General features: G+C 58.3%; 59 protein-coding genes (2 of these 59 running past the window's edge). 23 read left to right on the top strand and 36 right to left on the bottom strand.

Annotated features, from left to right (window positions below; all coding sequences use genetic code 11):
• The 6 genes from ABD013_RS09880 to ABD013_RS09855 form a co-directional block, all read left to right on the top strand.
• Positions 1–544: the 3' portion of an ABC transporter substrate-binding protein gene (locus ABD013_RS09880; protein WP_343805359.1), read on the top strand. The gene continues 629 nt to the left of window position 1, outside the view; the window shows 544 of its 1,173 coding nt (coding positions 630–1,173); its start codon lies beyond the left edge, outside the window; the stop codon is at positions 542–544.
• A 77-nt stretch (positions 545–621) separates the two neighbouring features.
• The gene (locus ABD013_RS09875) at positions 622–1,485 is read left to right on the top strand and encodes a branched-chain amino acid ABC transporter permease (RefSeq protein ID WP_343805357.1); all 864 of its coding nucleotides are present in this window, start codon (positions 622–624) and stop codon (positions 1,483–1,485) included.
• Between the two features lie 15 nt (positions 1,486–1,500).
• A complete protein-coding gene (locus ABD013_RS09870) occupies positions 1,501–2,463 on the top strand; it encodes a branched-chain amino acid ABC transporter permease (RefSeq protein WP_343805355.1) in 963 nt (320 codons plus the stop codon).
• Positions 2,460–3,239 carry an ABC transporter ATP-binding protein gene (locus tag ABD013_RS09865; RefSeq protein WP_343805353.1) on the top strand — a complete coding sequence of 260 codons (780 nt, stop codon included), beginning with the start codon at positions 2,460–2,462 and terminating at the stop codon, positions 3,237–3,239. The genes ABD013_RS09870 and ABD013_RS09865 overlap by 4 nt, the downstream gene beginning before the upstream one ends.
• A 2-nt stretch (positions 3,240–3,241) precedes the next feature.
• Positions 3,242–3,952 carry an ABC transporter ATP-binding protein gene (locus ABD013_RS09860; protein WP_343805351.1) on the top strand — a complete coding sequence of 237 codons (711 nt, stop codon included), beginning with the start codon at positions 3,242–3,244 and terminating at the stop codon, positions 3,950–3,952.
• Positions 3,953–4,052: 100 nt separating this feature from the next.
• A complete protein-coding gene (locus ABD013_RS09855; RefSeq protein WP_343805349.1) occupies positions 4,053–4,880 on the top strand; it encodes an IclR family transcriptional regulator in 828 nt (275 codons plus the stop codon).
• A 39-nt stretch (positions 4,881–4,919) separates the two neighbouring features.
• On the opposite strand, the gene ABD013_RS09850 is transcribed toward ABD013_RS09855, so the two are convergent.
• The 6 genes from ABD013_RS09850 to kynA all read right to left on the bottom strand — a co-directional run bounded on the left by ABD013_RS09850 (position 4,920) and on the right by kynA (position 11,907).
• Positions 4,920–5,882 carry an AraC family transcriptional regulator gene (locus ABD013_RS09850; protein ID WP_343805347.1) on the bottom strand — a complete coding sequence of 321 codons (963 nt, stop codon included), beginning with the start codon at positions 5,880–5,882 and terminating at the stop codon, positions 4,920–4,922.
• Positions 5,883–6,077: 195 nt separating this feature from the next.
• Entirely contained in the window at positions 6,078–7,394 is a 1,317-nt protein-coding gene (locus ABD013_RS09845) for an OprD family outer membrane porin (protein WP_343805345.1), read from the bottom strand.
• Positions 7,395–7,611: 217 nt separating this feature from the next.
• Positions 7,612–9,021: a sodium-dependent transporter gene (locus tag ABD013_RS09840; RefSeq protein WP_343805343.1), complete on the bottom strand. Its 1,410-nt coding sequence runs from the start codon at positions 9,019–9,021 to the stop codon at positions 7,612–7,614.
• A 144-nt stretch (positions 9,022–9,165) separates the two neighbouring features.
• Positions 9,166–10,407, bottom strand: coding sequence for a kynureninase (kynU, locus tag ABD013_RS09835; RefSeq protein ID WP_343805341.1), 1,242 nt, complete (start codon positions 10,405–10,407; stop codon positions 9,166–9,168).
• Positions 10,404–11,036: an arylformamidase gene (kynB, locus tag ABD013_RS09830; RefSeq protein WP_343805339.1), complete on the bottom strand. Its 633-nt coding sequence runs from the start codon at positions 11,034–11,036 to the stop codon at positions 10,404–10,406. The genes kynU and kynB overlap by 4 nt, the downstream gene beginning before the upstream one ends.
• Before the next feature lie 10 nt (positions 11,037–11,046).
• Positions 11,047–11,907, bottom strand: a complete 861-nt coding sequence (gene kynA / locus ABD013_RS09825; RefSeq protein ID WP_343805337.1) for a tryptophan 2,3-dioxygenase — start codon at positions 11,905–11,907, stop codon at positions 11,047–11,049.
• A 100-nt stretch (positions 11,908–12,007) separates the two neighbouring features.
• Here kynA and ABD013_RS09820 point away from each other — a divergent pair, with 100 nt between their 5' ends.
• Positions 12,008–12,931 carry a LysR family transcriptional regulator gene (locus ABD013_RS09820; RefSeq protein ID WP_343805335.1) on the top strand — a complete coding sequence of 308 codons (924 nt, stop codon included), beginning with the start codon at positions 12,008–12,010 and terminating at the stop codon, positions 12,929–12,931.
• A gap of 23 nt (positions 12,932–12,954) precedes the next feature.
• On the opposite strand, the gene ABD013_RS09815 is transcribed toward ABD013_RS09820, so the two are convergent.
• Positions 12,955–13,839: a LysR family transcriptional regulator gene (locus ABD013_RS09815; protein ID WP_343805333.1), complete on the bottom strand. Its 885-nt coding sequence runs from the start codon at positions 13,837–13,839 to the stop codon at positions 12,955–12,957.
• Positions 13,840–14,048: 209 nt separating this feature from the next.
• Between ABD013_RS09815 and ABD013_RS09810 the strand changes: the two genes are divergently transcribed.
• From ABD013_RS09810 to dsdA, 3 genes are all read left to right on the top strand, one after another.
• Positions 14,049–14,591 carry an antibiotic biosynthesis monooxygenase gene (locus ABD013_RS09810; protein ID WP_343805331.1) on the top strand — a complete coding sequence of 181 codons (543 nt, stop codon included), beginning with the start codon at positions 14,049–14,051 and terminating at the stop codon, positions 14,589–14,591.
• Between the two features lie 27 nt (positions 14,592–14,618).
• Positions 14,619–15,632, top strand: coding sequence for an LLM class flavin-dependent oxidoreductase (locus tag ABD013_RS09805; protein ID WP_343805329.1), 1,014 nt, complete (start codon positions 14,619–14,621; stop codon positions 15,630–15,632).
• A 233-nt stretch (positions 15,633–15,865) separates the two neighbouring features.
• Entirely contained in the window at positions 15,866–17,221 is a 1,356-nt protein-coding gene (gene dsdA / locus ABD013_RS09800; RefSeq protein ID WP_343805327.1) for a D-serine ammonia-lyase, read from the top strand.
• 5 nt (positions 17,222–17,226) lie between these two features.
• Here dsdA and ABD013_RS09795 read toward each other — a convergent pair whose 3' ends face one another.
• A complete protein-coding gene (locus ABD013_RS09795; protein WP_343805325.1) occupies positions 17,227–18,264 on the bottom strand; it encodes a sodium:calcium antiporter in 1,038 nt (345 codons plus the stop codon).
• 195 nt (positions 18,265–18,459) lie between these two features.
• Here ABD013_RS09795 and ABD013_RS09790 point away from each other — a divergent pair, with 195 nt between their 5' ends.
• Positions 18,460–18,921: a Cd(II)/Pb(II)-responsive transcriptional regulator gene (locus tag ABD013_RS09790; RefSeq protein ID WP_239039920.1), complete on the top strand. Its 462-nt coding sequence runs from the start codon at positions 18,460–18,462 to the stop codon at positions 18,919–18,921.
• A gap of 177 nt (positions 18,922–19,098) precedes the next feature.
• Complete coding sequence (locus ABD013_RS09785) at positions 19,099–19,656, top strand: cation diffusion facilitator family transporter (RefSeq protein ID WP_343805323.1); 558 nt, start codon at positions 19,099–19,101, stop codon at positions 19,654–19,656.
• A 109-nt stretch (positions 19,657–19,765) separates the two neighbouring features.
• On the opposite strand, the gene ABD013_RS09780 is transcribed toward ABD013_RS09785, so the two are convergent.
• The 21 genes from ABD013_RS09780 to ABD013_RS09680 all read right to left on the bottom strand — a co-directional run bounded on the left by ABD013_RS09780 (position 19,766) and on the right by ABD013_RS09680 (position 37,562).
• Entirely contained in the window at positions 19,766–20,500 is a 735-nt protein-coding gene (locus tag ABD013_RS09780; RefSeq protein WP_343805321.1) for an ABC transporter permease, read from the bottom strand.
• Positions 20,497–21,189, bottom strand: coding sequence for an ABC transporter permease (locus ABD013_RS09775; protein ID WP_343805319.1), 693 nt, complete (start codon positions 21,187–21,189; stop codon positions 20,497–20,499). Before ABD013_RS09775 ends, ABD013_RS09780 begins: the two co-directional genes overlap by 4 nt.
• A 51-nt stretch (positions 21,190–21,240) precedes the next feature.
• Positions 21,241–21,999, bottom strand: a complete 759-nt coding sequence (locus ABD013_RS09770) for an ABC transporter substrate-binding protein (RefSeq protein ID WP_343805317.1) — start codon at positions 21,997–21,999, stop codon at positions 21,241–21,243.
• 61 nt (positions 22,000–22,060) lie between these two features.
• Positions 22,061–22,834, bottom strand: a complete 774-nt coding sequence (locus ABD013_RS09765) for an ABC transporter ATP-binding protein (protein ID WP_343805315.1) — start codon at positions 22,832–22,834, stop codon at positions 22,061–22,063.
• A gap of 164 nt (positions 22,835–22,998) precedes the next feature.
• Positions 22,999–23,481, bottom strand: a complete 483-nt coding sequence (locus tag ABD013_RS09760; RefSeq protein WP_343805313.1) for a GNAT family N-acetyltransferase — start codon at positions 23,479–23,481, stop codon at positions 22,999–23,001.
• Positions 23,482–23,650: 169 nt separating this feature from the next.
• Complete coding sequence (locus ABD013_RS09755) at positions 23,651–23,965, bottom strand: antibiotic biosynthesis monooxygenase family protein (protein ID WP_343805311.1); 315 nt, start codon at positions 23,963–23,965, stop codon at positions 23,651–23,653.
• 64 nt (positions 23,966–24,029) lie between these two features.
• A complete protein-coding gene (locus ABD013_RS09750; protein WP_343805308.1) occupies positions 24,030–25,364 on the bottom strand; it encodes a TRAP transporter large permease in 1,335 nt (444 codons plus the stop codon).
• Positions 25,365–25,375: 11 nt separating this feature from the next.
• Positions 25,376–25,888 (bottom strand): TRAP transporter small permease subunit, encoded by a 513-nt coding sequence (locus ABD013_RS09745; protein WP_343805306.1) that lies wholly within the window; start codon positions 25,886–25,888, stop codon positions 25,376–25,378.
• 62 nt (positions 25,889–25,950) lie between these two features.
• Positions 25,951–26,979, bottom strand: coding sequence for a TRAP transporter substrate-binding protein (locus ABD013_RS09740; protein WP_343805304.1), 1,029 nt, complete (start codon positions 26,977–26,979; stop codon positions 25,951–25,953).
• 28 nt (positions 26,980–27,007) lie between these two features.
• The gene (locus ABD013_RS09735) at positions 27,008–27,928 is read right to left on the bottom strand and encodes a flavin reductase (RefSeq protein ID WP_343805302.1); all 921 of its coding nucleotides are present in this window, start codon (positions 27,926–27,928) and stop codon (positions 27,008–27,010) included.
• Between the two features lie 14 nt (positions 27,929–27,942).
• A complete protein-coding gene (locus ABD013_RS09730; RefSeq protein ID WP_343805300.1) occupies positions 27,943–28,866 on the bottom strand; it encodes a catechol 2,3-dioxygenase in 924 nt (307 codons plus the stop codon).
• A 72-nt stretch (positions 28,867–28,938) separates the two neighbouring features.
• Positions 28,939–30,255, bottom strand: a complete 1,317-nt coding sequence (locus ABD013_RS09725) for a TRAP transporter large permease (RefSeq protein WP_343805297.1) — start codon at positions 30,253–30,255, stop codon at positions 28,939–28,941.
• Positions 30,255–30,776 carry a TRAP transporter small permease gene (locus tag ABD013_RS09720; protein WP_343805295.1) on the bottom strand — a complete coding sequence of 174 codons (522 nt, stop codon included), beginning with the start codon at positions 30,774–30,776 and terminating at the stop codon, positions 30,255–30,257. The genes ABD013_RS09725 and ABD013_RS09720 overlap by 1 nt, the downstream gene beginning before the upstream one ends.
• Before the next feature lie 9 nt (positions 30,777–30,785).
• A complete protein-coding gene (locus ABD013_RS09715) occupies positions 30,786–31,814 on the bottom strand; it encodes a TRAP transporter substrate-binding protein (RefSeq protein WP_343805293.1) in 1,029 nt (342 codons plus the stop codon).
• An 87-nt stretch (positions 31,815–31,901) separates the two neighbouring features.
• Complete coding sequence (locus ABD013_RS09710) at positions 31,902–32,864, bottom strand: PDR/VanB family oxidoreductase (RefSeq protein WP_343805291.1); 963 nt, start codon at positions 32,862–32,864, stop codon at positions 31,902–31,904.
• A gap of 10 nt (positions 32,865–32,874) precedes the next feature.
• Positions 32,875–33,630 (bottom strand): SDR family NAD(P)-dependent oxidoreductase, encoded by a 756-nt coding sequence (locus tag ABD013_RS09705; protein WP_343805289.1) that lies wholly within the window; start codon positions 33,628–33,630, stop codon positions 32,875–32,877.
• Between the two features lie 11 nt (positions 33,631–33,641).
• Positions 33,642–34,124, bottom strand: coding sequence for an aromatic-ring-hydroxylating dioxygenase subunit beta (locus ABD013_RS09700; RefSeq protein ID WP_343805287.1), 483 nt, complete (start codon positions 34,122–34,124; stop codon positions 33,642–33,644).
• A gap of 2 nt (positions 34,125–34,126) precedes the next feature.
• Complete coding sequence (locus ABD013_RS09695) at positions 34,127–35,434, bottom strand: aromatic ring-hydroxylating oxygenase subunit alpha (protein WP_343805285.1); 1,308 nt, start codon at positions 35,432–35,434, stop codon at positions 34,127–34,129.
• Positions 35,435–35,483: 49 nt separating this feature from the next.
• Positions 35,484–36,002 carry a nuclear transport factor 2 family protein gene (locus ABD013_RS09690; RefSeq protein WP_343805283.1) on the bottom strand — a complete coding sequence of 173 codons (519 nt, stop codon included), beginning with the start codon at positions 36,000–36,002 and terminating at the stop codon, positions 35,484–35,486.
• A 25-nt stretch (positions 36,003–36,027) separates the two neighbouring features.
• Positions 36,028–36,390 carry an IacB protein gene (locus tag ABD013_RS09685; protein WP_343805281.1) on the bottom strand — a complete coding sequence of 121 codons (363 nt, stop codon included), beginning with the start codon at positions 36,388–36,390 and terminating at the stop codon, positions 36,028–36,030.
• 23 nt (positions 36,391–36,413) lie between these two features.
• A complete protein-coding gene (locus ABD013_RS09680) occupies positions 36,414–37,562 on the bottom strand; it encodes an acyl-CoA dehydrogenase family protein (RefSeq protein ID WP_343805279.1) in 1,149 nt (382 codons plus the stop codon).
• Positions 37,563–38,086: 524 nt separating this feature from the next.
• Between ABD013_RS09680 and ABD013_RS09675 the strand changes: the two genes are divergently transcribed.
• Positions 38,087–38,566 carry a MarR family winged helix-turn-helix transcriptional regulator gene (locus ABD013_RS09675; protein ID WP_343805277.1) on the top strand — a complete coding sequence of 160 codons (480 nt, stop codon included), beginning with the start codon at positions 38,087–38,089 and terminating at the stop codon, positions 38,564–38,566.
• 157 nt (positions 38,567–38,723) lie between these two features.
• Here ABD013_RS09675 and ABD013_RS09670 read toward each other — a convergent pair whose 3' ends face one another.
• The 6 genes from ABD013_RS09670 to ABD013_RS09645 are packed head-to-tail and all read right to left on the bottom strand — an operon-like array spanning position 38,724 to position 43,586.
• Complete coding sequence (locus ABD013_RS09670) at positions 38,724–39,563, bottom strand: class III extradiol dioxygenase family protein (RefSeq protein ID WP_343805275.1); 840 nt, start codon at positions 39,561–39,563, stop codon at positions 38,724–38,726.
• Complete coding sequence (locus tag ABD013_RS09665; RefSeq protein WP_343805273.1) at positions 39,556–39,921, bottom strand: protocatechuate 4,5-dioxygenase subunit alpha; 366 nt, start codon at positions 39,919–39,921, stop codon at positions 39,556–39,558. The genes ABD013_RS09670 and ABD013_RS09665 overlap by 8 nt, the downstream gene beginning before the upstream one ends.
• 11 nt (positions 39,922–39,932) lie before the next feature.
• Entirely contained in the window at positions 39,933–40,805 is an 873-nt protein-coding gene (locus ABD013_RS09660; RefSeq protein ID WP_343805271.1) for an amidohydrolase family protein, read from the bottom strand.
• A gap of 18 nt (positions 40,806–40,823) precedes the next feature.
• Positions 40,824–41,888: a 4-oxalomesaconate tautomerase gene (locus ABD013_RS09655; protein ID WP_343805269.1), complete on the bottom strand. Its 1,065-nt coding sequence runs from the start codon at positions 41,886–41,888 to the stop codon at positions 40,824–40,826.
• Positions 41,881–42,558, bottom strand: a complete 678-nt coding sequence (locus ABD013_RS09650) for a 4-carboxy-4-hydroxy-2-oxoadipate aldolase/oxaloacetate decarboxylase (RefSeq protein ID WP_343805267.1) — start codon at positions 42,556–42,558, stop codon at positions 41,881–41,883. The genes ABD013_RS09655 and ABD013_RS09650 overlap by 8 nt, the downstream gene beginning before the upstream one ends.
• Positions 42,559–42,572: 14 nt before the next feature.
• Positions 42,573–43,586, bottom strand: a complete 1,014-nt coding sequence (locus ABD013_RS09645) for an amidohydrolase family protein (RefSeq protein WP_343805265.1) — start codon at positions 43,584–43,586, stop codon at positions 42,573–42,575.
• Positions 43,587–43,731: 145 nt separating this feature from the next.
• On the opposite strand from ABD013_RS09645, the gene ABD013_RS09640 reads away from it, so the two are divergent.
• The 4 genes from ABD013_RS09640 to ABD013_RS09625 all read left to right on the top strand — a co-directional run bounded on the left by ABD013_RS09640 (position 43,732) and on the right by ABD013_RS09625 (position 48,140).
• Complete coding sequence (locus tag ABD013_RS09640; protein WP_343805263.1) at positions 43,732–44,952, top strand: LysR family transcriptional regulator; 1,221 nt, start codon at positions 43,732–43,734, stop codon at positions 44,950–44,952.
• 161 nt (positions 44,953–45,113) lie between these two features.
• Entirely contained in the window at positions 45,114–46,067 is a 954-nt protein-coding gene (locus ABD013_RS09635) for a Gfo/Idh/MocA family oxidoreductase (RefSeq protein ID WP_343805261.1), read from the top strand.
• A 60-nt stretch (positions 46,068–46,127) separates the two neighbouring features.
• The gene (locus ABD013_RS09630; protein WP_343805259.1) at positions 46,128–47,123 is read left to right on the top strand and encodes an aldo/keto reductase; all 996 of its coding nucleotides are present in this window, start codon (positions 46,128–46,130) and stop codon (positions 47,121–47,123) included.
• A gap of 111 nt (positions 47,124–47,234) precedes the next feature.
• A complete protein-coding gene (locus ABD013_RS09625) occupies positions 47,235–48,140 on the top strand; it encodes a helix-turn-helix domain-containing protein (RefSeq protein ID WP_343805257.1) in 906 nt (301 codons plus the stop codon).
• 10 nt (positions 48,141–48,150) lie between these two features.
• On the opposite strand, the gene ABD013_RS09620 is transcribed toward ABD013_RS09625, so the two are convergent.
• On the bottom strand, positions 48,151–49,923 hold the full coding sequence (locus ABD013_RS09620) for a sigma 54-interacting transcriptional regulator (protein ID WP_343805256.1): 1,773 nt from the start codon (positions 49,921–49,923) through the stop codon (positions 48,151–48,153).
• A 319-nt stretch (positions 49,924–50,242) separates the two neighbouring features.
• Here ABD013_RS09620 and ABD013_RS09615 point away from each other — a divergent pair, with 319 nt between their 5' ends.
• From ABD013_RS09615 to ABD013_RS09590, 6 genes are all read left to right on the top strand, one after another.
• A complete protein-coding gene (locus ABD013_RS09615) occupies positions 50,243–51,718 on the top strand; it encodes an aldehyde dehydrogenase family protein (RefSeq protein WP_343805254.1) in 1,476 nt (491 codons plus the stop codon).
• Between the two features lie 31 nt (positions 51,719–51,749).
• Positions 51,750–52,064: a c-type cytochrome gene (locus ABD013_RS09610; protein WP_343805252.1), complete on the top strand. Its 315-nt coding sequence runs from the start codon at positions 51,750–51,752 to the stop codon at positions 52,062–52,064.
• Positions 52,065–52,069: 5 nt separating this feature from the next.
• Positions 52,070–52,744: a hypothetical protein gene (locus ABD013_RS09605; RefSeq protein ID WP_343805250.1), complete on the top strand. Its 675-nt coding sequence runs from the start codon at positions 52,070–52,072 to the stop codon at positions 52,742–52,744.
• A gap of 4 nt (positions 52,745–52,748) precedes the next feature.
• Positions 52,749–54,314: an FAD-binding oxidoreductase gene (locus tag ABD013_RS09600; protein ID WP_343805248.1), complete on the top strand. Its 1,566-nt coding sequence runs from the start codon at positions 52,749–52,751 to the stop codon at positions 54,312–54,314.
• Positions 54,315–54,648: 334 nt separating this feature from the next.
• Positions 54,649–55,860: a 4-hydroxybenzoate 3-monooxygenase gene (gene pobA / locus ABD013_RS09595; protein ID WP_343805791.1), complete on the top strand. Its 1,212-nt coding sequence runs from the start codon at positions 54,649–54,651 to the stop codon at positions 55,858–55,860.
• A 91-nt stretch (positions 55,861–55,951) separates the two neighbouring features.
• A protein-coding gene (locus ABD013_RS09590) for a SphA family protein (RefSeq protein WP_343805246.1) crosses the window boundary here: on the top strand, positions 55,952–56,095 show its 5' portion. It continues 669 nt past the right edge of the window; only the first 144 of its 813 coding nucleotides appear in the window; it begins with the start codon at positions 55,952–55,954; the stop codon falls past the right edge of the window.

The following is a 56,095-nucleotide window of genomic DNA, read 5'->3' as shown; positions in this document are numbered from 1 at the left end:
GGCCTACCTGTCCGAGATCGCCTCGATCAATCCTGATGCCGTGTTCGTCTTCTTCGCCGGCGGCGGCGCGGTCAAGTTCGTCAAGGACTACGATGCGCTCGGCCTGAAAGGCAAGATCCCGCTGCTCGGCTCCGGCTTTCTCACCGAGGGCACGCTGGAAGCGCAGGGCTCAGCAGCTGAAGGGGTACTGACCACGCTGCATTATGCCGACAGCCTCGATAACGAGCAGAACACTCGCTTCCGCTCTTCATACAAGCAGCAGTTCGGCAAGGCGTCCGATATCTATGCTGTCCAGGGTTATGATACCGGCCTGATGATCGCCTCTGCCGTCAACCAGCTGGGTGGCAACATCTCTGACCAGAAGGCACTGATCAAGGCCCTGGAGAGCACCACCGTGCGCAGTCCTCGCGGTGATTTTACCTTCTCGCCGGCCCATAACCCGGTGCAGAACGTCTATCTGCGCACCGTGGAAAATGGCGAAAACCGGGTCGTTGAGATTGCGGCTCCCGCCTTGGCCGACCCGGCCCGCGGCTGCAAGCTCTAACCGCCTGCCAAGCCTTGGTCGGGCTGGCTGCCGCCAGCCTGGCCCGTTCAACCCTACTGATTTGTGCGGGTTCTGTTATGACCACCTCTCTTTTTCTAGTTCAGTTGATCAACGGCCTGCAGTACGGTTTGCTGCTGTTCCTGATCGCTTCGGGCCTGACGCTGGTGTTCGGCGTCATGGGCATTCTCAACCTGGCACACGGCTCCATGTACATGGTCGGTGCCTATCTGGTCTGGTATTTCGTCGAACATACCGGCAGCTTTGGCCTCAGCGCCCTTATCTCAGCCGTGATCGCACTGCTGATCGGTATTCTGATGGAGCGTACGCTGATCAGGCAGCTCTACCGTCGTAACCACCTGGACCAGGTTTTGCTGACCATCGGCATGATCTTCGTGTTCAACGCCCTGCAGGGACTGCTCTGGGGTAACGATCCGCTCGGCGTAGCCGTCCCGGCAGCCCTGTCCAGCGCCATCCCGGTTACAGATGTGCTTGAGTACCCGGTCTATCGCATCTTCGTTGCCCTGCTCTGCGTCGGCATCGCAGCGGTGATGTACTTCATGATCAACAAGACCCGCCTGGGCATGCTGATCCGCGCCGGTGAGTCCAACCGCGAAATGGTCGAGTGCCTCGGCATCGACATCCGCAAGCTGTACACCATCGTCTTCGCGATTGGCGTGATGCTGGCGGCCGTCGCCGGTGTCGCTGCGGCCCCCATGTCATCCATCGTGCCCGGCATGGGCGAACACATCCTGATCACCTGCTTCGTCGTCGTGGTGATCGGCGGCATGGGCTCGATCAAGGGCGCCTTCATCGCCGCATTGCTGGTCGGACTGGTCGACACCTTCGCCTCAGTCCTGGTGCCGCAGCTGTCGAGCATGATGATCTACATCCTTATGGCGTTCATCCTGCTGATCAAGCCTCAGGGTTTGTTCTCATCCTGATTCGGAGTTAGTGCCATGCTTTTCAACAAACGAACCGAACGTATCTTTTTCTGGGTGTTTTTCCCGCTGGCGCTGCTGATGCCACTGTTCCTGGCCGATAACACCTTTTTCGTCAGCAAGCTCACCAGCATCATGATCTTTGCCCTGTTCGTGATGTCACTCGATTACCTGGTCGGCCGCTGTGGCCTGATCACCCTGGGACACGCCATGTTTTATGGTCTGGGCGGCTACCTGTTCTGGATGATCGCGCCCGAATACGAAGCGGTGAACTTCTGGGTCTACACCTTCTACATCTGCATGATCGCGGCCGGCGTCGCGCTGATCATCGGCTTCCTGGTGCTGCGCACCAGCGGCATCTACATGATCATGATCACTCTGGCGTTCGCCCAGATGGCGTTCTACTTCTTCTCCGACTCCATCGATTTTGGCGGTACGGACGGCCTGTTCATCTACGTCAAACCGGAAACCAGCATCTTCGGTCTGAGCTTCTTTGACCTGGATAACCCAACCCATTTCTACTACCTGTGCCTGCTGTCACTGTTCAACACCCTGGTGTTCTTCCGCGTGCTGATCCGTTCGCGTTTCGGTCGTGTCGTCGATGCCATCCACGAAAACCCTGGCCGCACCACGGCGCTGGGTTACAACATTTTCGTGTTTCGCCTGATGAGCTACGTGATCGCCTCGGCACTGGGGGCCTACGCCGGTTACCTGTTCACGCTGCAGTACGGTTTCGTCAATCCGTCGATGCTGGCCTGGACCACGTCCGGCTCGGCCCTGGTGATGTCGATCCTCGGCGGCATGGGTTCCATCTATGGCGCCATCCTCGGCACCTTTGTCTATGAAGGATTGCATTACGTGCTCGAGCACCTGACCGAGCACTGGATGCTGTTCATGGGCGCGCTGATCATCACCATGGTGATGGTGTTCAAGAACGGCATCGCCGGCTATCTGGAAAAACTGCTGGAGAAACGCGCATGAATACCCAAGTTTCACTGGATCTCCAGGTCATGCTGGAAACCCAGGGCCTGTGCAAATACTGGGGCGGACTCAAGGCACTGGACGACATCTCGCTGCAGTTCTTCGACAAGCAGCTGCACGGCATCGTCGGCCCCAACGGCGCTGGCAAGAGTACCCTGCTGAACCTGCTCTGCGGTCACTACAAACCGACCCGCGGCAGCATCCTGCACAAGGGCGAACCGATCGAAACGATCAAGCCCTGGGCCTTTGCCCGCCGCGGGATCGGCCGCAGCTTTCAGAAAACCAATATCTACCCGGGTGCGACCTGCCTGGAAAACTGCTGCGTGGCGGTACAACGGCGCATGGGCGGCAGCTTCAATTTCCTGCGCTCGCGTTACACCCAGAAGGTGCTGGACGAGATCGCCACCGAGGCCCTGGAAAAGGTTGGACTGGGCCATCGCCGCGATGTGGTCGCCTCCCAGATCAGCTACGGCGAACAGCGCCAGCTGGAGATCGCCATGGTACTGGCCACGGCGCCCGAGGTGCTGCTACTGGACGAACCCATGGCCGGCATGGGCCATGAGGAATCTCAGCTGATTATAGGGATGCTGAACAAGCTGAAGCGGGAGTACTGCATCGTACTGGTCGAGCACGATATGGATGCCGTGTTCGAGCTCTCCGATCAGCTGACCGTCATGGTCGACGGCCAGCACCTGACCACCGGCAGCGTCGACCAGGTGCGCGACGACCCGCGCGTGAAAGAAGCCTATCTGGGACAGGGCGACGAGGTATTCTGACAATGACCAAACTACTGGACGTAAAAGGGCTGCACACCTACTACGGTGAAAGCCACATTCTGCATGGCGTGAACTTCGAGATCCTGCCGGGGCAGGCGGTAAGCCTGATGGGACGCAACGGCATGGGCAAGACCACCACGCTGAAATCGATTCTGGGCCTGGTGCCCCCGCGCAGCGGCCACGTGGTGTTCCAGGGCGAGGAGATCACTGGGCTGCCCACCTGGCAGCGGATGCGCAAGGACATCGCCTACGTACCCGAAGGACGCGGCATGTTCCACAACCTGACGGTGAAGGAACATCTGGAGATGGCCGCCCGCTCCAACCGGAAAGGCGAGCAGAACTGGACCTGTGAGCGAGTGCTGGAAACCTTCCCCCGTCTGCAGGAACGCCTCAGCAACCTGGGCACTCAGCTGTCTGGCGGCGAGCAGCAGATGCTGGCGATCGGTCGGGCGCTGGTTACCAACCCCGAGCTGCTGATTCTGGACGAAGCCACTGAAGGCCTGGCACCGCTGATCCGCAAGGAGATCTGGGAGGTGATCCGCACCATCAAGGCAAGCGGCATCTCTACACTGATCGTGGACAAGAACATTCAGGTGCTGAAGGAACTGTGCGACCAGCATATCGTGCTGGTGAAAGGCCAGGTGGTCTTCAGCGCCGGCTCCAGCCAGCTGATGCAGAGCCTGGACGAGGTTGAATCCTATCTCGGCGTCTAAGCTTCACTTCCCCCATAGGGTCTTGATTATGGCCGTGGAGGGGTGCACCCTCTCATTGGGAGCCCCCCTATCTGATTGAGTTGTAAATGGATGACCACTGATGTCTGACGAGACAGAAAAAACGCCTGAGGCACAACGCCAGGGAATCGGCTCGCTGGAGATCGGCCTGCGTATTCTGGATACGCTGGCCGAGTCAGCTCGCCCACTAACGCTGAAGAACCTGTCAGACCGGCTGGAGCTTTCACCCAGCCGCCTGCACAAGTACATGGTCAGTCTGGTCCGTACCGGCTACATCGCCCAGGAAAACGGCAGCGGCTACATTCTGGGCAAATCCAGCCTGACACTGGGGGTCGCCGCACTGAGCCGGATCGACCCTATACAGTCCGCCTTCACGGCGGTAGAAGAACTTAATCAAAGTAGTGACAAAACGGTATCCGTCACCGTCTGGAACGGCCAGGCGCCTCTGGTGATCAAGTGGCTGGATGCCAGTCAGCCGGTCGCTGTCAATGTCCGTCTGGGGATGGAGCTGTCGCCCTTTTTCTCGGTTTCGGGCCGTATCTTTCTGGCCCACCTGCCTGAGTCACGGCGTAACCAGATCATCGATAGCTTCTATGCCGACCCGCCGGCCCTGCCCCGCTATGCAGGCAAGACCCTGGACAAGGAGGAGTTCATCGCCCATCTGGAACAGGTGAAGGAAGACAATCTTTGCAGCTTCTACGGCGACTTTCTTCCCGACATCAATGTGGTCGGCAGCGCCATCCACGATATCAACGGCAATATCTCTTCAGTAATCAGCCTGATGGGACTCAACGGCGATACCGATGTGCGTCCCGGCAGCCATTACAGTGAGCAGGTGAGAGCCTGTGCGCAGCAAGTGACCGAGGAGATCTGTGGCCGCCACACCCGACCGGTACAGGACGCCAGCTGACGTCACTACCGGCCGGGCGACCGTTGGGGAAGGTATGACTCAGCGCTGACGCAGCGTCTCGGATGGCAGCTCGCCAAACATCTTGCGGTAGTCTGAGGAGAAGCGCCCCAGGTGGGTAAAGCCGTAATCCAGTGCAACCTCGGTCACGTTGCGAACCCCGGGGTTATGCTTCAGGTCTTCTCTCAGGCTTTTCAGCTTTGACTGCTTGATAAACAGCTTGGGGGTCACATTGAAATACTTGGCGAACAGGTTGTAGACGGTACGCACACTGACATTGCCCACCTGAGCCAGCATCTCAACGCTGAGATCATCGCGGATGTTGGCCTCGACATACGCCAGCAGCTGCGAAAAGCTGCGATCGTGAATGCTCTTTTCACAACCGGCCCCTGCATTGCTGTCGAACTGCTGCAGCAGTTTACGGATCAGAATATCGCGGTAAGGCAGCTGCAGATGACTCAGGTCCAGCTCGGTTTCATTGGCTTCCAGCAACAGCGCATCCAGCAGGCGCATGAAACCCAGTGACTGCTGCAGCTCGATCACCCGGCGTTCAAAGCGGACCCCAGTCCTTGGTACCAGCCCGGATTGTTCGAGGCACGCCTCGCGTACCAGCTCCTCGGGCACCTTGACGATCACCTTTTCACAGTCAGCCGAGTAGGTCAGATCGATTTTCTCGCCCGGGTTCATCATCAGCGCCTGACCACGCTGCAGACGAAGACGCTGGTCGGGGAAATGCCAGCGGCACTCGCCCTGAGTCACGACCTGAAAGTGATAGATGCCCTGGAGGTCCGGGCAACGCACCTGCACATCATCGCCATAGCTGATCGAGGACAAGCCGATACCGGCAAAGTCGCGATATCGCAATTGGGAGACGGGGCGACGACTGCGGTTCAGGTCATTGAACTCCAGTCTGTGTTGTCCAACATGGCGGTTCACATATTCGGACACTTCAAGCGGATGCGCCTGATCAAAGATCACGGCGTTACTGAGCACATTGGTGAACATCGGCTGCACCGTTTTTTTGTAATTATTGTTAACGAATTTATTATAGATAAATAAAAACCGGATGCAATGCCTGTTTTTTGATCAGGCACGCGCTCATGTCGGTGCCCAGATTTCATCACGAACTCAATCAACCAAGGACAATGAAACTCTGCATAGAGAAGGGGATTCAATACAGAGCTTCATCGGTCAGCCTGTTTAGAACTGTTTGCTGTAGGTCAGATAGAAACGGTTGACGTCTTTACGCTCCAAACCAGCAGGGCCAACAACTGCAACATTCCGGGTTATACCATCGACCTCACCTTTCGCACGGTGGATATCGGCGTACCAGCTGATATTGAGCCCATTCAGCGCCCCCTGGAAGTCATAGCTCAGATAGCTCACCAGTTCCTTGCGGCTGAAGTTGTCATAACCGGAAGCGTTGTTGGATGTAATGCCCTGCACCAGCCAGAAGAGCCCCGGAATACCAAGCTGACTGAAATCAGTGCCCAGCCCAACCCTGACCATCTGCTCATTTTCCAGGCCGTTGTAGGACCAGTTGTTACCGCTTGTCGCCCAGGTTCCGTGGTCTGTGGAGAAGAGCACGCGGTTGAAGTCACCACCTTTCACGGTGAGATAGTTCAGTGACAGCGTGTAGGGACCACGCTGATAGTCAATGCCGGCATCATAGAAGTCCACATCCAGTTCACCCGCCGGGGAATAGCCTCCTAAGCCATCACGCTCGAAAAGATGTCCCGCATCCTGCTGGTTACCGTAGACGAAGCTCATCTGGAGGCTGCCTTCATCTGACAACGGCATGCTGTACCCGGCCTTGAGGTAGCGTTCACGCAGGTAGTCTTTTGCTTCCAGCTCCATGGCATCGAGTACAAGCCCATTATCGAAACGATACTGGGCACCGTAGTAGCTGACATGATCGATCTTTTCGCCCAGGAAGTTCTCCAGCGAGTCCCCCCAGTTATCGTCATTTCGCGGGCTATGCTTGTCGAACCGGGTGTAATACAGCGTCAGCTTGTCAATATCCGCAGACAGGTCGTAACCAACGGTAGTGGAAGGCAAGATTCGCGAATTGGAATCATCATACAACAGTGAAGAGCGGCGCTTCTTGCCTGCGCCTGCTGTCAACGCGAAGGCGTCACCCGGATAACGCACCGACAGGTACGCGGTTTGCGTCGATGCCATCGAGTGAGGATCCGTTATATCATCGGAGTTTGACGGCAGATTGGAAACATCCGTCACATCAGAACCGATGACTAGCTGGTCGGCCACAGCAAATCCGTAGTCAAATTTAACCCAGCCATCGATATAACCGGTACTGTAATCCAGCAACGCAGCATGCACCCATTCGTCACGCGTTGACCCGCCCTCAATACTGCCATAACGATTCGGATCTTCATTCCAGTAATAGTTTTTATAGGTAAGCGTCAATACATCATTATCAAGAAATACAGAAGCATGTGCATTTAAAGACGCACCAAGTCCAACAGCGAGAGCCAGAGGAATTATCTTATTATTCATTTGATTTATTCTCGTTTTATATTTTTGCTTTCAAGGCAGTTTTCTAAAATCGTTACACTATTTTCTGTGTATAGTTTGTTTAGCGGGGTCCTTCCCGCAAAATTTCGGCAACACTATGCCCGCACCTCTGCCACCCAAGGCAGACAAGCGTGTTCAAGGAAGGTTTTTACCCCACAGCAGTACTTAGCGACTGGAAAAATACTGCTTCGAAGATCGGTTAATCGAGCACGCCTATCGCGTGAAAAAAGATCGCCAGGATAGCAACCGGCACAATATAGCGGATCAGGAAGCGCCAGATACGATACCCCCAGCCATCCCCTACTTCCTCGTACGTCGCGGAACGCGTCATAATCCATCCAGTGAAAACGGCCATTGCCAGGCCACTCAGCGGCATGATCCAACCGCTGGTCAGGTAATCCAGCGTATCAAAGAAGGTTTTGCCGAACAGCGTATAGTTCTGCCAGATATTGAAAGAGAACACTGATCCCAGACTCAGCACCCAAATGCCGACAGAGGTCAGCACACCAGCCTTAAAGCGGGTCATGCCACGTTTTTCGGTCAACCAGGATACGGCCGGCTCCAACAGCGAGATTGCTGACGTCAGAGCGGCAAAGGAGAGCATCACGAAGAAGAGTACGCCAACAATCTGACCAAACGGCATTTGCCCAAAGGCCAGCGGAAGAGTCACGAAGATCAGACCGGGGCCCGCACCTGGTTCCAGGCCATTGGAAAATACGATCGGGAAGATAGCCAAACCGGCAATGAGTGCCACCACCGTATCCAGCAAGCCGACAGTCATGACTGTTTTGCCCAGTGAAACATCTTTTGACAGGTATGAACCATAGGTCATCATACCGCCACCGGCGAGGCTCAGCGAGAAGAATGCATGGCCCAGGGCAACCAGCACACTGGTGCCGGTAAGCTTGCTGAAGTCGGGGTTGAACATGAATTCAACTCCGCGTCCAAAATAACCGGTTGAGACCGAATAGCCGACCAGGATCAGCAGGATAACAAACAGCCCCGGCATCATGATGCTAACCGCTCTCTCCAGTCCCTGCCTGATGCCTTTAATGATGATTGTCGCTGTGATGGCAAGGACAACTGTGCCCCAGACCGTCGAGGCAACCGGGTCACCAACGAGCGCACCAAACATGCCACCGATGTCATCGCTGGAAGCATCGTTGAAGGCGCCGGACCCTGCGGTGAAGATATAGGAAACAGCCCAACCTGCCACAACGAGATAGAAGCTCAACAGGACAAAACCGGTGATAACACCCGCCCACCCCAAAAGTTTCCAGCGCGAACTGACGCCCGCCTCCTGCGCCAACGCCTTCATTGAGTCTGGCGGGCTGTGTTTGCCTCTTCGGCCGATCAGGATTTCAGCCATCAAAAGAGGGATACCGATCAGTGCGATACACCCAAGATAAAGGAGCACGAATGCGCCTCCCCCGTTCTCTCCAGTGATGTATGGGAACTTCCAGATGTTTCCGAGTCCGACAGCTGACCCGGTCGCAGCCAGGATAAACATAAGCCGACTTGACCAGTGGCCTCGCCTGCCCACGGGGGCATTAACCTGGCTGTCTTCAAAACAGGAGACAGCATCGGCTGATAAGCTTTTATTGCTCATGAGTGAATACTCCATTTTTATAATTATATTTTATGGTTTGTATTGCGCTTGTTTTTCTCATCAGCAGATAGCCACACATAAATTAGCCGCTCAATCCATAAGTACATATCTAAATATAGAACGACTATCTGCCTGGATAAAAAATCAGGTAACCGAGGTCAACTTCTTGAATTCCGGTCGATCCCACTCCTCCTGTTCCATAATCTCCACCAGGGCATCAACACAGTCCCAAAGATCCACATAGCGCAGATACAGCGGGGTGAACCCGAACCGGAGAATATTCGGCGCACGGAAGTCACCGATCACATTGCGAGCGATCAGCGCCTGTATGATGGCAAAGCCCTGTTCATGTATCAGTGAAACCTGGCTACCACGAATAGCCGAATCTTTCGACGAAGCAATTTCGAAGCCGAATCCGCTCAGGCGCTGCTCTACCAACTTGATAAACAGTTCGCCCATCTGCAGTGACTTTGCCCGAATTCGGCTCATGCTGGTGGACAACATGATGTCGACCCCTACTTCGAGCAGGCTGGCACCAATCACCGGCGTTGTGCCACACAAGGTTCGTTTAATGCCCGGGGCCGGCTCGTAGTCATCCCGCATGGCAAATGAGTTGGCGTGCCCAAACCAGCCACTCAATGGCTGCTCCAGCTGCTCCTGGTGTCGTTTGGCAACGAACAGAAAACCCGGTGCGCCCGGTCCTCCATTAAGGTATTTGTAGCCACAGCCTACCGCCAAATCAGCACCAACCTCGTTCAATTGAACCGGCACGGCACCGGCACTATGGCTGAGATCCCAGAGTACGAGCGCCCCCTTGTCATGAGCACGCCGGGTGATGGCTGCCATGTCAAACATGTCACCACTTTTGTAGTGCACATGGGTCAGCACAACCAGAGCGGTATCTTCATCTATCGCATCGATAATTTCGTTACGATTCACCGTGCTCAGTCGCACCCGCCCCTGCTGGAATTTTTCCAGTCCCTGCAAGATGTACAGATCGGTCGGAAAGTTGCCTGGCTCAGACAAAATCTTGCTGCGCTCCGGGCGCATCCGCACAGCGGCAGCCGCAAGCTTGAACAGGTTTACTGAAGTGGAATCGGCCACTACCACTTCATCAGTGGATGCCCCGATCAGGCCGGCAATCTTGTTACCGACACGACTTGGCAAATTGATCCAGTCAGCCGTATTCCAGCTTCGAATCAAGCCCTGCCCCCACTCCTTCTGGACAACCTCTTGCGCCCGCTCTTTGGCAGCCTTGGGCAACACACCAAGCGAGTTGCCGTTCATGTAAATGAGACCTTCCTGCAGGTCGAATTGCTGTCGGTATTCAGCAAGTTCATCCAGGCGGTCAAAGTCAGCGCATTGCTCGCGAGTGAATGAATTCATGGGTGGATACTCCTCAATAATGCCCGCACCGGCGATGCATCCATGTTTTCCAGTTTTAAAGGGGGGGCGATCAGTTCGTAGGGGCCAGCCGGAACACCGTCCAGCACCAGACCTTCCAGAATGGCCATCGCATGACGCTGTACCGCTCTATGTGCGTTCAGTGTCTTGGAGTCCTCTGGATCAAGTGACGGGCTGTCAACACCAACCAGCCTGGTACCACGTGAAGCCAGCAGTTCGATGGTCGCGGCATCAATGGCGGTGAAGTCACTGACCCAGCGTTCATGTGAAAAGGAGGCCATCGTGCGCAATAGAACGCGCTCCACGCGCGGCGGCAGCTGATCGACTATATGCTCAGGACAGACCAGACCACTGGCGGCAGTCGCATCGATCAGGACACAAGGCCCTATGTAAGACTCCAGATCCACCTCCGCGATGGACTTCCCGGCCAAGTCGTAGTGCAGGGGTGCGTCAGCATGGGTACCGGTGTGCGTTGAGAGTTCAATAGCCCCAACATTGACCGGGCAGTGTCCATCCAGCTCCCAATGTTTCTCTGCACGGTACTCGGTATCACCAGGCCATACCGGTATACCACTGCGCAGTGTTTGCGAGATATCCCAGATTCGGTTCATATGCACCTCCTCAAATGGAGCTTCTCACCGACCAGAGTTCGGGGAAAAACTGAAGATCAAGCGCCTTGACCAGGTACTTCACACCGGCAGTACCTCCTGTCCCTCTGCGATAGCCGATAATTCGCTCTACCGTCTTCATGTGATTAAAGCGCCAGCGCTGAAAGTTGAACTCCATGTCGACCAGCTTTTCGGCCAGCTCGTAAAGATCCCAGTACTCCGCGGTGTTGCGGTAAATATCAGACCATACCGCTTCAACCTCGGGGCTGGCCGAATAAGCCTGCGTCCAGTCACGTTCAAGGTGGCTGCTCGGGATATCAAACCCCCGACGATGCAATAATTGCAGAGTCAGATCGTACAGGCTGGGAGCGCCAAGTACGGCTTGAAGGTGCTCGTAATGATGGGGGTGAGCACGATGGGCCTCGACCATGCCGGCATGCTTGTTACCCAGCAGGAATTCCAGCTCACGATACTGATAGGACTGAAACCCTGAGCTCTGGCCCAGGCTGTCACGGAAGCTTGAATAATCCGCGGGCGTCATGGTGACCAGCACGTCCCAGGCCTGAACCAGTTGTTCCTGAATGCGCGAGGCACGGGTAAGCATTTTGAATGCGGGTCGCAGGTTGTCCTGCTGGATATAACGCGCAGCACCATAGGCCTCGTGAAGACACAGCTTCATCCAAAGTTCCGACACCTGATGAATGACGATGAAGAGCATCTCATCGTGTTCTTTCGAGGCCGGACTCTGACATTTCAGCAAGGCTTCCAGATCCAGGTACTGGCCGTAGCTCATCTCCTGGTCCCAGTGAATGTTTTCATCATCAAGGCTGACCTGTTGCTTGCCAGCCTCTAAAAATGGGCAACCGCCACTCATAGCTGCATTCCTGTTTTTATTAGGCAAGCACAGTTTACAAACCTGGTTATTTATGTAAATTTCATAAAATCACCTAAAATTATTAATTTTTTGCATACCTATGAGCGCCCGCATCAGCACCCGACACCTGCAAATGGTTCTGTCAATCGCCACGACAGGCAGCGTATCCGAGGCCGCCAACCAGATAGGCCTGAGCCAGTCGGCATTAAGTCACCGTATCCGTGAAGCGGAACGGTTACTCAACACAGAAATTTTCTATCGAAAGAACAAACGGCTGATACCGACCAGTGCCGGTAAACGCCTGCTGCAATCAGCCAAGGTAATCCTGGGTGAGCTTGAACGCGCAGAGATCGACATCAACAAACTGTCGGTGGGCATTCAGCATGTGGTGAGAATCGGGAATGAGGCCTACGGCAACTACCATTGGCTGCCGCGCTTTTTGAAGGGTTTCCTGTCGGAACACCCCAGCATCAGCGTGGAGATCATCCCAGATGTGTCCATGGACCCATTCACCGCGCTGCGTAACGGTACTATCGATCTTTCGATCGTCTCAGGCATTTTAACGCACAGCGGATTCCGTACCCTGCCACTGTTGCACGATGAAATGGTCGTGGTGATGCCGGACAGCCACCCCATGGCTGGCAAGGAATGGTTAAGCCCGGAAGAGATCGCCGAAAGTCCCTACATTACGTACCACACCAACCCGGGGCCAGGCCGGGAGTACGAACAGCTATTCAGTCGCTATCAGGTGCTTCCGCCCCGCGTCATCCGTGCCGGTGTCACGGAAGCCGTCGTCGAATTTGTCAGAGCGGGTACCGGCATCTCCATCATGCCGACTTGGGCGGTACAACCCTATCTTCAGCAGGGCAGCTTAACTACCGCCAAGGCGACACGGGATGGGCTTTATATCGACTGGAACATCATCGTCCGCAACGACGAACCGGCAGACTCCCCGGCGACCTTACTGGCCGAGGCCATGACCCAAATGGGGCCCGCCCGAGCTGATCCGGGCTTAAAAAGATAGCGGGCCAGCCACTCCAGCAGCCCTCATATTTTTGCTTGCCCGACCTTCTCCATCACGAACTCGATCAGCGCGCGCGTCTTGACCGGCAGGTTCTCCCGGTGCGGGTAGAGCATGTGCATGGTGCGCCCTTCCATCGACCATTCCGGCAGGAGCTGAACCAGTTCGCCAGAGGCCAACTCCTCCGCCACCACATAGCGCGGCAGGCAGCAGGCGCCCAGGTTCTGTTTTACCGCATCTACCGCAAAACGGATCTCATCGGTGCGCAGGTGAGCATGGGGCGTGAAAGTGACAGCGTGCCCATCTCTATCCTGAAAACGCCAGAACGCCGAACGCTTGAGCACCACCAGCGGCAGCTGGGCCAGATCATCCGGACACGTGGGTTGTGGATAACGGTTAAGCAATTCGGGAGTGGCGACCACTACCATTTCGGTCTGCATCAACGGGCGTGAAATCCAGTCATTGAGCGTCACCTTACCCAGACGAAAAGCCACATCGATGCTGTTCTTGACCAGGTCCACGTTCTCGTTGCTGAGGAACATCTCCACACTGACCCGCGGGTTGATCTCCATGAACTCGAACACCCAGGGCTTGACGAAATGGTGCCCCAGGGTCAGCGGCGCGGTGATTTTGATATCACCAGACAGGGACGAGAGTTCGGAGTTTACATCTTCGGAGCGCATCTCCAGCTCGGTCATCACCGGCGACAGGCTACTGAAAAAGCGTTGGCCGGATTCGGTCAGGCCGAATTTTTTCGAGCTGCGGTGCACCAGCTTATAGCCCAGCTGCTGCTCAAACGCCTGCAGGCGACGGGACAGGGTCGAGGTCGGAATATCCAGATAGCGGGCCGCTGCGACCAGACTGCCCTTCTCGACTACCTTGATGAAATAGTAAAGATCCTGATAGTTCATATTGTTATTCTCAAAAATGAAATCACGCCTTCCCGCGTATCCGGTAGATAAATATCCCCACCAGCCTATATTGGTCAACCATAACACGTTTATTTGCGGTGGCCTCGGACGACTTCACACCGAAGCTCATTAGACTTGATGCCTGGACCTGAAGGGCTTTTATGATGCCAGAAACAGAATCTACACAACCGGCAGGAACAACTGTCACCGTGGTGATCTCACGCCGGGTGATCAAGGGTCAGGAGGACCGATTCGAGCAGTTGAGCAGCGAGATGACGCACCGGGCCTCTCGTTATCCCGGTTATCTGGGGGCTGACCTGTTCCGACCGGCCAGCTCGAACGATCCTGAATACCGCATCATCTTCAAGTTTGCCGATGAACAATCCTTGGCAGGCTGGCAGGCGTCCACCGAGCGGGCCGAAATTCTGGAGCAGATCGAACCGCTGCTGGTCACCCCCAGCAAGGTCGAGACGATGTCCGGCATCGTTAACTGGTTCACCCTCCCCGGCCACAACCCGGTCAAGCCGCCGCCCAAGTCCAGAATGACCTTCGTCAGCTGGCTGGCACTCTACCCCACGGTTACGCTGATCTTTTTCCTGTTCGGTGACCTGCTGGCACAGGTGCCCCTGCTGCTGCGCACACTCATCGTGACCGCCGTGGTGATGGTCGCCATGTCGTACCTGCTGATGCCAAGATTTACACGCTGGTTTGCCTTCTGGCTGTTCCCGAAGCACGAACAGAACGAACGCTGAACTCGGCCCCAAACTTCAGGAAATACCATGACCTTGAAACTGACCGTTGTCGACCAGTCCCCGGTACAGGGCCTGCCCAGCGATATCTCCCCGGTAGCCGTGACCGTCGATCTGGCCCGTGCCTGTGACCGCCTCGGCTATCACCGCTACTGGCTGGCCGAACACCACAACAGCGTCAACTTCGCCGGCCCCTGTCCGGAGATCCTGATCGGCCATATCGCCAGCCAGACCGAACGCATCCGCGTCGGCAGCGGCGGTGTCATGCTGACCCACTACAGCCCCTACAAGGTGGCCGAGCAGTTCAGCATGCTGGAAACCCTGTATCCGGACCGGATCGACCTCGGTATCGGCCGCGCACCGGGTGGCGATGCCCTCGCCTCCCATGCGCTGGCCTATCCGGCCCAGCCGGGGCTGGAAGACTATGCCGAGCAGGCCTGGCTGCTGCAACATCTGCTGCACGGCAGTCTGCCGGAGGATCATCCCTACCAGAGCCTGCAGGTGATGCCGGGTCAGCCCGCCATCCCGCAAACCTGGATGCTCGGCTCCAGCGGCGGCAGCGCGGGTCTGGCCGGTCAGGTGGGCATGAAGATGTGCCTCGCCCTGTTTATCAGCCCCGAGCCGGCACCGCCCAGCGTCATGGCCGAGTACAAGCAGGCCTGGCATGACGCCGGCCATGCCGGCAAGCCCGAGGCCAGCATCGCCGTCGCGGCCCTCTGTGCCGACTCCCGCGAGGAAGCGGAATACCTGGCCGCACCAGCCGTGTACTGGAAGGTGAAGGCGTTCCGTCAGGGCATTCGTGAAGTGGTGAAAAGCCCCGACGAGGCCCTGCGCCTGAAGGCACAGCTGAGTCCGTCCGATCAGGCCTTCTTCGATGCAGTGCTGAACTCGATGGTACTGGGCTCTGCAGCAGAGTGTGCCGACCAGATCAGCAAGGTGGCGGACCAGTACCAGTCCGATGAAGTGGGGATCGTTACCGTGACGCATGATTATGGTCACCGCTTGCGCAGCTACGAGCGCCTTGCCGAGGCTCTGATCCGCTAACGGCAAGCGACCACTTCCGCCCGGGTCAGAACTCTCCCCTCATGGCCTGGGCGCCCTTCTGTCACACCCGATCAAACCAGGCTCCCGGTCCAGTCCCCCTACATGCGGACTTTTCATTTGTTCGAGCTACAGCTATTCGTTTTAATCACGCTGGAGCAACAGCCAACGGGCTGGCAACGCCACGCCTGAAAGCTTGTCCTGTTTTTAATCCACGTAAATGGTTGGTCATCCGCATGCACGCCTTTCAGCAAAAGCCCCTGACACAGTGGCTGCAATCACACCCGCTTCTGAACCCGATCATCGCCCACCAGGAAGTGTACTGGTTTAATCCGGGGCTGCGTCAATTTGCCGAAGTCGTGGATGCCTTGCCGCTGGGCACTGCCGAAATTCGTGAAGCGGCCGACCGTTTGCAACGCTTCGCGCCCTATATCGCCCAAACCTTCCCGGATACCGCTGACAACGGCGGTCTGATCGAATCACCACTGGTGAAGATACCCAAGGCTCAGCAGGCACTGGAAACGCTGTACGGCCTGTCGCTGCCCGGCACGCTGATGCTCAAGTGTGACAGCCACCTGCCTATCTCCGGCTCGATCAAGGCCCGAGGCGGCATCTATGAAGTGCTCAAACATGCCGAAACTCTCGCACTGGACGCAGGCCTGCTGTCACTTGACGATGATTACCGGGGGCTGGCCACACCGGCCTGCCGCAACTTCTTTACCGAGCACAGTATCGTGGTCGGCTCCACCGGCAACCTGGGATTGAGCATCGGCATCATGGGTGCCCAGCTGGGCTTCAAGGTCTGCGTGCACATGTCGGCAGACGCCCGCCAGTGGAAGAAGGACCTGCTGAGAAGCAAGGGAGTCATCGTCGTCGAACACCCGGATGACTACAGCAAGGCCGTGGAACAGGGCCGACTGGAGGCGCAGCAGACACCCCGCTGCCATTTCATCGATGACGAAAACTCTCAGGATCTCTTTCTCGGCTACAGCGTGGCAGCCCAGCGCCTGAAGCAGCAACTGCATGAACAGGGCATTGTCGTCGATAACGAGCATCCCCTGTTCGTATACCTGCCCTGCGGCGTCGGTGGCGGTCCCGGCGGTGTGGCCTTCGGCCTGAAGCAGATCTTCGGTGACCAGGTGCACTGCTTCTTTGCCGAGCCGACTCACTCCCCCTGCATGCTGGTGGGGATGTACACGGGACTGCATGATCAGGTAAGCGTGCAGGAGCTGGGCATCGACAATAAAACCTGCGCTGACGGACTGGCGGTGGGACGCCCTTCGGCTTTCGTCGGCCGACTGATGACGCCCCTGCTGGACGGCATCTACACGCTCGAAGACGATACCCTGTATCGCCTGCTGGCACTGTTGAATGACAGCGAAGAGATAACACTTGAACCCTCGGCACTGGCCGGTCTGCCCGGAATGGTCAGACTAGTGGCTGAAGACGGCCTGCAATACCTGGAGCAGAAGGGGCTCTCTGACAAGCTGGATCGGGCAACCCATATCGCCTGGGCCACCGATGGCAACATGGTGCCCGAGCAGGAGCGTTCACACTACTATGAGACTGGAAAGGCGTTGCTGTCAGCCTGAAAGGCTTAATGCCATAGAGACAGCACTGCCACTCCGCCGAAATACAACACGAGCAGGATCACGCTTTCCAAGCCGATGTTCCCCGGCCCATGACGCTGCCGATAGATCAGGCCCATCAGTAGCACTCCGGTCATCAGCATGGCATTGGCAAGCCAAAACTGCTCCGCACTTGAGATGGCTGCATAGATAGAGCCGTCTCGATAGGCAAAGTCCGAGGCTGCGACGAACAGGGTGTCGAAGGCATTGCCCCCGATAATGTCACCAACTGCCAGGTTCAGTGCCCCCATTCGAACGGCCGTGATGGCAACCACCAGCTCGGGTATGGATGTCGAAACGGCCGTAAAAATCCCCCCGACAACTCCATGAGACAGCGCCGTTTTTTCTCCGAGGGGGACCGCCAGCTCCGCAAGTGACCAGCCAGCCAATGCCACGACCATCGCATAACCAACAAAATGCAGCCATAGCCGCCAAATTTGCAGACGGCCTCGAGAGCGACGTCCCACAGGTTCTGCTGGTGTATCTCGGGTCTTTCTTGGCAGCCACATAGGCATATCATGCGTTCTTGCCAACAAGTGAACGCCAAAAACATAAGCAGCAACCAGAATGAATGAAGCTGGATGGACCGAGAAAAGACTGGCACTCGGCAAGGAGAGTGCAAGTGCATGGATAGCCAACAAGGTCAGCAGGAAGGCCGACATGAACAGGTTCTCAGCGGATGCCGCCGCATGTTCCAGGTTCGCTCTGCGGTAAACGATATCCGCAAGAGCAAGAAATACGGTTTGCGCAGCGATCCCACCCAAGCCATTACTCACAGCCAGCTGCGCATAACCTTCTGCCGCCGCCGTGACAGATGTTGTTATTCCGGACAAGGAGGTTGATGCACCGATGAAGACGGCCCCCATAAGCGCTTGCCCCAGCCCTGTAGCCTGGGCGAGGTCTCGGGCGGTTTTGGTCATTTTGATACCCGCCACGCCAATGATGGCGGCGACCGCAGCGAAGGCGAGGATGATAAGCGCCAGTGGCCAATTATCCGGCCCATTCATGCTGGTACCTCACAATATTCTGCATGCAGACAGCGACCAGGAACCCAAGCCACAGGCTCCAGGCGACACCATCTGTCGAGCCATACTGATAACGAGTCTGTTCACTTCGTACCAGCAGACCTATGTTATTCATCAACAATAGCCTAAGGTTGGCCTCTGACACTCCCCCCAACCCAATCAAAACCCCGTGCCCTCATGAAGATCGGAAAAATCGCCAAGCAGACCGGCATACCTGTCGATACCATCCGCTATTACGAAAAAATGGGGCTTTTGCACGCCCCGCTGCGTAACAGCAACGGCTACCGCAGCTATAACAACTCTCACCTTGAACGGCTGCGCTTCATTCGGCGCTGCCGCAGCCTGGACATGTCCCAGGACGAGATACGCCAGCTGATTCACCTGAGTGAAACACAGGAAGCCGATTGCAGTGAGGTAGATGCACTGGTCGCTCATCACCTGCAACATGTCCGCGAGCGCCTGCAGGAGCTGGCCCAGCTCGAACAGACGCTGGTACAGCTTCAGACTGCCTGCGCATCAGGCAAAGCCATCAGGGAGTGCGGCATTCTGGCTGGGCTGCACACAGACCTGGAGCTACAGGATATTGAAGCTGGCAGCCATGTGCCCGGCATTCATGGGGCCAATCAGGACAAGCATTAAGTCATCGTCGACAGCGGTTGACTCTGTAGCAGCCACAGGGTTTTCAATGAAGCGATTCAACCCGCTTCAATAAAAGGAGACCTCATCATGGCATGCAGCTGTTCAGTTCCCGTTTCCAAAACACCCGCCCCAGGCTTTCGCAAGGCGCTCTGGCTTGCCCTTTGGGTGAACCTTGCGATGTTTCTGATCGAAGGCGTTGCCAGCCTGCAATCCGGCTCGGTCTCACTGCTCGCCGATGCGATCGACTTCTTCGGCGACAGTGCCAACTACATCCTCTCGCTGACTGTGCTGTCCATGGACATGATCTGGCGGGGTTACGCTGCCCTGTTCAAGGGACTGACCATGGCCTTGTTCGGAGCCGCCGTTTGGGCACGAGGCCTCTGGACCCTGCAGACGGGCACCACGCCTGAAGCCATCACCATGGGCAGTGTCGGCCTGCTGGCACTGGTGGCTAATGTCAGCGTTGCACTCGCTCTGTTTCGATTCAGATCCGGCGATGCTGACATGCGCTCGGTCTGGCTGTGCAGCCGCAACGATGCGATCGGCAATATCGCCGTCATAATCGCGGCAGCGGGTGTATTCGGCACCGGCTCAGCCTGGCCTGATCTGATCGTCGCGGGAATGATGGGCGCGCTGGCGATAACCGCCGGTATCAGTGTGGTCCGTCATGCACGTGCGGATATTGTGACAGCCAGATCGGTAGCCCCCGCAACAACCAGCAAGCCTTCGGCATGATATCCGGGCTGTAGCCAGCGGCACAGGAGTCAGGCAGCAATAAGAAGAGCGCAAGGAGACGCTTGAAAGAAAACCGGCACATCCTGATGCGGATGTGCCGGTGTCAGGATCAGTCCTTCAAACGGGGATCGACCGCCGTCAGTTCGGCGGGCATCTTGTAGTGCTGGTGGCGGTTGAGGCGCATCTCCAGCAGACGGAAGCAGCCGATCATCACCGCGGTAATGACCAGGTAGAGCACGCCCGCCGCCAGGAAGATTTCCAGCGGTGTATAGGTACGGGCGATGATGGTACGCGCGGCGCCGGTGATATCGAGCAGCGTGATGGTCGAGGCCAGCGAGCTGCTCTTGAGCATCAGGATCAACTCATTGCCGTAGGCTGGCATGACGATGCCGAACGCACGCGGCAACACGATCCTGCGAATCTTCATCACCTTGCTCATGCCATAGGCATCGGCCGCTTCCAGCTCCCCTTTCGGGATCGCATGGATGGCACCACGAATCAGCTCTGCCGTATAGGCGGCCGTATTCAGTGTGAAGGCGATGATGGCGCACCAGTAGGGCTCTTTCAGAATCGGCCAGAGTACCGACTCGCGCACCTGCTCAAACTGGGAAGCACCGTAGTAGATCAGGAAGATCTGCACCAGCAGCGGGGTGCCACGGAAGAAGAAGATGTAGCCAAACGGCAGCGCCCGCAGCCAGGGGTTATGCGAGGCACGCATCAGTGCCAGCGGCACGGCGAGCAGCAAGCCCAACAGCCCGGACATAAACACCAGCTCCAGGGTGACCCAGATGCCATCCACCAGGCGTGGGAAATACTCAACGATTACGCTCCAGTCCCAGTTCATGCCGCTGCCCTCCTCTCGGCCGGATTGGCTCTGCGTTCGAGCCAGGCAGTCATAGCCGTCGATAAAACGGTCAGGCCCAGATAGATCAGGGCTGCCGCCATGTAGAAAGTAAACGGCTGGTTGGTGGAGCCCGTGGCCACATAGGCCTGACGCATCAGATCATTCAGGCCCACCACCGAAACCAGCGCGGTATCCTTCAGCAGTACCTGGAACAGGTTACCGAGTCCCGGCAGTGCCAAACGCCAGACCTGCGGCAGTATGATGCGGAAAAAGGTTTTCAGCGGCGTCATGCCCAGCGCCTGAGCCGACTCCCACTGCCCTTTGGGAATCGCCTGAATGGCGCCACGAAACACCTCGGTCGAGTAGGCCCCGAAGGCGATCGACAGCGCCGCGACACCGGCGGCAAAGGCACTGATTTCGATATAGTCGGTGTAACCAAACTGCTCGGCGATCGCCATCAGGATCATCGAGCCACCGAAATAGATCGTCAGCACCAGCAGCAGTTCGGGAATACCGCGCACCAGGGTGGTATAGAGAGTCGCCAGGGCACGTGCCGGCCAGAAACGGGACAGTTTTGCTGTCGCACCGATAAGGCCCAGAATCAGGCCAAAGACAAGACTGGTCAGTGCCAGCTTGACCGTCACCCAGGTACCGGACAGCAGCAGATCGCCAAAACCGAGAAGATCCATTGATCAGAATATCCGCTTGCGGGGCCAACAGCTGCCGGCCCCGGGCTGTTGTCAGTAGATGGAGAACGGGAAGTAACGCGCGTTGATCTCGGCGTAGGTACCGTTTTCAACGATGGCCTTGATAGCAGCGTTGAGCTTCTCTTTCAGCGGATCACGCTTGCGCACGGCGATGGCGATCTCATCGTTGATGTCGATGTCTTCGCCCTTGAACTCGAAGCCTTCGCCATCAGCCGTCTGCAGCCAGTCGTAGGCCGGGAACTTGTCGGACAGCATGGCATCCAGACGGCCGTTGGCCATATCCAGATAGGCTTCGCTCTGAGTGCCGTAGAGCTTGACGTTGACCACGTCAGACAGGTTGTCTTCCAGGTACTGGCCGGAGCGAGTGGCACGCTGGGCACCGATGGTCAGCCCCTTGAGGCCAGCTTCGGTGGTATCCAGTTCGGTCCCTTTGGCTGCAACGAATGCCAGTACGTTGGAGTAGTAACGGTCAGTGAAATCCACCACGCGCAGACGTTCCTTGGTGATCGACATGGAGGCGATGATGGCGTCGTACTTGCGCCCCATCAGACCCGGGATGATGCCGTCCCAGTCCTGCGCCACAATTTCACAGTCAGCCTTCATTTCTGCACACAGAGCTCTGGCGATATCAACATCGAAACCGATCAACTCACCCTGCTCGTTGATGCCGTTGAACGGCGCATAGGCGCCTTCGGTGGCGATACGGATCTTGTCACCTGCCAGTGCGGCAGAGCTACTCAGGACAGTCAGTGCCGTCAGCGCGGCGGCCTGCAGAATTTTTTTAATTTTCATCGTGTTATTCCAATTCTGTTTGTTGGAGGTTGCCTGCCAAATCCGACCCTCGTGAGGTCATTCAGGCGTGGCTGGCCATGAAGTCCTGGACCCGCTGCGAGCGCGGACGGTCGAAAACTTCTTCCGGGGTACCGGATTCCTCAATCTGTCCCTGATGCAGGAAAACCACCTGACTGGACACCTCGCGCGCAAAACGCATCTCATGGGTCACAATCAGCATAGTGCGACCTTCTTCTGCCAGCGAACGCATCACGGCCAACACTTCGTTGACCAGCTCCGGGTCCAGGGCTGAAGTCGGTTCATCAAACAGCAGCACCTGCGGATCCATCGCCAGGGCGCGGGCAATGGCGACGCGCTGCTGCTGCCCACCCGACAGGTTGGTCGGGTAGGCGTCACGCTTGTTCAGCAACCCAACCCGGTCAAGCAGTTCCTCGGCGCGGCTGATCGCCTGATCGCGGGACTGCTTGAGCACCTGGGTTGGTGCCTCGATGATATTTTCAAGTATGGATTTGTGCGGCCAGAGGTTGAAGTTCTGGAACACGAAGCCAATGCGTGAACGCATGCGCTCGAGCTGACGAGTATTGGCAGCGCGCAGGTCACCATCCTTGCCCGGTACCAGGTTCAGCTCTTCGCCTGCGATCCTGATCTGTCCTTGACTGGGCCGCTCCAGCAGGTTGATACAACGCAGCAGCGTACTCTTGCCGGAACCACTCGAACCCAGGATCGAGATCACTTCACCATCGCACGCACTCAGAGAGACCCCTTTGAGCACTTCCAGCGAGCCGTAGGACTTATGAATATCGATTAATTCAAGGGCGGTATTTTTTTCGGTCATGGGTTCAACCCGATCGGACATACGACCATCAGAAAATTAAACGCGCGATTGTACATCCAAAGTAGAACAGGGTCACCTTTTGGACTATTCGAACACTTTGGCTGCATCACCGGGCCTAAAATCAACTTTATACATTAAGCACTTAAGATCCGCGTGGCGGAGTCTCAGATTTCGGCCAGCGCAGCCAGCTCTTTTCCGGCCAGGCGATAGACCGTCCAGCCATCCATGGGCCTGGCGCCAATGGATTTGTAAAACTGAATGGCAGGTTCATTCCAGTCCAGCACGGACCATTCAAAACGGCCACACTCTTTGGCAACCGCGATCTTCGCCAGATGTTTCAGGATCGCCTTGCCTGCGCCAAACTTGCGGTATTCCGGCGAGACATACAGGTCCTCCAGATACATGCCATTACGCCCCATCCAGGTGGAGTAATTATAAAAATAGACGGCAAACCCGACCGGCTCACCATTGATCAGACAGATCACGGCATCGACGGTTGAATCGGCCCCAAAGATGCTGGTCTCAATGCTGGCCTCGGTTGCCACCACCGCCTGGGGCTCTTTTTCGTACTCAGCCAGCTCCTTGATGAATCGCAGAATCAGCGCCGAGTCTTCAACCCTGGCATCCCTTATTTCGATTTGGTGCATCTGTTTACCCACTATTTTTCCCACCGCGTAAGAACTTGAAACGGCTTCTATGCCAGTAAAACGAAAAAGGGCCAACGATTCGATTCGTCGGCCCTTGTTTACGCCTGAAGGCACAATTTTAACACCCTCGACTGCAATGACGGAAACCGCCTGAAAGCACGCGTACTGTTTATCCATCCTGTCCGGTTTGCGACAACATCGCTGGTGACATCGCCTCGAAGTATTTCACTTTTGCCTCTGTCATCATCACCTTCTGATGTTTGGGCGCGATCTCTTCACCCGCTCGCTTGCCAGCACTCTCGGCAGCCGCCTTGGTTTCCCACAGGGAGAATGAACCATATTCGATTTCGTCTTCCGAGACGCCGAAGGTCACACTGATAAAGCCATCCAGGTTTTGGAAGAGTTCATAAACCTCTCTGGCAAAGGCTTCAATCTCGGGCCGATTGTCGGGCGTGGACCTGAACGTTAAATGACGTGCGTACATAAGACCTCCCTCGCTTGATGGGGCCTTCTCCAGTGTAGATGAAGAAACCGGCGGGTTGAGCTCCCTACTCCAGCATCCACAGCGCCAACGATGGATACATCGCCACCAGCCCCAGCGTCAGCAGCTGCAACGCCACAAAGGGTACGGCCCCCTTGTAGATCTCCAGCATGCTGATATCCCGGGTAGCGCTGCGAATATAGAACAGTGCCATCCCCACCGGCGGTGTCAGGAATGAGGTTTGCAGACAGAGCGCCATCAGGATCGCCACCCAGACCGGCTCGAAGCCAAACCCGGTCAGGATCGGCATCACCAGCGGCGCCACGATCAGCACAATCTCCATCCAGTCGAGGAAGAAACCCAACAGGAACACCACCAGGATCACCAGCGCCAGCACACCTTCAGGGCTGAACGGCAATGCGTAAAGCGCGTTCTCAATCACCTCGTCGCCACCGTAACCACGCAATACCACCGAGAAGCAGGAAGCGCCAAAAATCAGGGCATAGAGGAAAGCTACCGTACGACCCGTCTGGTAGCACACCTGACGCAGGTCGGACCAGTTCAGTCGTTTAGACGCCCAGGCCAGGAAAGTCGCACCGGCCGCACCAATGCCGGAGGCTTCCGTCGGTGAGGCAATACCGGCAAGAATGGAACCCAACACCGCGATTACCAGCAGCAGCGGCGCCAGCAGCGCACTGGCCATTTCACGCAGCAGCTGCCAGACAGCCACCTTATCGTTTGCTCGCGCCATAGCAGGCATTTCATGTGGGCGCAGCAGGGCGTACCCCAGCAGGAAAACCACAAAACAACAGGCCAGCAGCAGCCCCGGCAGAATCGCGCCCATAAACAGATCGCCCACCGGTATGCGCAACTGATCCCCCATCACCACCAGCATGATCGACGGTGGCACCAGGATACCCAGGCAGCCGGTGGCGCCCACAGTGCCGGCACTGAGCCAGCGGGCATAACCCGACTGCACCATGGTCGGCAAGGCGATGGTGGCCAGCAGTACCACGGATGCGCCGATGATGCCGGTGGATGCAGCCAACACGACGCCGATCAGTACCACTGCGATCGCCAGCCCGCCCGGCGCCGGCCCCAGCACACGGCGCATTGCCAGTATCAGCCGTTCTGCAATGCCGGAGCGGTCCAGCATGTAGCCCATGAAGATGAACATCGACATGGGAATCAGCGAATAGCTCGACAGCGTATTGAAGATGCGGTTAGAGACAAAGCCGATCATCCGCAGCTCGGCCACTTCGGCTATTTCGAAGGGCTCCAGCACACTGCCCAGCGCGGCAAACAGAACACCGACACCGCCAAGTACGAAGGCCACCGGAAAGCCGGAGAACAGAATCAGCATGAAACAGCCGAAGATCAGAAAGACAAAGAGTGCATCCATGGCGGGTATTCCTAGTGGGCGCGGCGATTGCCGAGGCGGCACAGGCAATTAAGCAGCAACGCAAAGCCCTGCAGCGTCAGCAGGGTCATACCGGCCGCCATGATGCCCTTGATGATGTAACGGGCCGGCAAGCCGGACGGCATCGGCGACCCCTCCTTCAATTCCCAGGAGTAAGCCGCCAGCTTCCAGGCATGCCAGCTCACCAGGCCTGTGAACGGCAGGAACAGCAGAACAAGCCCCAGCAGGTTGACCCAGTCCTTGCCTCGGGGCCGTAGACGGTTGTAGAGCAGGTCCACGCGGACATGCTCATCAGCCTGCAACGCAAAGGCAAGACAGCACATCACCACAGTGGCATTGAGGTGCCACTGCAGCTCTTCCAGCTCTATCAGGCCTATATTGAAGACGTATCTCAGAATGACATTGACCAGAATGGTCAGGACCAGCAACGGCAGGATCAGCGCCCCACTCTTGCCGATCAGAACGGACAGGCGCTCGATACGTCCTGCCAAGGCTCGGACAGCCATGATCAACCTCCCAGACACACCCGGACAACAACGGGGCAGGCATTACCCGCCCCGCTCACGACTCAGTCGGATTTGTGACGGCTCCAGAGAGAAGCTTTTTCACGGTAGGCCTGTAACGAGTCCCAAACCCGCTTGAAGTCGGCATCCGCTGCCGCCTGCTCCGCCATCACCTCGCCAGTGGCCTGACGGAAGGCCGTCATCACCTCATCAGGGAAGGCGCGGATCTCGGTACCGGCGGCCTTGAATTTGGCAATCGCCTCGGCGTTGGGCACCGTAGTTGAGGTGATCGACCAGATGTGGGTTTCTCGACAGGTATCCTCGATCAAACCGCGCTGGGCATCATCCATGGCATCCCATTTGCGCTTGTTTATGATCAGCTCGTTTATCGCCGCCGGCTGGTGCCAGCCCGGCAGGTAGTAGTACTTGGCTGCCTTTTCAAAACCCATGGCCGCATCAATCGCCGGCATGGAGAACTCGGTGCCATCGATCACGCCCCGCTCCAGGTTGGGGTAGATATCACCACCGCTGAGCAGCACAACCGAGGCCCCCGCTTTCTTCATCACCTCACCGGCCAGGCCGGCAAAGCGGATCTTCTTGCCCTTGAGGTCTTCGGGGCTGTTAATCTCGAAGGTGTACCAGCCCCCCGCTTCTGAATCCATCAGGCCACAGGGCACGGGTACCACGCCCTGTTTGGCGTAGATCTCACGCCAGATCTCCAGGCCTCCTCCGTTATAGAGCCAGCCCAGATAGTCCATCGCATCCGGTCCGAAAGGTACGCCACCGAACAGCTGCACGGCCGGGAAACGCCCCGCCACGTACAGCGGCGAGGTGTAACCGGCATCCAGGCTGCCCTGCTGCACGGCATCGAAGATCTGCAACGGCGGCACCAGCTTGCCCGCCGAGTAGAGCTTCACCTTGAGGCTTCCCGTCCCCTTGGCATTGATCCGTTCGGCAAAGTGAGCCGCATTCTGGCCACTGGCCGGCAACGTCAGCGGCCAGGCACTCTGTACATCGATGGATACGCGGGCAGCCTGGGCGCCACCCGCCCAGAGAGCCGCCGCAACCGCTACGCTCAGCACTCGCATCTTCATGATCTCTCTCCCTGTTCGAAGCCCTTGTTTAACCGGCAAAGCCCTGCTGCAGCAGTCTCAGGCTCTCCTTGAGTGCCTGCTGCTGATCGCTGCTGAGGCAGGACATCACCTGCTGCTCATGCTCGATCGCCTTGTCCAGCAGCTGTGCCGCCAGTTGCTGACCCTTTTCGGTCAGGCGGAAGCCTTCATCGGCAACCTGCAGCAATCCCTTGTCCTGCAGCCACTCACCAGTATCAGCCAACTCCTTCAGCGGTTGGGACACGAAGCGACTGATCTGCTCCGGCGCCATCGGCTCGCCATCCGCCAGCAGGGTCAGCACACGCCACTCCTCGGCGGTAACGCCGAAATGACTCAGCTGTGGATAAAAGTCAGCCGCATAGGCGTTCAGCGTCTGGCGCAACTGATAGAGCAGGTAATCACCGAGGAAGCCGCGCGCTTCCAGCGACTCGGTCGGCGCCTGCACCGCGGGATGAGTTTCCGGCACGGCGTAACGGCCATTGTGGAATACCAGTGAGCTGACGTTGTCCTCGTAGTGGTATTCGGTCACCTCACCGACGATGATGAAATGATCACCGCCTTCGTACACCTCCCAGGTGTTGCAGGCGAACCAGGCCGCGGTATCGGGCAGCAGCGGCGCACCGTTGGCACAGTCGCGGGTATCCACACCCGAGAACTTGTCCTCGCCACGACGAGCAAAGCCGTTGGACATCTCCACTTGGTCGTTGCGCAACACGTTGATGGCAAAACCGCTGCCCTTGGTGAAGGCATCCAGGCTCCAGGCGCCCTTGTCGATGCTCCAGAGCACCAGCGCCGGCTCGATCGACAGGGTGTTGAAGCTGCTCGCCGTCATGCCGATCGGGTTGCCCTCGGCGTCACGGGTGGTGATCACGGTCACGCCGGTGGGAAACTTGCCCAGTGCGCGGCGGAAATCTTTCGGATCAAATGACATAAGTACCTCCGGCATCAGGTCAGGGCAGTCAGGAAGCGCTCGTTGAGCTGACGGTCGTGATAGAAGATCGCCTTGCCCAGCTTGTCTGCATCCCAGGTAATCGGTTCGTGGTCCGGGTAGAAGTAGTCACCGCCACAGAACACCTCGTTGCGGTTGCCGGACGGGTCGAAGAAGTAGATCGTCTGGCCATGGGTGATGCCGTGTCGCGTCGGACCGATATCGATGGAGGTATCGGTCATCGAGATCAGGTCACCAGCGCGCAGCACGTCTTCCCAGGTTTCCAGGAAGAAGGAGGCATGGTGGAATTTGCCCGGCTCGGGATGATCGATAAAGGCGATATCGTGAGCTTTCATGCTGGTGGTCAGGAATTGCGCCACCCGCTTGCCGTCCGGCGTCATCACCTGCTCACACAAATCAAAGCCGAGCACCTCGCGGAAGAGGTCATAGGTCTGGTCCAGGTTCGGCCCATAGAGCAGGCAGTGGTCAAAACGCTGGGCCTTCATGCCCTTGAGGTCACGCGGCCAGGCTTCCGGGTTGTGGTTACCGACGCCGTAGCGGCCGGTCTGCTCCTTGGTGGCAAACAGCTCGAAGTTATGCCCGGTCGGTGCCTGGAAGCGGATGCGACGGCCGCAGTTCTTCAGCTCGCCGGCCGGAATTTCGTCCACCTCGATACCGTATGCGGTCAGCGCCTGCTGCAGCCGATCGAGGGTCTCTTCGTCCAGGCACTTGAAGCCCATGAAATCCATGCCCGGCTGGTCCGCTTCACGCAGAACCACCGAGAATTTGTCCACTTCGGTCCAGCCCTTGAGGTAGACACGGCCCTGGTCGTCACGGTCCATCTCGATCAGGCCCAGCAGGTCCACGTAGTGCTGGAGCGCTTCATCCAGATCCAGCACGCGGATCTGTACATGTCCGGGACGCATTACACCTTTTTTCATTGGGTTACCTCATCGTTATTCTTATAGGTTGCTTGCACGCTGCTTTTGTATGTAACTGTGTAAATAATTGCCCTAGCCCACAGCGTTAGGCAGCATCAGTGACAGGGACGGAATGGTGATGATCAGCACCAGGCGCACGATGTCGGCCATCCAGAACGGCGTCACGCCACGGAAGATGGTGGATAGCTTCACGTCGGGCACCACACCGCGCAGGACGAATACGTTCATGCCCACCGGCGGTGTAATCAGGCTGATCTCGGTGACCACGACCACCAGAATGCCGAACCAGATCAGGTCGAAGCCCATCGCTTCCACCATCGGGTAGAACACCGGCACCGTCAGCAGGATCATCGACATGCTCTCCAGCACGCAGCCGAGCAGCAGGTAAACCGCCACCAGGATCAGGATCACCATGAAGGGACTGAAACCGGACTCCAGCACCCAATCCTTGAGGATCATCGGCATGCCGGTGAGGTTGATGAAGTTGGAGAAGATCACCGCACCGATCACCAGGAAGAACAGCATCGCCGTGGTGCGAGCGGCACCGGTCAGCGAGCGCTGAAACATCTTGAAGCTCAGCTTGCCGCTGAACAAGGCGATCAGGAAAGCCCCCGAGGCGCCGATACCGGCCGCTTCGGTCGGGGTAAAGATACCGGCATAGATACCGCCCATGACGATGATGAAGATCAGGTTGATACCCCAGACACCTTTCATCGAAATCAGGCGTTCCTTCCAGGAAGAGCGCTTACCCGCCGGGCCGATTTCCGGCTTCAGGCGCACGGCAAAAACCACCGCCAGCATGTACAGAATCACACCGATCAGACCGGGCAACAGACCGGCAATAAACAGCTTGCCGATATCGCTTTCGGTCATCAGGCCATAGATCACCAGGATCACACTGGGGGGAATCAGAATGCCCAGGGTGCCGCCAGCGGCAATGGCACCGGTGGCCAGGCTGTCGGCGTACTTGTATTCACGCATGGAGGGCATCGCCACCTTGGACATGGTCGCAGCCGTGGCCATGGAGCTGCCGCACACGGCGGAAAAGGCACCGCAGGACACCACAGTCGCCAGTGCCAGGCCACCCTTGAAATGACCCAGGAAGGCGTTGGCGGCGCGATAAAGCTCCTTGGACATGCCCGACTCAGTAATCAGATTGCCCATCAGCAGGAACAGGGGCACCACCGACAGGCCGTAGGCCAGGCCGGTATCAAACGCGGTGGACGCGATCATGTTCAGCGCGGTATCCCAGCCGCGCGGATTGCCATAGGTGAGCTGCTGCACCAGCGCGAAGCCGACCACACCCACGATTCCCATGGCAACCCCCAGCGGCACCCGGGCCAGGATCAGCACCATCAGTGCTGCGAAGCCGATCAGACTTGCCTCCATTACTGCACTCCTCTCGAGGACTTGCCGTTTCGGTCAAACAGCAGCTTGATAAACAGGATCAATGCGGACACTGACACAGTGACCGCCATCAAAAAGGCGAGCCAGGCATAGGGAATCTGCAGCACCGCCGTTGTATCTTCGTATCGCAGAACCTTGAAGGCATGCTCCCAGAGCACCCAGGCGAAGACGCTGAAAGCCAGTACGTTGATCAGGCCGACCAGCCAGTACTGCACCGCCAGGACCCGGTCGCTCAGCGCCGAGTCAAGGATGTCCACAGCGATGTGGCCACCCTCGGCGGTAATCAGCGGCAATCCCAGAAAGATCACCGCTGCCAGCATCAACTCCGTCACTTCAAAGGCACCGGTCACCGGAGCCGAGAACAGGTAGCGCCCCAAAACATCCACCAGGGTCAGCGCCATCATCATGAACATGACGAGGGCTGCCGTACCGCTTAGCAGCTTGTTAAGGAGACCTTCTCCACGTACCAGCCAACCACTGCTCTGTGTGCGAGTTGAGTTCATCGTTTACCCTCAGCGAGTCTGCGCCACATTCTGCTGATGGCTCAGTTTGCGGAAAGCTTCCAGCGCCGCCTTGCCGTCAACTCCAAGCTCTGCTGCGGTTTTCAGCCATTCGGCTTCCATCGGTGCACTGGCATTGCTGATTTCAGTCAGGAAGGCCTCATTGGCGGTAACCACTTCGTTGCCATTGGCCTGAATCGCAGCCAGCCCCTTGGCGTCCTGGGTATCCCACATCTCACCGGCCAGGCGGGCGAAGGCTTCACCGGAAACCGATTCAATCGCCTTCTGGTCTTCTTCAGACAGGTCGGCAAAACGATCACGATTCATCACCAGGAAGAAGCTGAAGTTGTACAGACCGCCCGGCACCAGCGTGGTGTGAGTAGTCTTGTCCTGAATCTTGAACGCCGGCACAGATTCCAGCGGGAACAGAGTGCCATCGGCCACGCCGCTGGATACCAGTTCATAGGTGCTGGAAGAAGGCTTCTGCAGGGTCACGGCACCCAGCTCAGTGGCGATATCGTTCATGATGCCGCCGCCCACGCGCAGCTTCAGACCTTCCAGGTCGCTGGCTGCATTAACGGTGCGCTTGCTGTTGTGAATATGGCCCGGACCATGGGTAAACAGACCCAGCAGTTTGACGTCCTTGTGTTCGCCAGCCTGTTTCAGGTAGTCGTTGTAGACGTTCCAGTAGGCCACGGACGTGCCAACCGCACTGTCACCGCCAAACGGGAACTCGACCATTTTGTACAGTTTGAAGCGGCCCGGCGTGTAGCCATGCGCGCTGTAGGTGATATCCGCCTGACCTTCACGCGCAATATCGTAATGAACCTTGGGGTGACCCAGAGCCGACGGCAGCATGATGATCTTCACCCGACCGTCTGTCGCCTCTTCGACATTCTTGATCCAGGGCTTCATCACGTCCTTGACCAGCGGATGGCCAGAGGGCAGCCAGGAGGACATGGTCAGACGCGTTTCTGCGCTGGCAGTAGTGGCCAGAAGTGCAAGGGTTGCAGAAGCTGCAACACGGAGAATCGTTTTCATTTTTATAGTCTCCCGTTTGGATTTTTTGATTCCCATTGGAATCGGTGTTCTGCCACAGCCTGGCTGCGGCAGCTTTACAGCAAACTGTCAGATATCCACAACCAGGCGGCTGCTCTTGGCGCGTGAGCAACAGAGCGCAATCTGGTCGTTATCCTCTTTCTCCTCATCGGTCAGGAAATGGTCACGGTGATCAGGCGTACCCTCGACCACGTCACAGATGCAGGTGCCGCAAACCCCTTCTTCGCAGGACATCTGCACCTTCACGCCAGCCGCTTTCAGGGCCGTGGCGATGCTTTCATTCGGGCCGACCTGAACGGTCACATCACTGGCTTCGGCATAGACTTCGAACGCCTCGCCACTGATGTCGACATCGGCATTGAAGTACTCGAAGTGAACCTGGTGGTCCGGCAGTCCGGCAGCCTTGCCCTGCTCGATCACCCAATCCATGAAGCCACTGGGGCCACAGACATAGAGATGGGTGCCCGGGCGCGCGGCGGCCAACGCCTTGGGATCGATGCGCTGGTCTTCTCCGGCATCATCGAAATGCAGCACCAGACGATCACCGAACTCGCGCTTGAGTTCGGCGAGGAAAGCGGCCTTGCTTTCGCTGCGACTGCAGTAGTGCAGCTCGAACGATTTGCCGGCTGCTTTCAGCGCGTAGGCCATGGCGATCATCGGCGTGATACCGATACCGCCGCCGATCAGCAGGCTGTGCTCGGCATCCAGATCCAGCGGGAAGTGGTTGCGCGGCACGCTGATCTGCACCGCGGCACCGGCCTTGAGCTCGGCATGGATCTGCCGGGAGCCGCCGCGGGAGTTTGGATCATTGAGAATACCGAGACGATAAGTTGTTTCACCTGGCGCATTGCTCAGCGAGTACTGGCGAATCAGCTCAGGCGCCACCACCACGTCGATGTGAGCCCCGGCCTCGAACAGCGGCAGTGCGCTGCCGTCAGCCGCCGCCAGTTCAAACACCGCGATCTCGTCGGTCTGGTCGTCGCGACGGGTAATGGTCGCGTTGATGAGAGTGTTGTCGATACTACTAGTCATAGGTCTTGCCTCAGCGCATGAACAGGCCGCCGTTGATGTCCCAGGTAGTGCCGGTGGCGAAGGCCGCTTCCGGCCGTGCCAGCTGCACCACCATGTCGCCGATGAAATCGGCATCGCCCAGCTGCCCCACCGGGATGGCGCTCAGCAGTGTCGGCAGACGTTCTTCCGGCACCAGCGCCTTCACCATCGGCGAGTCGATCGGACCCGGGGCGATGGCATTCACCGTCACCCCCTGTCCGGCCAGTTCTTTGGCGAACACCTTGGTCAGGGTCAGGATGCCGCCCTTGGAGGCGGCGTAATGGGCGCCGGTCGAGGTTCCCCCGTTCTGGCCAGCCAGAGAGGACATATTGATAATCCGTCCGTAACCCTGGTCAGCCATATAGCGTCCTATCACCTGACACCCCACGAAGGTGCCACCCAGGTTGATATTGACAATGTCGTTGAACTCCTCGGCCGAGATCTCCATCACCGGGGTGGCTCGGGTCACGGCCGCATTGTTCACCAGCACATGCAAGGCACCCCAGCGCTCCAGCACCTGAGTCAGGGCTGTTTCGAAGTCACTTTTCAGTGCGACGTTGAGTGCCACCGCCATGGCGGTTTCACCACTGGCATCCAGGGCAGCAGCCGCCTGTTGCGCAGCTTCGGCATTAATGTCGCTGAGCACCACTCGGTAACCGGCATCATGCAGACGCCGGGCGATGTGATTGCCCAACCCCTGGGCGGCACCGGTGACCAGAGCCACCTGAGACTGTGCGGGTGTCGACATGGTCGGTCTCCTTAGAAGATGAAGCTGACAGTGCGCAGGAAGCCGTCGGCGTGCAGCAGCTTCACCACTTTCTGTTCCAGCTTGAAGCCGTCAGCGGTCGGCTTCAGGGTGTATTCCACGTTGGCCGGATAGGTCACCAGCTTGCCGTGGCGCAGCTCGTTCAGGGTCATGGCGCAGCGAGCGATGACAACATCTTCACCGGCTTCGAGCACACGGACACGGGACATCATGCGCACGGTGTTGCCCACGGACAGCGCCGAGACGGACTCGCCGTTTTCCAGACGGGCGACGCGCATGCGGCGCATGTCGGCGTCATCCAGCGCCAGGTTCAGGGTATTCAGGTAGTCGGTTTCATTCAGGTCCGCCGGCACGATGTAGAGGCCGGAATCGGTCCACAGGGAAAGCCATTCCTGGTAGCCCTTGTGGTCCAGCAGGTCCGCTTCGTAGCCGATGAATTCAGTCACCTGAGCCAGCAGTTGGGTATTGGATTTCATGCTTATTTCTCCTCTGCTGTTTCGGCTGCGCCGGCGGCGGCCATCATCTTCTTGTACTGGCGGTAGGCACCTCGCATGCCGGTCTCGGAGCAGACTGCACCAGCCGGGTTGCCATCTTTGGAGTCATGCAGGTTGTTCATGCCGCGGTTGACCAGGATCCAGCCGTCGGTGCCGGCCATGGAGCCCTTCTGTACCCGCTCCCAGGCTTCACCGTCATCCGGCGTACCGAAGCCCATCGGGCCCTGGAAGTGCTCATGCAGACGCATGCGCTTGCGGTTGAATGCATCCGGCGCACCTTCGCCGCCCAGTGCCACGTGCTGAATCTCGGTTTCGCCGACGCTGACCGGACGCAGGACGCGGAAGAACGCCATGGAGCAGGACACGTTCGGGAACAGGTTCAGGTTGAAGCCGGTACCGTGCGCCGCGCGGACCAGTTTCTTCACTTCGTCTTCAGACTTGCCTTCATCGCGCAGCGCCTGTGCCAGTGCCGCGAAACGCTCCGGGATCGGCTGGTCGAGATCTTCTTCCAGGTCGACCAGCTGCGGGATCATCACCATGACACTGTGACCGTTGCCCAGATCTTCGACGAAGCCTTCACCGTCGAGGAAGTCAAAGATGTCGGCAGTCGCTTCGTCCAGCGAGGTCACGAAGGACTTGTGCACGATCGGGAAGTGGTAAGCATCAGTGGTGTTTTCCAGCTGGATCTTCCAGTTGCCCGGGAAGTTGAAACGGTGCTCGCCCAGCACTTTCACCGGATAGCCACCACCCTGCTTCATGAACAGGTCGATCCACTTCTTCGCCGCACCGAGGAAATCTTCCAGCGGCTCGATGTCGTCATTGAAGGTGGCGAAGACCATGCCCTGGTAGGTTTCCACGCGCAGGCTTTCCAGCGGCATATCCTTCTTGTCGAATACGCCGTCGTACTCTTCCGGCTTCGGCAGCGCACGCAGGCTGCCATCCAGGCCGTAGCCCCAGCCGTGGTACGGGCAGGTAAATGCCTTGGTCTTGCCCTTGCGCGCCTCGCAAACAGTGGCGCCACGGTGGCGGCAGCGGTTCTGCAGTACATGCAGGTTCATCTTGCGGTCGCGGCTGAGGATCACCGGCTGGCGACCGATGTAAGCGGTCTTGAAGCTGCCGGCTTCCGGCACTTCGCTTTCGTGACCGACGAACACCCAGGTGTTGTTGAACACCTTATCCAGCTCTTCCTCGAAGATCTCCGGGTTGGAGTAGAGGTCCTTGTGTACGCGCCCCTCTTCCACCATCTCAGCCGCTTTCAGGCTGATGTTCTGCATTTCGATCAATTCACTCATGGTCTGCTCTCTTATTCTTGCTCGGCCCATGGCTGTCGCCATCGGGCACTTATTCTTCAGGAACCGGCAGCGGCTGCGGGTTATCCCAGGGTGTCTGCACCGGGCGGTTGAATCGGCTGGTGGTGCAGAAGTGGGCGATTTTCCAGCGCCCTTCTTCCTTGCGGAAACGCACGTTGAGCAGTGCGCTGCTCAATTGGGAGCGCCCGTCCGCAAAGGTCGCGGTCTGCAGCAACACCCAGCTACCTTCGGCTTCGCTATCGCTCAGCACGTCCACCTTTTCGGAGGTCAGAAAGTGCACATTGAGTGCGAAGTGCGCCGGCGGCAGGGTGTACTTCTCGAACATCGCCCGCACCGCTTCACGCCCTTCCCGGCGGCCAAAGGTGTTGGCATAACGCTTGCCCTTGCCTTCCCAGATGGCATCTTCGGTAAACAGCACCATCAGCGGCGCCAAATCGAAGCCTTCGTCCAGGTAGTCGCACAGCTGCATGTACTCATGCAGGCAGGCACTGACGTCCCGAGCTGCTTCCAGGGCACTGACTCGCTGTCGCAGCTGCTCCAGTTCGCTCATCACTCTGTCCTCAAAAGCACTGCCCTCAGGCACGCTGCACGATCAGTTCACGACCGATGCGCGCTTCCACCTTGGCGTAGCGCCAAAGCTTGTAGGGGCCCTTGCCTACTTCGGTGCTGCGGAACAGGTTGCAACAGGCCACCACTGTGTCGTAATCGGCCACATCGGCCAGCAGGTAGGTGGTCCAGGGATAGCCGCTGGAGGGGCCGACCATGCTCTGGTCGTCATCCATGTTGCCGATCACCTCGACACCATCCATGTCATGGATGCCGTTCCACATCTCGCCAAAGGCGGCCCAGACATCGAGTTGTTCTTCACGCGGCGCATCCATGAAGTTCTGGTTGATGCCCATGCAAAACAGGACGCGCAGGGGGGTCTTGGTAGTCATGTGTCTATCTCCTGTCAGTCGATTCAGAGGTAACCCGGCAGCGGGTCGTGGCCAAAGAACATGGCGCCGGCATTTTTAAGCGTGACCGCGCCCATAAAGGCATGCTGGGTCGCCATCATGGAGTCACGCAGAATTCGTGACAGCGGGTGGTCGTTGTAGGTGCTGGTCATGCCCGCCACCTGATAGGCGATGCGGATGGCTTCGGCACACTCATGGGTCAGGTTGGTGGTCGCCAGACGCACCAGGTTGATCTGCTCGCGACTGGGTTTGCCACCTGACTGGATACTGTTCCAGGCATCCTCGGTAGCTTCATAGAAGAAGGCGCGGGAAGCACGCAGTTTGGCTTCGGCCCTGGCAATCTCGATCTGGACATATTCACGCTCACCCAGATTCGGCGCACCGGTGACGGACTTGCGCCCAGCCGCCATGCCCTGCACCACATCCAGCGCTTCACGGGCCAGGCCTGCGGTGGTCACAGACAGCACCTGAGCAGCAAAGGCCAGGGACGGGTAGCGGAAGAAATCGGACGCGATATTGGGCTGGCCGCCCCGGACAAAGGTCCACTCTTCCGGCACGAAGACTTCTTCAACGATCAGGTCGTGACTGCCGGTACCCACCATGCCGATCACATCCCAATTAGGCACGATCTTGACCTTGTCGGCCGGCATCACCGCCATGCGCGGCAGCGGCTCTCCACCATCCGGCTGAATGCCGACGCCGATCAGTGAAGCGCCCATACAGCCACTGCCGAACTTCCAGCAACCACTGACGATGAAACCACCATCGACTTTTTTCGCCGGCTGCGTCGGGAAGATGCCGCCTGCAAAGACGATATTCGGGGTTTCGGACCAGACCTTGTCGATAGTGGCAGGGGGCAAAGCAGCCAGATAGGCGGGGTTCATACCAAAGCTTGCGACCCAGCCGGCTGAACCATCAGCAGCGGCCATGGCCTCGACCATCTGCAGAAATTCCATTGGGCTGCGTTCATCGCCACCCAGCGCCTTGGGGACCATCGCCCTGTAAACGCCGATATCCTTGAAGGACTCGATGATGTCGTGGGAGATGTATTTCTGGTCTTCAAACTCCTGTCGGCGCTTGCGCACCTCGTCCAGCAGGGCGTCGAATACGGTCTCCCCGCCCCAAAGAGATTTGTCGATCTGATAACCAGGCATGTCGCTCGGCTCCATATTGTTGTCTTTATTGTGCTGTGGCGCTGGCACCCCGCCTGTAGCCGTTTGGCTGTTTACACGCGGTTCTCGGCCTGTTCAGTGCAGCGCTGTTTGCCTCATGAGCTGAACAAAGAATTTCACTTATCACTTGATTCGTCAACTAATCAAACAACACCATTTCCATGACCCCTGTCACTTTCAGCCCAACTCACACCCACCAAGCAAAGCACGCACCAAAAAGCAAAAACACAACCAAAAACCAGAAAAAATAAGCCAAAAACCACAAAAAACAACACAAAGAAGCAAAACCCAAAAACTATTTAGATGCCCTAAAACCAACATGAAACCCATTTTTGACATTCATACATCCCATTTTTGCCAACCAATAAACCGATCAAAAACAGTGCAAAAAGTAAAAAATATGCACCAAAAAATTTCACCATCTCGGGATTAGCGATATACTTTCCCAGTCAACTATCCTCAGCAGCACACTCGCAGGGCGCTGCTGCCAGAGAGCCGTTTTTCCGATGAGCAATAAACGCAAAGCCGACATGTACGACCCACTAAGCGACAACTTCAAGCGTCGCGAATTTCCCTTCTATTGGGTCGCCCAGCTCAATGCACGCTACACCCAGGAGATGGAGCGCCTGCTGAAGAAGGTCGACATGGATGTGCCCCGCTGGCGAATCATCATGATTCTGAAAGAGCATTCCGAACTGAGCATCTCGGAAATTGCCGATCATGCCGTCGCCAAGCTGCCGACGACGACCAAGATTCTCTACCGCATGCGAGATGAAGGACTGGTACTGCTGAAAACATCACCCGAGGATGGGCGAGTGACGCTGGTTTCGTTGACGGACAAGGGACTGGATCGACTGGAGGAGATTCGTGGCTCGGTGAGCCAACTGTTCAAGCGCAGTTTCAAGGGGCTGACATCAGCCCAGATAGGACGCGCCAACACCCTGCTGGCGAAGATCTATGACAACCTGGTTCAGGGGGCCGATTGAAACGCCGCTGTCAGACGAGCGCAAACAACCTGCCCAATCGGCAGCGAAGTCGTTGCTGACGACGAAAAAAACCCCGGACAAGCCGGGGCAAAAGACCTGTAATTAAGAGGGAGACTGAGAAAACAGGTCTGACCTACTAGCTGTTAGCTGTAGAATTTCAGTCGTTGACCAGCAGCTGCAGACCCGCGCCGGTGTTGGATATCGGCGCCACGTAATTGCGGTGCACTTCCTTCACATCACCCAGCAGGCAGCCGCGCATCGCCAGCCACATGTTCAGCTCAACGCCCTGAGCGCCGGCGATCTCGACCAGATCGTCGTTGCTGTATTGGGTCAGGGCTTCTGGGTCGCTGACCAGCTTATCCATGCACTCCAGATCGAAGTCGGAGTTGATGATGCCGGCACGCTCGCCATCGAGCTGGTGCGACAAACCACCGGTACCGAACACTACGACTTTCTGATCACCGGCGAAGGATTCCACCGCCTTGCCGATCGCCTGGCCAAGCGCGAAGCAGCGGGACGGCTTGGGCATCGGATAACGCTCGCAGTTGATGCAAACCGGAATCACCTTCAGGTGCTGGTAGTTATGGCCCGGGTACATCACCGACAGCGGCACGGTCAGGCCGTGATCCACCTTGATGTCCTGGCAGATGGTCGGGTCGAAGTCGTGCTCGATCAGCTCGTTGGCGATATGCCAGGACAGCTCGGTTTCACCTGTTACCGGCGGGATGGTCGCAATGCCCCAGCCTTCGTCGGCGTTTTCGTACTGCGGCGCACAGCCCAGGGCAAAGGTCGGCTTCTTGTCGAGGAACATCTCCAGACCGTGGTCGTTGTAGAACACGATGGCGATGTCGGGCTGCTGTTCATTCAGCCACTCGCGCACCGGCGGGTAGCCGGCAAAGAAATCCTTCCAGTAAGGGGTGTCTTCCAGCCCCTTGTCCATGGCGATACCGATCGCCGGAATGTGGGAGGTGGTGATGCCACCGATAACCTTAGCCATTGTTTTTCCCCCTGCCCTGGCTGTCCAGGTATGCCTGAAACTCTTCGGTGGTACGACCGGTCTGCAGACCGCCGATATCCTGCATGTTCAACCCGAGCAGGCCGGCGAACTTGGCCAGATAGTAAATGCTGCCGCCTTCGCGCTGCAGCGCAAGAATATCGCGATTAATGATCGCGGCCTTCTGTGCCTCGGTCAGACCGAACTTGTCACAGTAGGCTGCCTCATCCGCCTTGAATGCGTCGCGACCCTCAGCACTGTTGAAGGAGTAGCACATCTTGTTCAGCGCATAGCCCTTGGTGGCCATGGGGCCATCAAAAAAGATGGTACCCGGTACCTCGCGGTGCGTTGAGCTCATCATCGGTTCTCCTGTCAGGACCAGTAAAGGCGCATCGGGTTGTCGACCAGCAGCTTCTGCTGCAGCTCGGCGGTCGTTGCGATCTGCGGGATCACATCCACCAGCTTGCCGTCATCAGGCGTGTGCGACTTCATGTTCGGGTGCGGCCAGTCGGTACCCCACAGGCAACGATCCGGGAACTTCTCGACCAGAGCCTTCATGAACGGTACCACGTCGCTGTAATCCGGTGGCGTCTGGGTCAGGCGCTCAGGACAGGTGGTCTTGACCCACACCTTGTCGTTGCTTGCCATGAAGTCGATGAAGCGCTGGAAGTCAGCGTGCTCAACCCCCCTGGTGACATCAGGACGGCCCATGTGATCGACCACAATGGTGGTATCGAGCTCGTTCAGGAAAGGGATCAGCTCTTCCAGATCCGGCGCTTCGAAATACACCACGATATGCCAGCCCAGCGGCTTGATCTTTTCAGCGATCGACAGGAACACCTCTTTTGGCGTAGTGTCGACCAGACGCTTGACGAAGTTGAAGCGCACGGCACGCACGCCGGCTTCATCCATCGCCTTGAGCTCCGCTTCGGTGATCGCAGGATCAACCACGGCTACGCCGCGTGCCAGCTCACCGGCGTTTTCCAGCGCATCGATCAACGCCGCATTGTCGGTGCCGTGACAGGACGCCTGTACGATCACGTTGCGAGAGAACCCGAGGTAATCACGCAGCTCGAACAGTTTTTCCTTGGGCGCATCACAGGGCGTGTACTTGCGCTTCGGGTGGTAGGGAAACTTGTCTGCCGGGCCAAATACATGACAATGGGCATCCACGGCTCCTTCCGGCGCCTTGAATTCAGGCTTGCTCGGGTTGGCGTGGAAAGGCAGGTAATCAGGATCCATCATTTCGGTACACCTGTTGAATCAGTTGTTATGGCTGAACACTTCGCCGTCAAACAGCTTGCGTGCCGTTCTGAGGATGGCGGCAGAGGTCACCTGACCTTCGGCGTCCATATCCAGTATCACACTCATTTCGCCGATCGGATGCTCGACCGACAGTGTCTTGCGTTCGCCGGCCGGAATCTCGGCCACCGCCGCCGCAGGCGAACCGGGCAGAACCGCGGCCGTGGCCACGCTGACCGCGCCCAGCACGCCGATGGAGGCGTGGCAACGATGCGGGATAAAGGTACGGGTCGACAGGGCACCGCCGTTGGTTGCCTGGCAGACCATACTCATCTTCGGCACCGATTTTTCGCTGACATCACCGAGGTTCATCAGCGGTCCGGCTTTTAGTCGGATCGATTCCAGCTTCTCACGTAGCGCGGTATTGGCCTCAAGCGCCTCGCGGGACTCGGTGCCGGTGATGCCCATGTCTTCGGCACGCATCACCACAACCGGCATGCCGTTATCGATCAGGGTCACCTCGACACCATCGATGTTGTCGACCGTGTTACCGGTGGGCAGCAGCGCACCGCAGCTGGAACCGGCGGTATCCTCGAAGGTGATCGGCAGCGCCGCAGAACTGCCGGGCACGCCGTCGATACGGGCGTCGCCCACATAGCTGACCTTGCCTTCAGGGGTACTCACGCGGGCACGGGCGATCTGGCCAGTATTCTCCATGAAGATACGTACTTCCGTCTCGCCATCCTGTGCCGCCACCAGACCGCGCTCGATGGCGAAGGGACCAACACCGGCGAGGATGTTGCCGCAGTTCTGCGCACCCGTCACGATCGCCTGATCGACGAATACCTGCAGGAACAGGTAGTCCACATCGGCATCCTCGCGACTGGACCGCTTGACCACCGCGACCTTGGAGGTCAGCGGGTCGGCACCGCCCATGCCGTCGATCTGGCGCGGGTCGGGCGAACCCATGACCCGCAGCAGCAAGGCGTCGCGCTCGGCGGTATCGGCAGGCAGGTCGGACGCGAGGAAGTACCCCCCTTTGGAGGTACCGCCACGCATCCACATGCAGCGAACGCCATCAGACATACTTCAGGCCCTTCTCGGCCAGGCGCGGACGCATGTTATAGATGTCCAGACCCAGCTCGCCGTTGGCCATGCGCACGCGCTTGGACTCTTCCAGCTCCATACGCTTGCGCGCCAGTTCCAGCACCTCGGCCGCCTTTTCGCGACGCACGACCACAACACCGTCATCATCGGCCACGATCACGTCGCCCGGGTTGACCAGCTCATCGGCGCAGACCAGCGGCACGTTGACCGAGCCCAGCGTCTCCTTGATGGTGCCTTCGGCAAAGACGGCCCTGGACCAGACCGGGAAGTTCATCTGGCGCAGGTCGCGGGTGTCACGAACGCCACCGTCGATGATCAGGCCGACTACGCCGCGCGCCTGGGCGGAGGTTGCCAGCAGATCACCGAAGAAGCCGTGCAGCGACGGTGAAGTCGGTGCAAACACCATCATGTCCCCCTTCTGACACTGCTCGATCGCCACGTGCATCATCCAGTTGTCGCCGGCGGCGCCGGAGATGGTCACTGCGGAACCTGCCACGGCCACGTCCTGCTGAATCGGGCGCATGTAGTGCGCCAGCAGACCGACACGGCCCTGGGCTTCATGGATAGTAGCCACGCCACATTCAGCCAGGCCGTCGATGACCGCCTGATCGGCACGTTCGATATTCTGAACGACAATATTTTCTCTCATGATCGACTCCTGTCTCAGGCCGGAATTTGCAAACGACTGAACACGCGACGGCTGTTGTGTTCGAAGATCTCCTGCTTCTGCTCGGCCGTCAGCGCCGCGTTACCGTCGATGTAACGCTTGGTGTCATCGAAGTAGTGACCGGTTTCCGGGTCGATACCGCGCACGGCGCCGATCATCTCGGAGGCGAACAGGATGTTCTTGGTCGGCACGATATCCAGCAGCAGATCGATGCCGCGCTGGTGGTACACGCAGGTATCGAAGTAGATGTTGTTCAGTACTCGCTCTTCCAGATCGAAGCCCTGGTCCAGTGCCATGCCACGGAAACGGCCCCAGTGGTAGGGAACGGCACCGCCGCCATGCGGGATGATGATCTTCAGCTCAGGGAAGTCCTTGAACACGTCAGACATCATCAGCTGCTGGAAGCCGGTGGTGTCGGCGCCCAGGTAGTGAGAGCCTGTCGTGTGGAAGCAGTCATTGCACGCCGCGCTGACGTGAACCATCGCCGGGATATCGTACTCGACCATCTTTTCGTAGATCGGGTAGAAGGAACGATCCGCCAGAGAAGAGCCGTTCCAGTGACCACCGCTGGGATCAGGGTTCAGGTTGATGCCGATGAAACCCATCTCTTCGACGGTACGCACGATTTCCGGTACAGACTTGGCCGGATCAACACCCGGAGACTGCGGCAGCTGTGCCACCGGCGCAAAGTTTTTCGGGAACAGATCGCAAACACGGCGGATCAGGTCGTTCTGGTGCTCGGTCCAGAACTGACTGGTGTGCTCGTTACCGATGTGATGGCCCATCCAGCTGGCACGCGGCGAGAAGATGGTCAGGTCGGTACCACGCTCCTGCTGCAGGCGCAGCTGGTTCTTCTCGATGGTTTCACGGATCTCGTCATCACTGATGATGATCTGACCCTTCTCACCGACAAACTTGGGGTCCTTGGCAACAGCTTCTTTCTGTTTCTCGCGGTACTCACCTACCTGCGGCGGCGTAGTGGTGTAGTGACCATGGCAATCGATAATCATCTCAGGCACCTTCAATAGCGTTATGTGGCTGAATCAAGTGCGCCTAGTATTCGCATGCACCCCGGAACTGGCTATTTCAATTTGGCCGCAATACTATTGATTTTTGAGAATACACCATCCATAACTCGCCATACCCGGAGTCGTCATGCAGTTTGCCATGCCCAATCTGAGACACCTGAGGGTGTTTATGGAAGTCGCCAAGTGCCGCAGCATCAGCAAGGCAGCCCCGCGGGTATTTCTGTCCCAACCGGCCATTACCCAGGCGATAGGAAAACTGGAAACACTGCTTGAGACAGAGCTGTTCGAACGTCACTCCAACGGCATGTTTCCGACCCCGTCCGGCGAGGCCTGGTACAACCGTGTCTGCCGCTGCATGGACCATCTGGAGCGCGGCATCAGGGCCGCCCTGAAGAGCAGTCACAGCCAGAACGGCAGCCCGTCCAGCCTGCTGCCACTATTGACCACCACTCAGTTGCGCGCACTGATTGCGGTCACCGAGAGCCACAGTTTCAGCGTCGCCAGCCGCAGCCTGGAGCTTTCGCAATCTTCACTGCACCGGGCCGCACGCGAACTCGAACATCAACTTGGTATCACATTATTCGAAAAGGCCCGCACTGGTATCACACCGACCCGAGCCGCCGAGACACTCACGCGGGCAGCCAAACTGGGTTTTTCCGAGATCGAACAGGGCTACAACGAGATCAGCGCGCTGCAGTTTCGCGAGGTCGGCCGGATCGTCATCGGCAGCATGCCGCTGGCACGTACCTCCATCCTGCCCGAGGTGATCAACCGCTTCAGCCTGGCCCATCCCGATATCGGTATCAACGTGGTCGACGCCCCCTATAACGGCCTGTTACTCCGTCTGCGTAGCGGTGATCTGGACATGCTGGTAGGCGCCCTGCGCTTCCCGGCGCCCGCGGATGACATCATCCAGGAGGAGCTGCTGTCGCCACCGCTGGCGATTGTCGGTCGCAAGGACCACCCGTTGCGCCGCGCCCCCCCGCTGACGCTGGAAGACCTGGCCCGGTGCAGCTGGGTTGTGCCCCGCAAGGGAACGCCGACACGGGCATTTTTCGACACCCTGTTCAGCGACCGCGGCGTCACGCCGCCGACCCGCCTGGTCGAGACCAGTTCACAAATACTTATTCGTGAACTGCTCAGTGGCAGCGATCGCCTGACGCTGATCTCCCCCCACCAGATCGAGCATGAACTGCGCCAGGGCATTCTCAGCGTCATCCCCTATGCGCTTAGCCACACACGACGGCCTGTTGGCATCACATTGCGCCGCGACTGGCAGCCAACCCCCACCCAAAGCCACTTTCTCAAAATGCTCAAGGAGACAGCATCACGCTACGCTGACATCTAACCGTAAAACATCCTTTTGCAAAAAATGAATACCTCAACAGGTTATTCAATTACTCAGCCTTCAGCCTGAGTGATAGATTTCCGGTACAAATTGAACGAGCCGATGTGGCAAGCTGCCCCAGGCCGATCGAATCCGTGGATTCAGTATCAGGAGAAAAACGCATGAGACTTTGTGTAGCGGGCGCAAGCGGCGCCTTTGGCATGAAACACATGGACGCCATCGAAGCGATCGACGGCGCTACCGTCACGTCCGTGGTGGGCACCAGGATCGATGTTATCCGTCAGTTTGCCGAGGAGCGAAACGTCCCCCACTACACCACTGACCTGGCGGAAGCCCTGGCCCGTGACGACGTGGATGCCGTAATCCTGGCAACCCCGACACAGATGCACGCCTCCCAGGCGATCCAGTGCCTGGAAGCCGGCAAGCATGTGATGGTTGAAATCCCGATGGCCGACAACATCGAAGATTCACGCAAGCTGGTCGAAGTTCAGCAGAAGACCGGCCTGGTTGCCATGGCCGGCCACACCCGTCGCTTCAACCCGAGCCACCAGTGGATCCATAACAAGATCCAGGCCGGCGAGCTGAAGATCCAGCAGATGGATGTGCAGACCTATTTCTTCCGTCGCACCAACACCAATGCCAAGGGTCAGGCCCGTTCCTGGACCGACCACCTGCTGTGGCACCACGCCTGCCACACCGTTGACCTGTTCCAGTACCAGACCGGCGAAGCCGCTACCAAGGTACAGGCAATGGAAGGTCCGCACCATCCGGACCTGGGTATCGCCATGGACATGAGCATCGGCATGAAGACCGGCAGCGGCGCACTCTGCACCCTGTCCCTGTCGTTCAACAACGATGGCCCCTTCGGCACCTTCTTCCGCTACATCTGCGATAACGGCACCTACATTGCCCGCTATGATGACCTGTACGACGGCAACGAAAACAAGATCGACCTGACCGGCGTTGCAGTGTCCAACAACGGTATCGAGCTGCAGGATCGCGAATTCATCGCCGCCATCCGGGAAGGCCGCGAGCCCAACTCCAGCGTTGCCCAGTGCCTGCCGGCCATGGAAACCCTGCACCAGCTGGAGCAGTGCCTGGAAGCCGACCGCTAACAGACGGCCGGCCCCGCCGCCGGCCATGAAGTGTCATTGAGTCAAGAAAAGGGGAACCCCATGAGCGCCACGTTGAGCAACCACTTCAACCAGCCCGGCATCGGTCTGGGCTGCATGAACCTGTCACACGCCTACGGCACACCACTGTCGGAAGAGGATGCGATCCGTGCGTTGCAACAGGCGTTCGACATGGGCTATCGCCATTTCGACACCGCGACCCTTTATGGCGGCGGCCGCAACGAAACCGTGGTTGGCAAGGCCCTGAAGGAACAGCGCCAGACGCTGTTCCTGGCCAGCAAGTGCGGCATGGCAATCAATCCCGAGCGCGGCGTGAAAGAGATCGACGGCCGCCCCGAGACCCTGCGCGCCCAGTGCGAAGCCAGCCTGCGCCGCCTGCAGACCGACCACATCGATCTCTACTATCTGCACCGCCTCGATCCCAACACGCCGATCGAGGACAGCGTCGGCGCCCTGGCCGAGCTGGTACGTGAAGGCAAGATCGGCGCCATCGGCCTGTCCGAAGTATCCGCCGCCACGCTGAAACGCGCCCAGGCCGTCCACCCGATCGCCGCGCTGCAGACCGAATACTCGCTCTGGTCCCGCAATGCCGAAATTGCGGTCCTGGATGCCTGCCGCGACAGCGGCACCGCGTTCGTGGCGTTCAGCCCGCTGGCCCGCGGCTTCCTGACCAACACCCTGCTGGACGTGACCGGCCTGGTGGAGAAGGATATCCGCAACAACATGCCGCGTTTCCACCAGGACAACTACCAGCAGAACATCAAACTGCTGGACGGCTATATCACCATCGCCAACGAAGTCGGCTGCACCCCGGCCCAGCTGGCACTGGCCTGGGTCAAATCGAAAGGCGACTTCATCGTGCCGATCCCCGGCACCCGCTCGGTTGAGCACATGCAGGAAAACCTGGCAGCAGCGCCTCTGCAACTGACAACCGATACAGTTGCCCGACTGGATGCGCTGATCAACCAGGACAGCGTTCATGGCACACGCTACAACGCCGCCCAGCAGGCAGAGATCGACACTGAGGAGTTTGCCTGAGGCTTCCCGAGCCCTAACCGATACACCGGTGTTGTTCTGACGCCGGTGTGCTCATCAGGCCCAACCGCCTCCCGCACAGCATAACCACCCATAATCTGGAGAGCAGATAACATGAACCTTCGGCACCAGACTCGGTCGCCGGGCATCTCTACCTACGCGCTCTACAAGGAAGAACCCTCACGACAGGACCCGGAATTCTTTCATATCGAGGATATCAAGAGCCGCGCCCGATTGTTCGACTGGACCATCAATGTGCACAGCCACCCGCAGATGTATCAGGTGATTTTCGTGCGCCAGGGCCAGGTACGCGTACACCTCAATGGCCAGGAGCAGGAGCTGAGCGGTCCCTGCCTGTTTACCCTGCCCCCCGGGGTGGTACATGGCTTTGCCTTTGAAAGAGATGTTACCAAGGGATATGTCATCACTCTGTCACGGCTATTGCTGCTTGACGAACGCTTCCAGCGCAACTTCCCGTTCCACAATGAGCTGATGCAGTCGGTGCAGACCATCCCCCTGGACAAGTACCCGGAGGACCTGTCCTTTATCAATCAGCTGACAGACGAGCTGGCACAGGAATATCAGGACAACGCCGCCGGCAAGCAGCAGTTGTTCGAATGGCTGCTCTACTCTTTGCTGATCAAAATGGGCCGACTGGTCAGCGCCAGCGGACAGGCACCGGCCGAGGACCGGTACTCGATTCGTTATCGCAAACTGTGTGAACTGATCGAACAGCACTACCGCGAGCACCAGCCCTGTCAGTTCTATGCCGATGCGCTCTGCACCACCCCGATCGGACTCAACCGCGCCTGCCAGGCGGTGGCGGGCAAGAGTGTCGGCGAGCTGCTGCAGGACCGCCTGGCGCTGGAGGCCCAACGGATGCTGATCTATTCAACAGCCCCCGTTGCCGTCATCGCCTACGACCTGGGTTTCTCGGATCCCGCCTATTTCTCTCGCTTCTTCAAGCGCAGGGCCGGCGCCTCCCCCAGCACCTTCCGTGAGCACCGGGATCAGGGCTAAGCCAAGCAGGCTACTTGCGATCCTTGAGCCGGTAGCTGAGCTGCGCCCGGGTCATGCCCAGCATCTGCGCTGCCGCGGTCACATTGCCGTCGCAGCGCGCCATGGCCGCCGTAATCAGCAGGTCTTCCACCTCGCCCAGCGAGGTCTCCAGCACTTCATTACGGCCACTGACAAAATCCCTCAAGCGGGACAGCGGATCATCGGTTGGCGCCGGCAAGGCTGGCGACTCAATCGGCCCTTCCGCAAGCTGATCGCCCTGCACCTTCCCGGCCTGGTCCCAGCTGTTCAGGCGCTCGGTTTCGCCACCCAGTGACAGGTGGGTAAAGTCCAGGGTGTCGCCATCTTCTGCGATGATCACGCCACGCTCGATCAGATTCTGTAGTTCACGGATATTGCCCGGGAAACGGTAGGCCAGCAGGGTGTTGACCAGGCGCGTGGTGAAACCGGTGAGGTGCCGGTTATAACGCTTGCAGTAATGATCCAGAAAATAGCTCATCAGCAGCGGCAGGTCTTCACGCCGCTCACGCAGCGGCGGCAAGCTGATCGGGAACACATTGAGCCGATAGAAGAGATCTTCACGGAAATTGCCGGCTTCCACCTCGGCGCGCAGATCCAGGTTGGTCGCCGCCACGATGCGCACATCCACCTGAATCGTCCGGGTGCCACCCAGACGCTCCAGCTCCCCCTCCTGCAACACACGCAGGATCTTGCCCTGGGCCGACAGACTCAAGGTCGCGATTTCGTCCAGAAACAGGGTGCCGCCATGAGCGCGCTCAAAGCGTCCGGTGCGCGACTTGTCGGCACCGGTAAAAGCCCCCTTCTCGACACCGAACAGTTCAGCCTCAACCAGGCTTTCCGGCAAGGTCGCGCAGTTCAGTGATACCAGCGGCCCGGCATGACGCTGGCTTTGCTCGTGCAGGCTTTTGGCGAACAGCTCCTTGCCAACGCCGGACTCACCGGTCAACAGCACCGTCGCTTCGGTTGGGGCCACTTTTGACAACAGCCGCGTCGCCGCCAGAAAGGCCGGCGAGCCACCCACCATCAGGCTCTGTTTGCCGCTCTCTTCCTGCTCGGTGCGGGCAAAAATGCTGTCCACCCCGTTGAACAGATCCTGCTCACCGTCTTCCCAGAGTTCGGCAGGCTTGCCGACGATGCGGCAGTGATCATGACCACAGGCCTTGCACTCCATTTCACGGTAGACCACGCTGCGCCCCAGCAAAGCTGATGCATAGCCACTGGCATAGCCGATCTGCATCCAGCAGGCCGCCTCGCTGCTGACACCGTAGCGCGCCAGATGCTCACTGGCCTCGAGCGAGTTATGCCAGAGAAACTCGCCCTGGAACTGGCCACGGGCGTTGTCGATTTCGATCTGGACTACTTCGACATCGACCATCCCTTTCAGCTTGTGCAACCGGGGACCGGCCGAGAACAAACTGGCACCGTCTCCGTTGGGCCAGAGTTCGCTGACCCGGGCAGCGTCCCGCGCGCCCGCCTGCCAGCCCACGCGCATCAGCAACTGGCGCGCCTGCTGATAGCCCAGCTTGTCGATCAGCTCACGGCGGATATTGCCGAACACTTCGGCCTGCATGAACATGATCCGCTGACCTGCCAGCCAAATATTGCCATCGTTGCTATCGAAGCTGAGGCTGTCCGCCAGGTCTTCGGCCGACGGCGTACCCTCACTGTTGAACTGGAAACGCCGATCGACGAGAAACTTCTTGTTGCGCTCGCGGAAGCGAGCGATGAACTCCGCCTCCAGCATCTTATCGCGATCATTACCCATAATAATTGTGCTTCACGACTGCATAATTTTATTAATGAAATTGTAACAGCTCACAGAATTCTATGAGTTTTATTACCCCCTCCTTTCGTCTAATACGACGCCACAGCCTTTTCAAAATGGAGCAATCAGACATTATAAAAAGTTGGCACGCTTATTGTATAAGCGATAACCGGATTTTATTACATCCTAATTAAAAGTTGTTGTTCGCTCAGCACAAACAACCTGTGTAAATGAAAATCGGATGGCCACTGGCGCTGTTCATGAACAGACACTCGGGGCTGCACACCCCGTAATGGCCTTCGGAAACTGAGAGAAAACGATGAATAAAACACCCAACGCCTATAACAACCTGGAATTGCAGCCGCTCGCAGGTGAGTGGCGCACAGGCAGCGGAGAACGCTCGCTTGTCGTCACCAACCCCTACAACGGTGACACCCTGCTGGAAATGCAGATGGCCAACCGTGATGACCTTCACGCTGCGTTCGACGCTGCAGAACAGGCTCAGGCCGAATGGGCCGCGATGGCACCTGCCGCGCGAGCCGAGGTGATGATGAACGCGGTGCGCATCTTTGATGAGCGCCAGGAAGAGATCGTCAGCTGGCTGATTCGTGAATCCGGCAGCACCCGCCTGAAAGCCAACATCGAGTGGGGCGCCGCCCGTGCCATCACTCTGGAAGCGGCCAGCATGCCCAGCCGCGTTCACGGACGCATCCTGGAATCCAATGTGCCGGGCAAGGAAAGCCGCGCCTACCGCAAGCCGCTGGGCGTCGTCGGCATCATCAGCCCGTGGAACTTCCCGCTGCACCTGACACAGCGTTCCCTGGCCCCAGCACTGGCGCTGGGCAACGCCGTGGTGATCAAGCCGGCCAGCGATACCCCGGTTACCGGCGGCCTGCTGCTGGCACGCATCTTCGAGGAAGCTGGCCTGCCGGCGGGACTGCTGAGCGTGGTCGTCGGCCCCGGCTCCGAGATCGGTGATGCCTTCGTCGAACACCCGGCTCCGGCGCTGATCTCCTTCACCGGTTCAACCGAGGTGGGTCGCAACATCGGCCGTATCGCCAGCGGTGGCGATCACCTCAAGCACGTGGCACTGGAGCTGGGCGGCAACAGCCCCTTCGTCGTCCTGGCCGACGCCGATCTCGAACAGGCGGTCAATGCCGCTGTTTTCGGCAAGTTCCTGCACAACGGCCAGATCTGCATGGCGATCAACCGCATCATCGTTGAAGCCCCGGTTTACGACCAGTTCTGCGAGCGCTTCGCCGAGCGCGTACGCCAGCTGAACTGCGGCGATCCGGACCTGATGGAAACCGCAGTAGGCCCTGTCGCCAGCGCTCGCCAGCTGGAAGGTCTGCTGGAGAAGATCGCCATCGCCAAAGCCGAAGGCGCCAAGGTACTGGTGTCCGGTGAAGCCCAGGGCAACGTCCTGCCGCCGCACGTCTTCGCCGATGTAAATGCCGACATGGAGATCGCGCGCGAAGAGATCTTCGGCCCGCTGGTCGGTATCCAGTGTGCCCAGGACGCCGAGCACGCCCTGACACTGGCCAACATGAGCACCTACGGCCTGTCCAGCGCCGTGTTCACCGGCAGCCTGGAGCGCGGCGTACAGTTCGCGCAGCGCATCAAGGCCGGCATGACCCACATTAACGATATACCGGTCAACGACGAGCCGAATGCTCCCTTCGGCGGCGAGAAGAACTCCGGTGTCGGCCGCTTCAACGGCGACTGGGCCATCGATGAGTTCACGACCGACCACTGGATCACGGTGCAGCACACCCCGCGTCCGTATCCGTTCTGAGCTAGAGAAAGAAATCACAATGACAACAATCATGAAACGACAGTTCATGCGCCCCGTCATGCTGGGAGCCGCCCTCACCCTGAGCTCGGGCCTGGCGCAGGCGGGCGACCAGAGCCCCTGGCAAAGTGGTGAGCAGGTGTATGCCAAGGTATGTGGTCACTGCCACGAGGCCGGCATCGGCCCCACCATCAAGGGCCGCAACCTGCCCCCCAGCTACATCACGGCTATCGTGCGTCACGGCTTCCGCGCCATGCCGGCGTTCCGCTCCTCCTTCATCGATGACCAGGCGCTGAAATCCGTGGCCGAGTACATCAGCACCAGCCCGGCCACTCAGGGCAAGGAGTAAGCGTGATGAATCCGAAACGCCGTTCCTTTCTGAAAGGCGCTCTGGCTTCGAGTGCTGGCGGTCTCGTACTGGGCAGTTCCGGCCTGGCTCAGGCCGCGATGGGCCTGAACGCCGGTGGCCTGCCGACTCTGGTTCTGGCCAGCGATGCGGCCGTTGAAGCCAGCTTCGCGGCTGGTGTAAAGGCCGCTCTGCCGAGCAGCACTGAAATGACCCTGCTGCGCACCGACCGCATCAGCCCGTTTACTGCCGTCAGTGAAGCGCTGCAGAACAAGCGCCCGATGCGCCTGGTCGGCCTGGTCGACGACGCATCAGGCGAACTGATCACCGCCATGGCACGCCGTGCCGGCGCCCGCATGACCTGGCTGGGCCAACATGCCGCCGATGCACGCCAGACTCGTCACCAGGTGCTCAGCGGGCAGACAGCCATGGGCAGCGCCCTGGCGCTGGGCGAGCAACTGCAGCAGGATGCCGCCGGCTTCCGCTTCAAGGCGGAACAGCCGTTCGCCAAAAAAGGCGCGCTGGAGCTCTCGGCCGCACGCGCCGGTGCCGCTTCCGGTCACTGGGCGGCGCACCTGGGCCACGCCCTGGTACTGCCGAACGCCCCCGTTGATGCCGCCTACCTGCCGGCCCAAAGCAAGCGCCTCGAAGGTCGCTTTGTTTCTTTCGTAATCGAGGTTTGAAGCCATGAGTCAGCAAACCAATGCTGTTCTGCCCAAGGGCGTAGCCGCCAGCGACTTTGAAGCGGCCGTCAACAAGTTCCGCGCCCTGCTGGGCGACGAGAACGTGCTGGTCAAGAGTGACCAACTGACCCCGTACACCAAGATCATGATGCCGGGTGATGTCGAGCACAACACGCCGTCAGCCGCCGTGACCGCCACCAGCGTCGAGCAGGTGCAGGGCGTCGTCAAGATCTGTAACGAGTACAAGATCCCGGTCTGGACCATCTCCACCGGCAACAACTTCGGTTACGGCAGCGCCGCACCGGGCCAGCGCGGCCAGGTGGTGCTGGATCTTAAAAAGATGAACAAGATCATCCACATCGATGCAGAGCTGGGTACTGCTCTGGTCGAGCCGGGCGTGACCTACCAGCAGCTGTACGACTACCTCGAAGAGAACAACATCCCGCTGATGCTGTCCTTCTCAGCGCCGTCTGCCATCGCCGGCCCGCTGGGCAACACCATGGACCGCGGCGTAGGCTACACCCCCTACGGCGAGCACTTCCTGATGCAGTGTGGCATGGAGCTGGTACTGGCCAACGGTGACATCTACCGCACCGGCATGGGTGGCGTCGAAGGCGACAACGCCTGGCAGGTCTTCAAGTGGGGTTACGGCCCGACGCTGGACGGCATGTTCACCCAGGCCAACTACGGTATCTGCACCAAGCTGGGCTTCTGGCTGATGCCGAAACCGCCGGTATCCATGCCGCTTGAAATCAAGTTCGAGGATGAGACCGATATCGCCGAGATCGTCGAATTCATCCGTCCGCTGCGTATCGCTCAGGTGATCCCGAACGCCGTCGTCATTGCCGGCGTGATCTGGGAAGCCGCCACCTGCAACACCCGTCGTTCCGACTACATCACCGAGCCGGGCGCGACACCTGATCACATTCTGAAGAAGATTCAGAAGGATAAGGATCTGGGCGCCTGGAACGTTTACGCCTGCCTGTACGGTACGCCGGAACAGGTCGAAGTAAACCTGAATATCGTCAAGGGCGCGCTGAAGCAGCTCGGCAAGGGGCGACTGGTCACCGAAGAAGAAGCCGGCGGTACTCAGCCCTTCGACTACCGCGCCAAACTGATGACCGGCGTGCCTAACCTGCAGGAATTTGGCCTGTACAACTGGCGTGGCGGTGGCGGCTCCATGTGGTTCGCGCCGGTGAGCCAGGCTCGCGGCAGCGAGTGTGACAAGCAGTACGCACTGGCCAAGGACATCCTCAACAAGCACGGCCTGGACTATGTTGGCGAGTTCATCGTTGGCTGGCGTGACATGCACCACGTCATCGACGTGCTCTATGACCGTACCAACGACGAGGAGCGCGCCCGCGCCGAGGCCTGCTTCAACGAGCTGCTGGACGAGTTCGAGAAACGCGGTTACGCGGTGTACCGCGTCAACACCCAGTTCCAGGACCGCGTGGCCCAGAGTTACGGCACTACCAAGCGCCGTGTCGAGCATGCCATCAAGCGTGCTCTGGACCCGAACAACATCCTGGCTCCAGGCAAGTCCGGCATCGATCTGAATAACGATTTCTGATCTGTTCGAATAATACCCAAAGAGGCGCCTGAAAAGGTGCCTCTTTTATAGCTTATGGTTCTGTTTTAAATGAGCCAGGATTTGTGCTGCCTGTCGTAAATATCACTTTTAAATTACGCGAGCATATAGAAGTGCAATTTAAACCTGACTATTTTTGCACACTTGGAAACTTGCATCTTTAAATGCTTGTACATTTCAAACACCCAGAGTGTTTTAAATGTACAAGTCAGCGTCTGTATTTTCCATTCAAGCCACTCTCTTGATGCTGAATCATAAGCGTGATCTCACTCTTTCTGATTGCACTTAAATTTTTAAAGAGAACACTATGAAAACAATTCAAACACAGGTTGCCATCATCGGTGCGGGCCCGTCCGGTTTGCTGCTGGGTCAGCTACTGGCGCGCAAGGGCATCAGCAATATCATTCTGGAGCGCCAGACCGGTGAGTACGTACTGGGCCGCATTCGTGCCGGCATCCTTGAACAGGGATTTGCCGATCTGGTACGTGAAGCCGGTGTTGCCGAACGTATGGATGCTGAAGGCCACGTACACGAAGGCGTCGAGCTGGTGGTCAATGGTGATCGCACGCGCATCGACCTGAAAGAGCTGACCGGTGGCGACGTGGTGGTCTGCTACGGCCAGGTCGAGATCACTCAGGATCTGATGGAAGCTCGTCAGGCCGCCAAGCTGGAAACCTACTACGAAGCCGATAAGGTACAGCCGCACGACGTCAAGAGCGAAAAGCCTTACGTTACCTTCGAGCACAAGGGTGAAGAATACCGCCTGGACTGCGATTTCATCGCCGGCTGTGACGGTTTCCACGGCGTTTCCCGTCAGACCATCCCGGAAGATGTCCGTACCGAATTCGAACGTGTTTACCCGTTCGGCTGGCTGGGCATGCTGGCCGATACCCCGCCCTGCCACGAAGAACTGATCTACGCCAAGAGCGAACGCGGTTTCGCCCTGGCCAGCCAGCGCTCCTCCACCCGTTCGCGCTACTACCTGCAGGTACCGCTGACCGACAATGTGGAAGACTGGTCTGATGAGGCCTTCTGGGACGAGCTGAAGAAGCGCCTGCCAGCCGAGATTGCCGAAAAAGTGGTTACCGGCCCGAGCCTGGAAAAGAGCATCGCCCCGCTGCGCTCTTTCGTCTGCGAGCCGATGCAGTACGGCAACCTGTTCCTTGTTGGTGATGCCGCTCACATCGTGCCGCCGACCGGTGCCAAGGGTCTGAACCTGGCTGCATCCGACGTGGCCACCCTGTACAAGATCATGACCCGTGTATACGAAACCGGCGACCGCCGCTACATCGAGCAGTACTCCGACATCGCCCTGCGCCGTGTCTGGAACGGTGAGCGCTTCAGCTGGTGGATGACCAACATGATGCACGACTTCGGCGAAGAGGTGAGCAACGGTGGTATCGACGCCCAGATGTTCGGCCGCTTCATGAAGTCCGAGTTCAATTACTACCTGAACTCCGAAAACGGTCGCAAGGTGATCGCCGAACAGTACGTCGGCCTGCCCTACGAAGACCTGAAAGAATATTGATCGACCGCCCCCATCGATCTCTACAGACCGCGCTCCTTTCGGGGGGCGCGTTTTTTTGTGTCAATCCAACAAGCAACAACAGAAAACACCGATGAAAAAAACAGTTCTTGCCTCCACACTGGCAGCCCTGCTGCCGTTGACCGCCACCGCTGGCCACTACACCCCGGGCGTAGAAGCGATGCGCGCCGCCATCGTTCCCGGCCCAGGCGTCTATTACAAGGGTTATGCCGTTCAT

It is taken from the genome of Marinobacterium maritimum (assembly GCF_039523155.1).
GTDB lineage: Bacteria > Pseudomonadota > Gammaproteobacteria > Pseudomonadales > Balneatricaceae > Marinobacterium > Marinobacterium maritimum.
Note: the sequence above shows the minus strand (reverse complement) of the source record. Positions and strands in the feature narration are given on the sequence as shown.

Bases quoted from the DNA above. Each gene is read 5' to 3' on its own strand.
- ABD013_RS09875 (WP_343805357.1), top strand. From the start codon at position 622: ATGACCACCTCTCTTTTTCTAGTTCAGTTGATCAACGGCCTGCAGTAC.
- ABD013_RS09870 (WP_343805355.1), top strand. From the start codon at position 1,501: ATGCTTTTCAACAAACGAACCGAACGTATCTTTTTCTGGGTGTTTTTC.
- ABD013_RS09865 (WP_343805353.1), top strand. From the start codon at position 2,460: ATGAATACCCAAGTTTCACTGGATCTCCAGGTCATGCTGGAAACCCAG.
- ABD013_RS09860 (WP_343805351.1), top strand. From the start codon at position 3,242: ATGACCAAACTACTGGACGTAAAAGGGCTGCACACCTACTACGGTGAA.
- ABD013_RS09855 (WP_343805349.1), top strand. From the start codon at position 4,053: ATGTCTGACGAGACAGAAAAAACGCCTGAGGCACAACGCCAGGGAATC.
- ABD013_RS09850 (WP_343805347.1), bottom strand. From the start codon at position 5,882: ATGTTCACCAATGTGCTCAGTAACGCCGTGATCTTTGATCAGGCGCAT.
- ABD013_RS09845 (WP_343805345.1), bottom strand. From the start codon at position 7,394: ATGAATAATAAGATAATTCCTCTGGCTCTCGCTGTTGGACTTGGTGCG.
- ABD013_RS09840 (WP_343805343.1), bottom strand. From the start codon at position 9,021: ATGAGCAATAAAAGCTTATCAGCCGATGCTGTCTCCTGTTTTGAAGAC.
- kynU (WP_343805341.1), bottom strand. From the start codon at position 10,407: ATGAATTCATTCACTCGCGAGCAATGCGCTGACTTTGACCGCCTGGAT.
- kynB (WP_343805339.1), bottom strand. From the start codon at position 11,036: ATGAACCGAATCTGGGATATCTCGCAAACACTGCGCAGTGGTATACCG.
- kynA (WP_343805337.1), bottom strand. From the start codon at position 11,907: ATGAGTGGCGGTTGCCCATTTTTAGAGGCTGGCAAGCAACAGGTCAGC.
- ABD013_RS09820 (WP_343805335.1), top strand. From the start codon at position 12,008: ATGAGCGCCCGCATCAGCACCCGACACCTGCAAATGGTTCTGTCAATC.
- ABD013_RS09815 (WP_343805333.1), bottom strand. From the start codon at position 13,839: ATGAACTATCAGGATCTTTACTATTTCATCAAGGTAGTCGAGAAGGGC.
- ABD013_RS09805 (WP_343805329.1), top strand. From the start codon at position 14,619: ATGACCTTGAAACTGACCGTTGTCGACCAGTCCCCGGTACAGGGCCTG.
- dsdA (WP_343805327.1), top strand. From the start codon at position 15,866: ATGCACGCCTTTCAGCAAAAGCCCCTGACACAGTGGCTGCAATCACAC.
- ABD013_RS09795 (WP_343805325.1), bottom strand. From the start codon at position 18,264: ATGAATGGGCCGGATAATTGGCCACTGGCGCTTATCATCCTCGCCTTC.
- ABD013_RS09790 (WP_239039920.1), top strand. From the start codon at position 18,460: ATGAAGATCGGAAAAATCGCCAAGCAGACCGGCATACCTGTCGATACC.
- ABD013_RS09785 (WP_343805323.1), top strand. From the start codon at position 19,099: ATGTTTCTGATCGAAGGCGTTGCCAGCCTGCAATCCGGCTCGGTCTCA.
- ABD013_RS09780 (WP_343805321.1), bottom strand. From the start codon at position 20,500: ATGAACTGGGACTGGAGCGTAATCGTTGAGTATTTCCCACGCCTGGTG.
- ABD013_RS09775 (WP_343805319.1), bottom strand. From the start codon at position 21,189: ATGGATCTTCTCGGTTTTGGCGATCTGCTGCTGTCCGGTACCTGGGTG.
- ABD013_RS09770 (WP_343805317.1), bottom strand. From the start codon at position 21,999: ATGAAAATTAAAAAAATTCTGCAGGCCGCCGCGCTGACGGCACTGACT.
- ABD013_RS09765 (WP_343805315.1), bottom strand. From the start codon at position 22,834: ATGACCGAAAAAAATACCGCCCTTGAATTAATCGATATTCATAAGTCC.
- ABD013_RS09760 (WP_343805313.1), bottom strand. From the start codon at position 23,481: ATGCACCAAATCGAAATAAGGGATGCCAGGGTTGAAGACTCGGCGCTG.
- ABD013_RS09755 (WP_343805311.1), bottom strand. From the start codon at position 23,965: ATGTACGCACGTCATTTAACGTTCAGGTCCACGCCCGACAATCGGCCC.
- ABD013_RS09750 (WP_343805308.1), bottom strand. From the start codon at position 25,364: ATGGATGCACTCTTTGTCTTTCTGATCTTCGGCTGTTTCATGCTGATT.
- ABD013_RS09745 (WP_343805306.1), bottom strand. From the start codon at position 25,888: ATGGCTGTCCGAGCCTTGGCAGGACGTATCGAGCGCCTGTCCGTTCTG.
- ABD013_RS09740 (WP_343805304.1), bottom strand. From the start codon at position 26,979: ATGAAGATGCGAGTGCTGAGCGTAGCGGTTGCGGCGGCTCTCTGGGCG.
- ABD013_RS09735 (WP_343805302.1), bottom strand. From the start codon at position 27,928: ATGTCATTTGATCCGAAAGATTTCCGCCGCGCACTGGGCAAGTTTCCC.
- ABD013_RS09730 (WP_343805300.1), bottom strand. From the start codon at position 28,866: ATGAAAAAAGGTGTAATGCGTCCCGGACATGTACAGATCCGCGTGCTG.
- ABD013_RS09725 (WP_343805297.1), bottom strand. From the start codon at position 30,255: ATGGAGGCAAGTCTGATCGGCTTCGCAGCACTGATGGTGCTGATCCTG.
- ABD013_RS09720 (WP_343805295.1), bottom strand. From the start codon at position 30,776: ATGAACTCAACTCGCACACAGAGCAGTGGTTGGCTGGTACGTGGAGAA.
- ABD013_RS09715 (WP_343805293.1), bottom strand. From the start codon at position 31,814: ATGAAAACGATTCTCCGTGTTGCAGCTTCTGCAACCCTTGCACTTCTG.
- ABD013_RS09710 (WP_343805291.1), bottom strand. From the start codon at position 32,864: ATGACTAGTAGTATCGACAACACTCTCATCAACGCGACCATTACCCGT.
- ABD013_RS09705 (WP_343805289.1), bottom strand. From the start codon at position 33,630: ATGTCGACACCCGCACAGTCTCAGGTGGCTCTGGTCACCGGTGCCGCC.
- ABD013_RS09700 (WP_343805287.1), bottom strand. From the start codon at position 34,124: ATGAAATCCAATACCCAACTGCTGGCTCAGGTGACTGAATTCATCGGC.
- ABD013_RS09695 (WP_343805285.1), bottom strand. From the start codon at position 35,434: ATGAGTGAATTGATCGAAATGCAGAACATCAGCCTGAAAGCGGCTGAG.
- ABD013_RS09690 (WP_343805283.1), bottom strand. From the start codon at position 36,002: ATGAGCGAACTGGAGCAGCTGCGACAGCGAGTCAGTGCCCTGGAAGCA.
- ABD013_RS09685 (WP_343805281.1), bottom strand. From the start codon at position 36,390: ATGACTACCAAGACCCCCCTGCGCGTCCTGTTTTGCATGGGCATCAAC.
- ABD013_RS09680 (WP_343805279.1), bottom strand. From the start codon at position 37,562: ATGCCTGGTTATCAGATCGACAAATCTCTTTGGGGCGGGGAGACCGTA.
- ABD013_RS09675 (WP_343805277.1), top strand. From the start codon at position 38,087: ATGAGCAATAAACGCAAAGCCGACATGTACGACCCACTAAGCGACAAC.
- ABD013_RS09670 (WP_343805275.1), bottom strand. From the start codon at position 39,563: ATGGCTAAGGTTATCGGTGGCATCACCACCTCCCACATTCCGGCGATC.
- ABD013_RS09665 (WP_343805273.1), bottom strand. From the start codon at position 39,921: ATGATGAGCTCAACGCACCGCGAGGTACCGGGTACCATCTTTTTTGAT.
- ABD013_RS09660 (WP_343805271.1), bottom strand. From the start codon at position 40,805: ATGATGGATCCTGATTACCTGCCTTTCCACGCCAACCCGAGCAAGCCT.
- ABD013_RS09655 (WP_343805269.1), bottom strand. From the start codon at position 41,888: ATGTCTGATGGCGTTCGCTGCATGTGGATGCGTGGCGGTACCTCCAAA.
- ABD013_RS09650 (WP_343805267.1), bottom strand. From the start codon at position 42,558: ATGAGAGAAAATATTGTCGTTCAGAATATCGAACGTGCCGATCAGGCG.
- ABD013_RS09645 (WP_343805265.1), bottom strand. From the start codon at position 43,586: ATGATTATCGATTGCCATGGTCACTACACCACTACGCCGCCGCAGGTA.
- ABD013_RS09640 (WP_343805263.1), top strand. From the start codon at position 43,732: ATGCAGTTTGCCATGCCCAATCTGAGACACCTGAGGGTGTTTATGGAA.
- ABD013_RS09635 (WP_343805261.1), top strand. From the start codon at position 45,114: ATGAGACTTTGTGTAGCGGGCGCAAGCGGCGCCTTTGGCATGAAACAC.
- ABD013_RS09630 (WP_343805259.1), top strand. From the start codon at position 46,128: ATGAGCGCCACGTTGAGCAACCACTTCAACCAGCCCGGCATCGGTCTG.
- ABD013_RS09625 (WP_343805257.1), top strand. From the start codon at position 47,235: ATGAACCTTCGGCACCAGACTCGGTCGCCGGGCATCTCTACCTACGCG.
- ABD013_RS09620 (WP_343805256.1), bottom strand. From the start codon at position 49,923: ATGGGTAATGATCGCGATAAGATGCTGGAGGCGGAGTTCATCGCTCGC.
- ABD013_RS09615 (WP_343805254.1), top strand. From the start codon at position 50,243: ATGAATAAAACACCCAACGCCTATAACAACCTGGAATTGCAGCCGCTC.
- ABD013_RS09610 (WP_343805252.1), top strand. From the start codon at position 51,750: ATGAAACGACAGTTCATGCGCCCCGTCATGCTGGGAGCCGCCCTCACC.
- ABD013_RS09605 (WP_343805250.1), top strand. From the start codon at position 52,070: ATGAATCCGAAACGCCGTTCCTTTCTGAAAGGCGCTCTGGCTTCGAGT.
- ABD013_RS09600 (WP_343805248.1), top strand. From the start codon at position 52,749: ATGAGTCAGCAAACCAATGCTGTTCTGCCCAAGGGCGTAGCCGCCAGC.